Raw genomic sequence first — 56,768 nt, forward strand, 5'->3', positions numbered from 1 at the left:
ACGGGCACCGAGCCCGGCGGCAGCCCGGTGGAGAACCCCTCCGGCTGATCCGCAGCCTCCGGCCGAGAGGCCGGCGGCCTCTCGGCCACGGATGTCAGGCCCGCGCACTACCATCGGTGGTGCGCGGGCCGGCGTGCTTCTCGAGAGGAGCATCGTTGGCCGACTGGCATCCCGTTCAGACCCTGCACGCGAACTCGTGGGTCTTCCCACGACCCGGTACCACCCAGCCCTACGCCGAGATCCGGCACCTGCCGGTCAAGGTGGGTGACCGCACGGTCTGGGCCTTCCGCGCGGTGACCTGGGCCCAGCCGCGGCAGCTCATCGGCGCCGGCTACTTCGGCACGCTCGAGGAGGCCGCCCGCGAGTGCCACCGCCTGGCGCTCGCGAGCGCCGTGCCCAGTGCCCTCAACGAGCAGCGCCGCTAGGCCTCGGGTTCCTGGCCCGCCCGCTGCTTCAGCGACGCGATCACCGCGGCGGCGTCGTAGTCGGGGTCGGGTTCGAGGAAGCGCTCGAAGACGGCGAGCAGCGCGATGGCCGGCAGCGCCCACTCGGCGTCGTCGGAGGTGATCGTCGCCGGCCCCCGGTAGCGGGCGTCGACGATGGCCGGGTTGCCCAGGTGGCGGAGCCCGAGGCCCTCGACGACGGCGGAGATGACGGTGGCGTAGGGCCGGTAGTCGCCGTCCCACTCCGGCCGGAGGCGGTAGCCGAGCACGGCCGAGAACTGCCGGTGGAACTCCGCCATGCGCTCCACGAACTCGGCACTGCCCGAGAGCAGCGCTCGCTCGATCTCGACCCGGGCGGGCCAGTCGAGGTGGCTGAGCAGCGTCGCCGAGAGTCCGACGTAGGACTGCCAGGCGACCGAATCGATGACCGCGCGGTAGTTGTGCTCGAGGGCCACCCGGATGACTTCGTACAGCACCTGCTGGCGCTCCCGCGCATCCGCCAGCCGATCGACGTGGTCGAGCAGGATGCGCTCGCTGAGCTCGAGGGTCTCGTCGTCGGTGAGCTTGTTCGAGGTCTCCCGGGCGATCTCGATCAGGAGCTCGGTGACGAAGGCCTCCTTGGAGTCCCAGAGCCGGTAGGTCGAGCTCCGCGGCACTCCGGCCTCGCGGATCAGATCGTCCATCACGATGTGCTCGAAGCCGATCGTGAGGCCGATTCCCTCGACCCGCTCCATGGCCACGTCGAGCACCCGGCGCCGCACCTCGGCGGCCGGGATGCGGGACCGCGGCCGCTGCGGGTCGGGCTCCGCCGCTCTCGGCGCGCCGTCGAGTGCTTCCGTCACGCTGAAACCCCCGGGTCAGGTCGTCGGCTCAGGCTTCGAACCGCCGTGTGCTCCAGAGTAGTGACAATCCGTCGGCACTGCGGAAGGCGCCTCTCCTTGTGTGTCACTTTGTGTATCAATCCCGACGCTCTGCGTCAACCCCGTTGCCGTCGAGCAACTACTAACTAGTCTGTCTAGTAGTAATCGGACTCGATGGAAGACGGAGGGCGGCGCTCATGACCAGCATGAAACTCATTTCACAGGGAATCAGCTACGACGTCAGCCGCCGCGACGAGGGCCTGTACGAGGTCGTCTCGGGCGAGGTGTTCCTCGGCTTCGTCGAGCGAGCCGGCCAGGTGTACGTCGCCCTCTCGGGCATTCGCTACGACCGAGCCGTCGAGACGGGTCAGGCGCTGTCGCTCTCGGGCGCCGCCGCGATGCTCGAGGCCGCGCCCGCCGCGCGGGTGACCCAGGAGCTCGTCGCCGCCGCCTGACGGGTGATATCCCACGATCATTAGCCCGTCTAGTAAAGAGTTGGACTACGATTAAGGGATGACCACGAATCGACCCGATTCGGCGCCACACTACTGGTACGGAGACGACGCCGAACGCGACAGGAGCATCGCCGTCCTTGAGGCGATGCGCACCTTCCGCGCGTCCGAATCCGCCATGCGGAGGCGATCGCAGGAGTCCATGAACATGGGCGAGAACGACCTGATCGCCATGCGTTACCTGCTCCGCGCGACCGAACAGGGCAAGACGGTGGGCCCGAAGGAGCTGGCGCAGTACCTCGGCATCACCAGCGCCTCGATCACCGTCCTGCTCGACCGCCTCGAGAAGAACGGGCACATCCACCGCGAGCCCAGCCCGTTCGATCGCCGCGCGCTGATCATCGTGCCGACGGTGCCGAAAGACGCGATCGAAGCCGCGACGCTCGGCGACGTTCGCCCCGAACTGATCGACGTGGTCGAGCGACTCAGTCCCGAGGAGGTGCGCATCATCGTCGAGTTCCTCACCGAGATGCGCGAGGCGGTCGACCAGGTCGACAACCACCAGCCCGAGCGCGATGACCGCGGCTGACGCCACCACGGCGCCGAAGAACTACGAGGTCCTCGCCGAGCTGCGCGCCTACCGGCTGGCCGAGGAGGCCATGCGACGCCGCACCCGCGAGTCGATGAACATGGGCGAGAACGATCTGGCCGCCCTCCGCTTCCTCCTGAAGGCGCAGGGCGACGGCCAGCTCGTCACGCCCGGCATGCTGGCCGAGCACCTCGGCATGAAGTCGGCCTCGGTCACCGTCATGCTCGACCGCCTCACGAAGTCGGGACATCTCTCCCGCATGCCCCACCCCAACGACCGCCGCAGCCTCGCCGTCATCGCCACGCCGGGCTCCGACGACGAGGTGCGCCAGACCCTCGGCGCGATGCACACCCGCATGATGACGGTCGCCCGCCGGCTCGACGGCACCCGGGCCGAGGTGCTGCACCGCTTCCTGCTCAGCATGAGCGACGCGCTCGACGACGCGTCCTAGCCCCTCCGCGCACCAGCGGGCGGATGCACGGCCGCGCTAGCTCCCGAGCCGCTGCAGGTCGAAGTGCAGCAGCAGCTCGTCGCCCGCCACCTCGTCGGACGCGGTGCTCATCATCAGCCGCATCATCCGGATGAACGGCAGCACCTCGGCGCGCAGGCTCCGCACGTCGGGGCTGGAGCAGCGGATGATGCCGAAGCGGTCCTCCTCGCCCTCCAGGAGCTCGAGCACGAGCGTGCCGGGCGTGCGTCGCGGCGACTGGTGCAGCTCCCGCAGCACGGCGCGGATGGTCGCCCGGTCGTCCTCGTGCATCCGCAGCGACAGGCCCGCCTCGTCGATGAACACGTCGACCTGGTCGCCCAGGGAGTCGATCGGCCGCGCGTCGTCGACCGCCGCCTGGAGCAGCGCGGTGAGCGCGGCCGCACGGGCGCGGTCGCCGACGGACAGTTCGCCGGTCATCCGCAGCCGGGCGAGGAACGGCACCACCTCGGCGCGGAGGGGCCCGATCGCGCCCACCCCGTCGTCGTCGATGAACCGCTGCCGGAGCGTGTCGAACTGCCGTTCGCGGGCCTCGGCCTGGGCCAGCCGCTCGGCGTAGATGCCGCCGAGCAGCACCCGTGCGTAGCCCATCGCCCCGAGTCCGAGGGCGAGCACCGGGGCGCAGGCCACCAGCACGATGACGACGATGGGCACCGCGGTGAGCGGGCTGAAGAACACGTGCAGCAGCGACAGCACGGTGACCAGCGCGGTCGAGATGCCGGTGTAGAGGCCGAGCTCGGCCGAGGTGCGGAAGGGGCCCGCCGCCATCAGCGCGAACGCGAGCGTCAGCAGGCCCCAGTCGTCGCGCACCAGCAGGTTGCTGCCGAGCGAACTGAGCGAGTTGAGCACCGTGGCGACCGCCAGCAGGGCGAAGGCGGTGGCGTAGCGGTCGCTCGAGACGCCCATCGTGAAGTCGAAGGCCGAGCGGATGAACCAGCCGAAGCCCGCGGCGAGCGCCACCAGCGACCCGATCGCCAGCGGCCAGGACGACACCTGGGAGGCGGTCGAGACGGTCAGTCCCACGGCGGCCGCGATGCAGACGGCCGCGACCACGATCAGGAAGCCGCGGGCGCTGATGGCGGCCAGCGGGTCGAAGTCGAGGGCGGTCGAACCGCGCGGCGCCCGCACCGAGCCGAGCGGCACCGAGCGGCTCGGCGTGCCGGCGCTCACGCGGGTGCCCCCGGCACCGTCATGAACACGGCGGTGCCCGTGCCGGGCCGCGACCAGATCTGCACCGAGCCGCCGGTCTCGACGATGCTGTCGATCACGGTCACGCGGAGGCCGACCGTCTCGTCGCCCGCGGCGTCGACGTCGAAGCCGACCCCCGCATCCGACACCATGACGCTGACCTCGGGCGGGCTGGAGTAGACGGCGATCTCGGCGTCGTTCCGGCCCGAGTGCCGGCGCACGTTGTCGAGGCACTCGGTGATGGCGCGCTCGAGGTTGCGGGCGTCGGAGGGCCGTACGCTGTTGATCACCTCGGTGTCGCCGGTGACGCGGATGCGCAGCCCCTGCTGCTCGGCCGCCCGCACCACCGACACCAGGAGCGGCACGGAGGCGAGCGAGCGCGAGGCCGACGCCCCGATCTCCGGGCCCGACAGCACGAGGCTCGTGTCGGCGAGATTCGCCAGGTCGCGGTCGAGCGCCTGGAGGGTGCGGTCGTCGAGCCGGCCGGGCGCCAGAGTGGCGAGCGCGCGCAGGTCGGCCAGCACGGTGTCGCCCACCCAGTCCACCGCGCGCGCCGCGAAGCGCGCGTTCGCGAGGTCGCGCTCTTCGGCGAGCGCCGAGTCGAGCATCTGCGCCGTGCCGCGGGCGGCCTCGCGACGGCCGACCCAGAGCGCGATCGTGAACAGCGACAGGGCGAGGTACGACGCCAGCACCGGGACATCGAGGGCGAGCCGCATGCCCTGCTGCCAGGCCGCGAGCTGCACGAGGCCCGGGCCGACCAGGAGGGCGAGGGTGCCGAGCACCAGCGAGCGGCCGAGCGACCGGGCCGAGATGCCCGCCACGAGGATGGCGAACTCGGGCATCGACAGCAGCACGTAGTCGCTCGAGGGGGCCGTGGCGGCGGTGGCGCCCGCCACGCTCACCCCGGTCACCACGAAGGCGTAGAGGCCGAGCGCGAGGCCCGCCACGACCGTGTACAGCACGGCCCGGACGTGCGACACGGTGCGGAGCGCCCCCACGACGGCGACGCCGGTGACCGCGAGCCCCGCGATGCCGAGGACGATGTCGGCGCGGCCCGTGACCGGGATGAACAGCGCCGCGATGAGGGCGGTGGCCGCGAGGAACACCGCTGCGAGCCAGGTACCCGCGGTGGCGAGCGCGCGGCTGGTGCTCCGACCGTCGACGTCGGCCGCGATCTGCAGCGTCATCGTGCGCTCACGCGAGGTAGCCGTCTTCGGCCGCGCGCAGCATCAGGTCCTGCTTGCGCTCGGCCTGCCGCCCCTCCGAGGCGTACTGCTCGCGCACCCGCTCGAGGGCGGTCTTCACGATCTGGATGTTCGTGCCGAGGATCATCGCGACCTCCACCGGGCTGTGGCCCGAGGCGTACAGGCGCAGCGTCTCCTCCTCGTGCTCACTGAAGCGGATGCTCGATGCCGGGGTGCGCGCCGGCCGCCCCACCTCGTCCCACGCCACCGCGCCGGGGTCGGGCCGCACGCCGAGCACGCGGCGCACCGCCGTGAGCAGCTCGTCGGCCGACTGGGACTTCGACACGAACGCCTCGGCTCCGGCGGCGAGCACGCGGCGCACGTTCTCGGGGTTGTCGAGGGCGCTGAGCACGACCACGGTCGACCCGACCGAGCGGCAGATGCGGATGCGCGCCTCGACCGAGACGGGCTCCTTCAGCTGCAGGTCCATCAGCACGATGTCGGGCGGGAAGGCGGGGTGCCTCGCCATGTCGACCCACGACGTGGTGTGGGCCACCACCTCGAGCTCGGGCGCGTGCGCGCCGAGCCAGCCCGTCAGGCTGTCGAGGATCAACTCGTGGTCGTCGACGATGCCGACCGTGTGCACCCTGTCGCTCATGCCGCCATTCACCCCTGACCCCTCCAAGGATGGTACCGGGCGCACGTTCGGGCAGTCCAATCCGGCGCGGGGACTTGCCTGTACCCTCAACACATGGCCAGGGCAGCGGAGAGCACCGAGGCGGAGCGGCGCTCGCGGCTGGACCGCGGCGTCTTCCAGTCTCAACTGCTGCTGTCGGCCGCCCTGCTGCTGCTCGTCTGCGCGAGCTACGTGCTGCAGCCGAGCTCGGTGCTGGACATCCGCTTCTTCGGCGGCGTCGCCGTGGTGTTCGCACTGACCGGGGCGGCGGCGCTCATCCCCTGGTCGCGCATCCACCGCAACTGGGCGGCCCTCGTGCCCCTGGCCGACATCATCGCGATCATCGCCGTACGCGAGGGCAACACCCTGCTGGGCGCCAGCCTGCTGCTGGTGTTCCCGGTGATCTGGCTCTCGAGCCACTACGGCTTCGCCGGCGCCGCGGTGAGCGTCGGCCTCTCGACCGGGCTGCTCTGGGCCTCGTCGGCCGTGCGCGGAGAGGCCATCGGTGTCGGGTCCATCCCCTCGCTGCTGCTCGTGCCCACGACCCTCGTCTTCATCGCCACCACCACGCTCGCCACCTCGGCCCGAACGGCGGCGCAGCGGGGCCTCCTGCGCCAGCAGGCCGGGCTCCTCGAGGTGGCGCTCGGCCGGGCCCGCCGGCAGCAGCAGACCCTCGACGAGGTGCTGAACGCCGTGACGTTCGGCGTGATCGCGTTCGACCGCGCGGGTCGGGAGACCCTGCTGAACCGCGCCCACCGTTCGGTGCAGACGGAATTCGGACTGCCCGAGACGACGGTCGAGCATCCGGTGCTCTATCGACCCGACCGGGTCACCCCATACGCCGAGGAGGAGAAGCCGTTCCGGCGCGCGACCGCCGGCGAGCGCTACGACGACCTCGTGGTCTGGCTCGGGGAGCCGGGCGAGCACCGTGTCGCCCTGTCGATCAGCTCGCGGCCCCTGACCTCGCCCGACGGCCGCCTCGACGGCGGCGTGATGGTATCGCGCGACGTCACCAGCGAGATCAACGCCATCCAGGCACGCGACGACCTGGTCGCCTCGGTGTCCCACGAGCTGCGCACACCGCTGACCTCCATTCTCGGCTACCTCGAGCTGGCGCTCGACGACGAGCGGCTCGACCCGAGCACCCGCTCGATGCTCGAGGTCGCATCGGCCAACTCCGACCGTCTGCTCGCCCTGGTGGCCGACCTGCTCACCGCGGCGAGCGAGAAGGAGCAGCAGATCGTCATGTCGTTCAGCCAGTGCGACCTCTCGGAGATCGTGGCGCAGGCGATCGACGCCCATGTGCTGACCGCGGGCGAGCGGGGCATCGTGATCGAGAACGCGGTCGAGGGCCCGGTGCTGCTCGAGGCCGACGGCTTCCGCCTTCGGCAGGTCGTCGACAACCTGCTGACCAACGCCATCAAGTACAACGTCGAGAACGGCCGGGTCACCGTGTCGGTGGCTCCGGGCGAGAGCACGGTCGACCTCTCGGTCAGCGACACCGGGATCGGGCTGAGCGAGCTCGAGCAGCAGAAGCTGTTCGACCGCTACTTCCGGGCGGAGGGCGTGCGGCAGTCGACCATCCACGGCTCGGGCCTCGGGCTCACGATCAGCCGCGACATCGTGCGGAGGCACGGCGGGGAGCTGTCGGTCTCCTCCACCAGCGGGGTCGGGACGACCTTCACCGCTACGATCCCGCGCGCGCGTTAGACTTCGGAGCGACGGGCGGGGCGTTGTCCCGACCGGGGGCTCCGCCTCGACAGGCTGAGGTTCGACGGCGATCACGGGAGGGGTGGCATGCAGCTCGACGGCAGCACGCTCCTGCTCACGGCGACGTTCGTGATCCTGCTCTGCGGGGTGTCCTTCATCGTCAACACCGCCATGCGGCGGAACGACGCCTCCGGCCGGCTGTGGAGCCTGTCCTTCCTCGGCGGCATGCTCACCGCCCTGTCGTTCTCGGCCTGGAACGTCGCCCCCGAGCTCTGGTGGGTGCTCGCGATCGGCAACTCCGCCTACGTCGTCTCGATCGGGGCGCTCTGGTCGGGAGCCCGCGTGTTCAACGGCCGCAGCAGCCTGGTCTGGATCGCGCTGGCGGGCGGCGGCGTCATCGCCCTGCTCACCGCCGTCGAGGGTCCGGCCGGCGGGGCGTGGACCGGCTCCTCCGGGCTGTTCGCCGGCATCGCCGTGTTCGCGGGGCTCGGCGGCGCCGAGACCATGCGCTCGCGCATGCGGCGCAACCTCAACGCGCGCATCCTGAGCTTCTGCCTCTGGATCGTCTGCGCCTACTACGTTCTGCGCACCTCGATCTTCGTCACCCTCGGCCCGACGAGCGAGGTCTTCCAGACCTACTTCGGCACCCAGACCACGACGGTCATCACCATCCTCCTGGTGCTGCTCAGCACCATCTCGCTGTCGATCCTGCAGGCCGAGCGCTCGGGCGCCCGGGCCCTCGGCGACATGACGGTCGGCGTGCATTCCGTGGTCGGTGTGCTCTCGGCCGCCTCGTTCATGCAGCAGTGGGCGGACTGGATCGAGCGCAGCTCGTTCCACGGCGAGCGCCTCGCGATGGTGGCGATGGACGTCGACAACCTGCCGCAGATGAACATGGCCTTCGGCCGCGACTTCGGCGACCGCGCCATCCGATCGGTCGCGCAGATCATCCGGCACCACGCCCCCACCTGCGCGCTCCTCGGCCACACGGGTGCCGGTCGCTTCGTGATCGTGGCCGTCGTGGCCACGGCGAACGACGCGGAGGAGCTCGCCATCCGGCTGCAGACGGCGCTGGTCGACGAGCCGATCGACACCGAGCAGTCGCTGCGGGCCACGGCCAGCTTCGGCGTCGTCGACACCGAGACCTTCGGCTACGGCCTGCCGGTGCTGCGCTCGGCGCTCGACGCGGCGGCGTCGGAGGCCCGGGACGAGGGTGGCAACCGGATCGTCGTGGGTCGCCGCAGCCCGGTGGGCTGAGCGGCGCCTGCTGCCTGACCGGATGCCCGGCCGCGCGCTACTCGGCGGGCTGCGCGATCGCGACCGTGAGCTGGTCGCTCGCGGTCTGCTTGGCGTAGTCGCCCGAACCCGGCGCGGTCTGCAGCAGGATCTCGTAGGTGAACGACAGGGTCACCGAGGTGGCCGACGGGTCGAAGGCCGGCAGGATGAAGGTCTGGCTGTAGCTGTAGGGCGCCTTGATGTAGTAGCCCGGGCTCACCGAGGACTGGTCGGTGATGGGCGCCGGTGCCGGCAGGCTGCCGGCCGGCCCGTTCACGGCGGGCGTGACGGAGACGCGGGAGAGATAGAAGCTCTGCCCGTCGTCGGTGCCGAGCCTGCCCCCGAGGGTGAAGGTGATGGGCTTGTTCGCCTCGGCCGTCCACTCGTCCATGCTGAGCGTGGAGTAGTAGTCGATGGTGAGCGCGATGTCGCCGGCCTGCAACTGGTGCTGGGCCGAACCGGTCGCCAGCTCGTTGACGACGGGCGTGATCGTGGGCGCGGCCGTGGGCGTCTTGGTGGGTGAGGAGGTGGGCGTCGTCGTGCTGAACCGCGACTGGTCCCACGGCGCCGTACCGCAGCCGCTGAGGGCCACGACGGCGGTGAGGGCGAGCGCAGCGAACCCCGTCAGGCGGGCCCCGGAGAGCGCCCGCGTCTGCCGTGTGGTCTGCCGCGTGCGTGCCATCAGAACACCCTCTCCGTTCGCTTGAGGCAATCTTAAGCCGATCTTGACGCGACCCTAGCGCATTCGCGCGACAACGCTGGGGGCCCTGCGTCAGACTGTGGGCATGGCAGAGAACCTGAACCCCTACGTCACCGATCGCACTGAGCTCGGTGACCACGGCGACGAGTTCGAGAACGACTTCATCGAATCGGTCGAGTCGCTTCCGAGCTACCGTCCCACGATCGGCTGCATCGTGCCGGCCTACAACGAGGCCGAGTCGATCGCCGACGTGCTCGAGTCGCTCCTCGGCCAGACCCGCCTGCCCGACGTCATCCACGTGGTCGTGAACAACACCACCGACGACACGGTGAAGATCGCCGCCCAGTACGCCGGCCCGCACCTCAAGGAGGTCGACGGGATCGAGCAGTTCACCGAGGTCTACGTGCACGACATCGGCAAGAACAAGGACAAGAAGGTGGGCGCGCTGAACTACGGCTACCAGCTGGTCGAGGGCTGCGACTTCCTGCTCGGTGTCGACGGCGACACCACGGCGGCCCCGGATGCGGTGGAGCGGCTGGCCGAGGAGATCACCTCCGACTCCCGCATCGGCGGCATCTCGGCCATCTTCTCGATCGACGAGGCGCCCATCAAGGGCTTCGTCGCGAAGTTCCTCGTCACCGGGCAGCGCTTCCAGTTCGCCGCCTTCAACATGCAGAACATGCTGAAGGGCCGCAACATGGCGGTGCTCGGCGGACAGTTCTCGATCTTCTCCACCAAGGCCCTGCGCCAGATCATGGTCGAGAACCACCAGAACACCCCGTGGGTGAAGGACAGCGAGGTGGAGGACTCCCTGCTGTCGCTGCAGATCAAGAGCGCCGGCTACCTCACCAAGATCTCGGCCCAGGCCCGCGCCGACGTCGGCGGCATGACCACCATCCGCGGCCTCGACGGCCAGCAGGTGAAGTGGAACTTCGGCGCCATCGAACTGATGTGGCCCGGCCAGCGCGGCGACACCAAGGGCCAGCCCTTCCACCCCAACCTGCGGCTGCGCTGGCTCGAGAACTTCTCGATGCTGATCAACCTGGTCACCCGCGTGCTGTTCGTGCTGCTGCTGCTCGCCTCGCTCTCGATCAGCGCCTTCGTGTTCTCACCGATCTGGCTCGTGCCGCCGATCGTCGCCATCCTGCTCAACCTGCGCACCGCGCTCTCGATGCACGACCGCAGTGCCCGCGACATCTTCTTCGCCGTGGCCCTGTTCCCCGCCGAGATCTACATGTGGATCAGGCTCGGGCACTTCATCCGCGCCTGGACGAAGTTCCTCTCGCGCAAGCAGACCGACAACTGGGCGGCGCAGGCCAAGGCCGAGAAGGGCCGCGGCAACAGCTACCTCCTCCCGTTCGTCGTGATCTTCCTCACCATCGCCGTGCTGGTGCTCGGCTGGTTCCAGCTCGACGCCTTCATGCAGTCGACGATCCTCTGGATCGGCTGGCCGATCCTCGGTGTCATCACGATCATCCAGACCCTGGAGATGTTCGGCAAGGTGCTCCGCCGCTACCGCGGGTACAAGGTTTGACCTCGAACTACGTCGAACACGACGCGCTGGTCGCGCTCCTGAACTCCGTGGGGGACGACGACCGGCGCGGCCGGTTCGTGCACGACTTCATCAGCCTCTGGGAGACCCGGTCCCAGAGGCTGATGAAAGCACTCGGCAACCGGGACTTCGAGGATGCCGACGTGGTGCTGCTGAGCATCCGCTCGTCGAGCACGATGCTCGGGGCCTGGTCGCTCGAAGCGATCGCCGGCATGGTGCACTCGGCCGTGAAGGGCTTCGACCTGCAGGGGAGCCTGCGCCACCTGCCGCGGCTGCAGGCCGTCGGCGGGGCCACCTGCCAGGAGCTGCTCGGGGTGCTCGAGTCGATGCGGCGCCCGGATGCCCCGGCCGGCGGGGCTCGGTCGGCGAAGTCGGCCTGACCGGAAGCCGGACCGGGCCTCAGTCGTTGTCGGAGGCCGCCAGCCGGTAGCCGACGCCGCGGACGGTCTCGATCCAGCGCGGCGTGGTGATGCTGTCGGCGAGCTTGCGCCGCAGGTTCGCCATGTGCACCTCGATGGCCCGCTTGTCGGCCTCGCTCACGAAGTGGGCGGTGACGTAGCTCTCGCCGCGCAGGAGCAGCGCCAGGTCGGCCTTGCTGCGCACCCGGCGCTGGCTCTCCATCAGGGCGTTCAGCAGGTCGAACTCGCTGCGCGTGAGATCGATCGACCGGCCCTCCTTCTCGGCCAGTCGCATCTCGGAGTTGACGTAGAGGCCGTTGTGGTCGAGCCAGCCGTCTTCGCGGTCGTAGCTCTTGGCGACCACGGGCTGGGCGGGAGCGGCCTCGGCGGCGACGGGCTGCGGAGCGACGGCCTGCACGGTCGCGGCCGGCGTGTACTGGGGCTCGGCCACGGCGGGGGCCGGGGCGGCGAACGGGGCGGCGGCCGGAGCCTGCACGGGCGCGGCGACGGGCGCCTGCACGGCGACCGGCGCGACCGGGCCGGAGCCGTCGACCGCGAGCACCTGGCGGGGGCGGCGCATCATCGCCTCGACGCGGGCGCGCAGCTCACGGGGGCGGAAGGGCTTCGTGAGATAGTCGTCGGCGCCGGCCTCGAGACCCTGCAGCGTGTCGATCTCCTCGTCGCGCGCGGTGAGCATGACGAGGTAGGTGTTGCTGAACGTGCGGATGCGCTTGGCGGCCTCGAACCCGTCGATGCCCGGCATGCTGACGTCGAGGGTCGTGACCATGGGGTCGTAGGCGCGGACCGCCTGCACCCCGTCGAGGCCGTTCCCGGTCGCGATGACCTCGAACCCGGCCTGGGTCAGCACTGTCTCGAGCAGATGCCTGATGTCGGCGTCGTCCTCGATGATGACGGCGACGCGACGTTCCCCATGTGTGTCCATTGCCCCGATGCTACCAACGGATAGGGGGATGTCGGGGCTTTCTTCCGAGCGCGATCAGCGGGCGGCGTCGGCCGCGAGCTCGAGCGCGTTCTCGTCCCACCACTCGCCGGCCGCGGGGCCGCCGTTGCACTCGCCGTCGCTCTCGCCGGGCGGCTTGATCCACAGGCCGGCGTCCTGCGCCGAACCGGAGGGGCTGGCCGACGGCTCGGCACCCAGGGCGCGGCCCGCGGGGTTGCACCACTCCCCCGTCGATCCGTTGCCGTTCCGGCCGGTGTCGATCACGTAGTGTGCGCCGTTCGTGAGGGTGGAGATGGTGTTCGCGTAGTACTGCTCGCGATCGGTGTTGTTGTAGTTCGAGACGTTGGTCGAGAATCCGCGCGCCCGGTCGACGCCCGCCCGGTTGAGCAGATCGGCCATGTCGGCGGGCGGGCCCCAGTTGGAGTGGCCGGCGTCGATGTACACGGTGAGGCCGGCGGCGACGAGGGCGTCGACCGAGGCGCTGACCTCGCCGAGCCGCTCCTCGACGTTGTCGCACTCGTCGGCGAGCGCGAGCGCGTCGGGCTCGAGGATGATGATCGAGTCGCTGTCGTCGAGCGAGGTGGCGATCTCGTCGATCCACACCGGGTACTCCTCGACGGTCAGTCCACCGCTGGAGAAGTTGCCGCAGTCGCGGTTCGGGATGCCGTAGACCGTGAACAGCGGCACCTGGCCGAGCTTCGCGGCCGCCGTCACGAGATCGGAGACGTAGCCGCCGACCTCGCCGATCGGGTGCTTCTCAGGGGTGAGCCAGATGGCGGTGGGCACCTCGGCGATGCGCGTGAACACGGCGGCGTCGTCGCTGTCGCCCGCCTCGGTGGCCTCGTCGGCCGCGGTGGCGGCCTTCGACGCGGGGTCGGCGTAGAGCGCGGTGCCGGCGAACGGGTTGCCCGAGGCGATGCCGCCCTGCGACAGGATGGCGCCGACCCCGACGACCATGCCGATCAGCACGGCCAGGATGGCGAGCACAGCCACGATCAGCCCGATGCGCGGCAGCACCGGCCGCGCCACTCCCCTAGTCGACACAGCGCAACTCTAGCCGGTCTGCACGGTGGGGGCGGGGGCGACAGGGGCGGGTGCGGAGGGCGCCACCGAACGGCCCACGGTTCCGGCCGCACCGTAGCTCTTCAGCCGCGACATCGTCTGCGCGAACGGCACCGGGCGGCCGTAGAAGAAGCCCTGCGCGTGGCGCACGCCGATGCCGACGAGGACGTCCACCGCATCCTGCGTCTCGATGCCCTCCACGATCGTGGAGTAGTCGAAGGCGTCTCCGAAGCCCTGCAGGGCACGAACCACCTCGCGCTGCCGGGTGTCGTCGAGGTTGTCGACCAGCGAGCGGTCGATCTTCAGGATGTCCATCGGGATGCGCACCAGGGCTCCCACGGAGGAGGCCTCCGAACCGTAGTCGTCGAGGGCGATCAGCATGCCGAGCTCGCGGAAGAGCTCGGCCTGGGCGCGGAGGTCGTCGTCGATGTCCTTCGTAGAGCGCTCGTTCAGCTCGAGGCAGAGGGTGACGTCGGGGTAGCGCGGCACGATGTCCTTGAGGAACGACCCGACGTGCTCGTCGCGGATCTGACCGACCTCGAGGTTGATCGTCATCACGGTGATGCCGGGCACCAGCTTGCGGAACTCCCGCGCCGACTGCAGCGAGGTCGCGATCACCTGACGGGTCAGCTCGTCCATCCGGCCGAGGCCCTTGGCCTTCTCGATCAGCGACGCCGTCGAGATGCGCCCGAGCTCGGGGTGCGTGTAGCGCACCAGCGACTCGAAGGCCCAGATCTTGTCCTCGAGCGTGTTCACGATCGGCTGGTAGACGACGTTCAGCGAGCCGTCGTCGATGGCCCGCGCGACGATCTCGTTGATGCGGCTCGAGCGGTGCGGCGAGATGCCGACGCTCGACTCCGACGACGGCCCGCCCTGCCGGCGCGACTTCTTGATGGCCAGCATGGAGTGGTCGGCGTCGACCACGATCGACTGCGGATCGGTCTCCTGGTGCCCCGAGTAGGCGAGGCCGACGCTCACCAGCGGGCGGAACTCGCGGCCGCCGAGGCTCGCGGGCGCGCCGATGTTCGCCACGATGCGGTCGGTGACGCCCTTCGCCTCGGCGAGCGACTGCAGCTTCGTGAGCACCACGACGAACTCGTCGCCGCCGACGCGGGCGACGAAGTCGTGCGGGCGCACGCTCGCCCGCAGACGGGTCGCCACGACCGAGAGCATCTCGTCGCCGATGTGGTGGCCCTCGGTGTCGTTCAGCCGCTTGAACTGGTCGAGGTCGATGAACAGCACCGCGATGCCGGAGGCGTAGGTGCGGTCCTCGTTCAGGCGGGCGAGGGAGCGCTGGAAGGCGTTGTAGTTCGGCAGGCCGGTGAGCGAGTCGCGGTCGACCCGGTCGAGCAGCGTGTCGTAGGCGCCGCGCACACGCGCCGTCTCGCTGGCGATGTGGCCGATCGCGTCGAGGGCGAGCTCGTCGTCGGGGGTGAAGGGAACTCCCCCGGCCTTGCGGCTCGCCACCAGGAACTCCTGCGGCTCGACCGCGTCCTCGCGGTGCTCGTTCGCGACGTCGTCGTCGGCCGGGGCGATCGACTCGGGGTTCAGCTGCGGGTCGGTGGTGTCGAGCGCCGAGAAGCGGGCGCCGATCTCGTTGCGGCCGGGCGGGGTGCGGCGCACCTCGAACTCGGTGGCGTCGATCGCCCGGCGGGCGAACTCGACCATCGTCTCCTTCGGGTCGACCGTCACGTCCCAGGGCAGGGCACGTGCCGCGTCGACCACGCCGCCGAGGCGCCGCTCGCCGCTCCGGGTCTGGGAGCGCTTGGCGAGCCCGTAGAACAGCAGCGCGACGACCAGCAGCGGAACGGTCATCCGCGCCAGCTCGACGTTCTCGCCCCGGCCGAGGAGACCCAGTGAGCCCACGCTCGTGATGTGCACGGCGACGCCCACCACGGCCGACAGGGCGAAGACGAAGAGCACACGCAGCACGCTGATGCCCGAGAGGCCCCGGCCGCCGTCGGCGTTCCAGCGCCCCTGCTGCCAGGCGAAGTAGACGGCGAGCACCACGACGATGTGCGCGGCACTGCCGGCCACGATGGCGACGACGGTGGGCACGCCCGCGTCGATCAGCAGCCGGCCGAGGCCGACGAAGGCGACCGCGCCGAGGGCGGCGACACCGGTCCACTGGGCCGCCATCCACGGGGAGCGGGAGGTCACCGCCTTCGAGACGAAGAACGCCAGCACCCAGAGCCCGACCTCGAGCACCGGGTTGTCGGCGGGGAGCGCGATCACCAGCAGGGCACTCGTCACGCCGAAGGGCGGCAGCCCCGGCACGCGGCCGATGGGCTGCTGGTAGACGGCGGTGACGCCGACGGCGATCAGGAAGACGAGGCAGGCGACCACGCTGTCGGGCGGGTCGGACAGGCCCGAGACGACTCCGGCCACGGCGGTCGCCAGGGCCACGGCGGCGAGCGCCGCCGAGCCGAGGAACGACCCCGTTCGGATCGTGTCGCGCACCGTCATGCCGCGAGTTTATCCGGACGGCGTCGGGTGGGTGGACCGCGGCGGGCCCGGGTTCGTCGGGCGTGGCCGCCGCCGCGCATCCGTTCGCTCACAGGCCGATGGCCCGGAGCGACTCGTCCATGCGCACGGCCATCTCGGCGTAGCCGTCGTTGTTCGGGTGCAGGCCGTCGGCGGCCATCCACTCGGGGTGCCCCTCGATCCAGTGGGAGGCGCCCGGGATGAAGTCGGCGTCGATGACGGCCGCTTCGCTCCGCACCCAGTCGATGATCTGGGTGAGGGAGTCGGGACGGTCATCCGTGTACCAGAAGGGCTCGACCACGACGATGCGGGCGTCGGGGAGGGCGGCGCGCAGGGTGGCGAAGTCGGTGCGGATGGCCGCGCGGACGTCGTCGGCGCGGTCGGGCATCGAGAAGTTGTCGTTCAGGCCCATCGTGACGAAGAGGATGTCGGGGTCGGCGGCGATCGAGCGCGAGACGCCGTCCTCGGGGCCGTAGTCGGGCGGGGTGCTCTGGCGGTGGTTGACGAAGCCGAGGCCGTTGACGGAGTAGTTGAACTCGTTCCAGCCGCGCTCGGCGGCGATGACGCTCGACCAGCGCTTCGCCGGATCGGAGGCGCCGGTGCCCAGGGTGTAGGAGTCGCCGTAGAAGGCGACGACGGGGGCGTCCGGGTCGGTGCTGCCGCCGGGGGTCTGGCCGGTGGAGGTTTGGCCGGTGGAGGTCTGGCCGGTGGTCGTCTGGCCGGTGGTCGGTCCCGTCTGGTCGGCCCGGCTGCTGCGGGTCACGACCGAGACCGTGACGAGCACGGCGCAGACCGCGACGAGCGCCGCGACGGCGAGGACGACGAGACGCGCTGCACGAGGCTCCATGAGGAGTATTCGGTGCAGCGCGTCACGGCGATTGGTGCGGGTGCCGGCTCGGGTCAGGCGGGTCGAGCCGAGCGGCTCGGGTCAGGCGGAGGCGGTCGCCGGCGCCTCGGCGCTGTCGGAGGCCGCACCGGCGGTCGCCGCGATGACCTCGGCGATCTGCACGGCGTTCAGCGCAGCGCCCTTGCGGAGGTTGTCGTTCGAGATGAACAGCGCGAGACCGCGCTTGCCGGGAGCCGACTGGTCCTGGCGGATGCGCCCGACGAAGCTCGGGTCGCTGCCCGCCGCCTGCAGCGGGGTCGGCACGTCGGACAGCTCGACGCCCGGGGCCGCCGCGAGCAGCTCTCGGGCGCGGTCGGGCGTGATGTCGTTCGCGAACTCGGCGTTGATCGAGAGCGAGTGCCCGGTGAACACCGGCACGCGCACGCAGGTGCCCGAGACGAGGAGCTCGGGCAGCTCGAGGATCTTGCGGCTCTCGTTGCGGAGCTTCTTCTCCTCGTCGGTCTCCTCGTCGCCGTCGTCGACGATCGAGCCGGCCAACGGGATGACGTCGAACGCGATCGGGCGCACGTACTTCACCGGCTCGGGCATCGTGACGGCGGAGCCGTCGTGCACGAGGTCGAGCAGGTGCTCGTCGGCGACGGCGGCGCGGGCCTGCTCGGCCAGCTCCTCGGCGCCGGCGAGGCCGGAGCCCGACACCGCCTGGTAGGTGGAGACGATGAGGCGCTCGAGGCCGGCCTCCTCGTGCAGCACCTTCAGCACCGGCATGGCCGCCATGGTGGTGCAGTTCGGGTTCGCGATGATGCCCTTGGTCGCCCGGGCGATCGCGTGCGGATTCACCTCGGAGACGACGAGCGGGACGTCGGGGTCCATGCGCCAGGCGCTGGAGTTGTCGATGACCGTGACACCGGCCGCCGCGAACCGCGGGGCCTGGGCGCGAGAGCCGGTGGCGCCGGCCGAGAAGAGGGCGATGTCGAGGCCCGTGGGGTCGGCGGTCTCGACGTCCTCGACCACGACGTCCTCGCCGCGGAACGGCAGCACGGTGCCGGCGCTGCGAGCCGTGGCGAAGAAGCGGATCGACGCGATCGGGAAGTCGCGCTCCTCCAGGAGGCGGCGCATGACCTTGCCCACCTGACCTGTCGCGCCGACGACGCCCACGTTCAGTGCCTTGCTCATACTGTCTCTCTTTCGGGTCTGCGCCAGCGGGTTCGGGTCAGCGGCCGGTGCCGGCGTGCACGACAGCCTCTTCGGAGGCGTCGAGGCCGAAGGCCGTGTGCACGACGCGCAGGGCGTCGTTGATGGTGTCGGCGCGGGTGACGACCGAGATGCGGATCTCGGAGGTCGAGATCATCTCGATGTTGATGCCCGCCTCGTAGAGCGCGGTGAACAGCTTCGCCGAGACGCCCGCGTTGGTGCGCATGCCGGCGCCGACGAGCGCCAGTTTGCCGATCTGGTCGTCGTACTGCAGGCCCAGGAACCCGGTCTCGGACTGCTCGGCGCGGAGCGCCGTCAGCACCTGCTGACCGTCGCTCTTGGGGAGCGTGAAGGAGATGTCGGTGAGGCCGGTGCTGGCCGCCGAGACGTTCTGCACGATCATGTCGATGTTCGCGCCGGTCTTCGCGACCAGCGTGAAGATCTGAGCCGCCTTGCCCGGGATGTCGGGCACGCCGACGACGGTGATCTTCGCTTCGCTCAGGTCGGTGGCGACTCCGGCGATCAGGGGCTCTTCCACAGCGGTCTCGCTTTCGGTGGGGTTGTAGACGATGGTGCCCTCGTTGTTGTTGAAGCTCGAGCGCACGTGCAGCGTGACCCCGTGCCTGCGCGCATACTCCACGGCGCGGATGTAGAGCACCTTCGCGCCGTTGGCGGCGAGCTCCAGCATCTCCTCGCTCGTGATGCGGTCGATCTTGTGCGCCTTGGGCACGAGGCGCGGGTCGGCCGAGAAGATGCCGTCGACGTCGGTGTAGATCTCGCAGATGTCGGCGTTCAGGGCGGCCGCGAGGGCGACGGCCGTCGTGTCGGAACCGCCGCGACCGAGGGTCGTGATGTCCTTCGTGTCGCGATTGAAGCCCTGGAAGCCCGCGACGATGACGATCGCCCCTTCGTCGAGCGCCTCGCGCAGGCGCACGGGGGTGACGTCGACGATGCGGGCGGCGCCGTGCCGGGCATCCGTGATCATGCCGGCCTGGCTGCCCGTGAAGGACCGGGCCGTGTGGCCGAGGCTCTCGATGGCCATCGCGAGCAGGGCCATGGAGATGCGCTCGCCGGCCGAGAGCAGCATGTCCATCTCGCGCGGGGCGGGGATGGGGGCGACCTCGTGGGCCAGGTCGAGCAGCTCGTCGGTGGTGTCGCCCATGGCGCTGACCGCGACGACGACCTCGTTGCCCGCCTTGCGGGTCTCGACGATGCGCTTGGCGACCCGCTTGATGCTCTCGGCGTTCGCAACGGACGAGCCGCCGAACTTCTGCACGATCAAGCTCACGGTGGGACTCCTGGGGGGCGGGGGCGGGGCGACCTCTCGACTATATCGCGGGGGGATGTTGCGTTACGGCGGGGGGCGGGCGGGGTGGTCCAGCCTCGTGCTTCTCGCAGCTTCGCCTTGTCGCTACTTCGCTCCTTTGCTCCTTCGCCCTCGCTACTTCGCTTTGTCGTAGCTGTCGACGATCGCGACCGTGACGGGGAACTCGACTGGGGCGTCGCCGAAGATGAGGCGGCCGGCCTCGGCGGCGGCCTCGCGGAGCTCGTGCGCGACGGCGTCGGCGAGGTGGGCGGGGGTGTGCACCATGACCTCGTCGTGGAGGAAGAAGGAGAGGTGGGGGCCGGTGGTGAGGGCGTTCGGGGCGGCGGCGGCGCCGGGCGAGCCGGCGGCTGCGGTGATGCCGGGCGCGTCGGCGGCCGCGTCGGCGGCGCCTGGTGCGGTGGCGCCGGGCGCGTCGGCGGCCGCATCGGCGGCGCTCAGCGCGTGCAGGCGGCGGCGGATGGAGCCGATCCAGCACAGCGCCCACTCCGCGGCCGTGCCCTGCACCACGAAATTGCGGGTGAAGCGCCCCCACGAGCGGGCTTCGGTGCGGGCGCGGGTTCGCAGCGCATCCGTCGCCCCGTCGGAGGCCGCCAGGTCGTGCAGGTCGAGCCACTCGTCGCTCGGGCGCGGGCTGGTGCGGCCGAGGCGCGTGCTCACCACGCCGCCCGTCTCGCCCGTGCGGGCCGCCGCCTCGACGTAGGCGACCGCCGCCGGGAAGGCGCGGGCGAGGCGCGGGAGCATCCGGCCGCTCTCGCCGGCCGTTCCGCCGTACATCGCACCGAGCATGCCGACTTTGGCATGCGCCCGTGTGTCGACCGCGCCCGAGGCCACGATGCCGTCGTAGAGGTCGCGGCCGCGGCCCGCGGCGGCCATGGCGCGGTCGCCGGCGAGGGCGGCCAGGATGCGCGGCTCGAGCTGGGCGGCGTCGGCGACCACGAGCATCCGCCCCTCGTCGGCGACGACGGCGCCGCGCACCTGCTTCGGGAGCTGCAGCGCCCCGCCGCCCTCGGCCGCCCACCGGCCCGTGACGACGCCGCCCGGCAGGTAGTTCGCGTGGAAGCGGCCGTCGACGACCCAGGTGTCGAGCCAGTTCCAGCCGTTCGCGGTGAGCAGGCGGGAGCGCTTCTTGTAGTCGAGCAGGGGCTCGATGGCGGGGTGCGTCAGATTTCTCAGCTCCCACTCGCGGGTGCTGTCGACCGTGATGCCGGCACGGCGCAGGGCCTTCAGCAGCTCGACCGGGGAGTCGGGGTTGACCGTGGGGTCGCCGAGCAGGGTCCGGATGCGCTGCAGCAGCCGCTCGAGCTCGGCCGGTCGCTCGCCCTCACGGGGGCGGGGGCCGAGCACGCGGGTGAGGAGGGCGTCGTGGCGTTCGGCGCTCCACGGGAGGCCCGCGTGACGCAGCTCGGCGGCGGCCAGGGCGCCGACGGACTCGGCGGCCACGAGCAGGGCGATGCGGCTCGGGTCGGTCGCGGTCGCGATCGCGTCGCGCTGGAGCGCGAACTCGCGCCGCTCGTCGCCCACCTCTCGCCCGTCTCGTTGGTGATCTGCCTCTCGCGAGTGGTCACTCGTGGCTTCGAACACGCCGTCTTCGCGCACGGAGTGATCACTCGCCGACTCGAGGTCGTCGAAGAGGGAGGGTTCCACCGGCTTCGGGGTGGCGGTGGGGGCGCCGACGGGGCGGAGGGTGTCCCAGGCGGTCGGGGGCGCCGTCGCGAGGGTCGAGCGCGCCGTGAGGGTGGAGGCGCGGAGGATCGTGTGACAGAGGCGGAGGTCGACGCAGCGGTCGACGCGGACGTTCGCGGCCAGGAGGTCGGGGTACCAGCGCTGGGTGTCGTTCCAGACCCAGCGGGGACGGTCACGTTCTCGGTCGGCCACGGCTGCCGCGAGGTCGGGGCGGGCGAGTTCCGCCGCGGATCCGGCGGGGGCTCCGTCGGGATCGAGCGGCTCGAGCAGCACCCGGCCGGAACGCGGCTCGGAGACCACGATGTAGGCGGGGGTCACGAGGCGCCGCCGCTCAGCATCCGCTGCTCGGTGCTGGGTTTCGGCGAGGCGGGGATCACGAGGGGCTGCCGGTGAGCATCCGGTGCTCAGTTCTCGACGAGGCGGCGCCCTTCGAAGGCGCGGCCGAGGGTGACCTCGTCGGCGTACTCGAGGTCGCCGCCGACGGGCAGGCCCGAGGCGAGGCGCGTGACGCGGATCTCGAGGGTCGTGAGCAGCCGCGAGAGATAGGTCGCCGTCGCCTCACCCTCGAGGTTGGGGTCGGTGGCGATGATGACCTCGGTGACCGTGCCGTCGGCCAGGCGCTGCATGAGCTCCCGGATGCGCAGGTTGTCGGGCCCGATGCCGTCGATCGGGCTGATGGCGCCGCCGAGCACGTGGTAGAGCCCGCGGAACTCGCGGGTGCGCTCGATGGCGACGACGTCCTTCGCCTCTTCGACGACGCAGATGAGGTTCTGTGCACGGCGCGGGTCACGGCAGATGCCGCAGGTCTCCTGCTCGGAGACGTTGCCGCAGATCTGGCAGAAGTGCACCTTCTCGCGCACGTCCGTCAGGATCTCGGCGAGCCGGCTGACGTCGAACGACTCCGTCTGCACGATGTGGAACGCGATGCGCTGAGCCGACTTCGGCCCGATGCCGGGCAGGCGGCCGAGCTCGTCGATCAGCTCCTGGACGATGCCTTCGTACATTCGTGTGGGCTCTGTGTCTCTCTACGGGTTCTTCGGATGCTCGGGGTGATGGTACCCGCCGGCCGCTGCCTGGGTGCGGCGCTTCGGGGCAGCGGTTCTGGGCAACGGTTCTGGGCGGTGCGGGCGTCAGCCGTCGCGCCCGGGCAGGGGCTGCTCCTCGATGAAGTTCGCGCCAAGGATCTCCCGCACGACTGCTTCTCCGTACCGCGCACGCCCGCCGGAGCCCGCGTTCGCGGGCCGCTGGGCCGCCGCCGCTCCCGACTGCTGCGCGCCGGAGGCCGGTACGTCACCGGGCGCCTCGGGCCCCGAGGCCTCGAACCGGAGAGCCCCGGGCCGCGCCGCAGGATCCCCTGCTCGTGAACCTGACGGCGCTCCGCCGCTGCCGGCCGCCGCGCCGCGCGCGTCCTGAGGACCCGTGCCCTGCGCGCCGGGCTGCTCGACCGGCGCGCCGGATCCGCGGCCGGCAGGCTGCCCGACCGATTCGCCTGATCCCCGACCGGCCGAGCGGTCCGGAGACGTCGCGGGACGCTGACCCGCCGGCTGCTCAGGAGAGGTCGCGAGGCGCCGGCCCGCGGGCGCCCCGAACGGCGCTCCACCGCTCGGCAGGATGTCGGCCAGCGACGGCGGCAGGTCGGGCTCGTCGCTCGGCATCGGCTCGTCGTAGGGCGGAGGCTCCTCGTCGGCCGACGTGGGAATGGCGACGACATCCCACGAGGTCGTCGCGGCACCCCCCGGCGGACGCTGGGCAGGCGCATCCGCCTGCCGGCGCTGATCCGGCGCCTCTGCCTGGGGCCGTTGCGCAGGGGCACCCGTCTGCGGATGCTGCGACGGCGCCTGCTGCGGGCGCTGGGCGGGCGCAGCAGTCTGGGGACGCTGGGTCGGAGCTGACGATGGCGTGGATGCGGGCCCGCGCTCGGCGGAGGAACCGCGGGTCTGCGGAGCCGCCGGGCCGGTGTTCTTGAGCGCGGCGAGCTGCGCGCGCATGCGCGCCACCTCGGCCGAGTCGCTCTCGGGGCCGGGCTCGGCGGGGGCGGCGGCGGTGTTCTCGTTGAGGCCCGGGACCGTCCAGCCGGAGGAGTCGACGATCGCCTTGGGCTCGGGAGCGAGCTCCTCCTCGGGTGGCAGGTCCTCGAGCTCCTCGTCCTCGTCGAACTCGTCGTCGTCCTCGTCCTCGTCCTTCGGCGTGGCGTCGGCCGCCGCCGATCCGGAGGGTGACTCCGCCGAGGCGGTCGCGTCGCTCTCGGCTGCGGCCGGAGTGGAGGTGGACGCGGTAGTCGACTCGGACGCCGTGGTCGGCGACGGCACAACGGCTGCCGCCGGCGCCGACGGATCCGCCGACGCCGGGGCCTGTGAGGCGCTGGGCGCAGGGGCGCCCCCCGCAGGCGCACGGGTACCGGACGCAGGTGCGACGGCAGGCGCAGGGGTGCCACCCGCAGACTCGGCGGCAGGCGCACGGGTGCCAGACGCGGCGTCAGGCGCGGGGGCCGCGGTGGGCGACGGCGATATGGAGGGAGCGGCCGCGGAGGGAACGGGCTGGGACGCGGAGGCGGACGGGGACGCGGAGTCGGCCGGGGACGCCGCCGGAGACGCGGAAGGAGCGACCGGAGACGCGGAGGGAGCGGCCGCGGCCGGGGACGCGGAGGCGGCCGCGGACAGGGTGGCCGGGGCGTCGTGGGGGCGGAGGGTGGTGTCGACGCGGGCGATGTACTTCACGCGGAGGCCGAGGACGTCGAGGATCGCCTGGCGGAGGTACTCGCTGACGCCCTGGCCCGGGGCCGAGCGCTCCTTGAAGCTCGCCACGTCGTTCTCGCTGGGGAAGGCGAGGGTGAGGACGTCGCCGTCGAGGGCACGCACCTGGGCGGTGAAGACGACCAGCCAGGCGGTCATCTTGGCCTTCTGCACGGCCTCGAGGATCTCGGGCCAGGCGTCTTTCAGCTGCTGCAGCGTGACCTCGCCGGCCGCCGCGGCGACCGCCTGCACCGGCGTCGCCGCGGGCGGGACCGCGACCACGTCGGGCGTGGACCGGTGGGTCGAGTCGGACGCATCGCTCGACTGCGGGGCATCGGACCGAGTCTCGCTGGGGGGCGGGGCGGAGGCCGGCGCGGCGATGTTCCACGAGGCGGCGGCGGTCTGAGCATCCGGAACCGTGTTCGCCGGCGGCTCGGACGCCGGTGGCGCGCTGGGAGAAACCGCAGGCGCACCAGCGTGGGCAGGCGCAGGCGCACCAGAAGAGGGCGCACCAGAAGCGGGCACACCAGAAGAGGGCGCACCAGAAGAAGGCGCAGCCGCCCCGCCCCGCACGCCCGAATCGGCATCGCCCGCGTCGACGCCGATGCGCCGCTCCAGCCGCTCGACGCGCGCGAGCGCCCCGCGCTGCGTGTCGTCGGCGGCCGGCACGAGGGCCCGCGCCATCATCAGCTCGAGGTGCAAGCGCGGCGATGTGGCGCCGGTCATCTCGCTGAGCGACGAATTGACGATGTCGGCGACGCGCGAGAGCTCGGCGTGGCCGAAGAGGGCCGCCTGGCGGCGCATGACCTCGAGGTCGTCGGCCGGCACGCCGCGGAGCACCGAGGCGGCCTGCTCACGGGTGGCCGAGACGACGATGATGTCGCGCAGGCGCTCGAGCAGGTCTTCGACGAAGCGGCGCGGGTCTTGACCGGTCTGGATGACGCGGTCGACCGCGTCGAAGACCGCCGCGCCGTCGTGGGTGCCGAGGGCGTCGACCGCCTCGGAGAGCAGGGCGCCGTGGGTGTAGCCGAGCAGCGCCACCGCGCGTTCGTAGTCGACGTGGTTGTTCTCGGAGCCGGCGATCAGCTGGTCGAGCAGCGACAGCGTGTCGCGGGCCGAGCCGCCGCCCGCGCGTACGACCAACGGCAGCACGCCGGGCGCGACGTCGACACCCTCGGACTCGCAGAGCGACTGCACGTACTCGAGCAGCTGCGCCGGCGGGATGAGCCGGAACGGGTAGTGGTGGGTGCGCGAGCGGATGGTGCCGATGACCTTGTCGGGCTCGGTCGTCGCGAAGATGAACTTGATGTGCTCCGGCGGCTCTTCGACGATCTTGAGCAGGGCGTTGAAGCCCTGCGGCGTGACCATGTGGGCCTCGTCGAGGATGAAGATCTTGAAGCGGTCGCGCGCGGGGGCGAACACGGCGCGCTCGCGCAGGTCGCGGGCGTCGTCGACGCCGTTGTGGCTCGCGGCGTCGATCTCGACCACGTCGAGCGAGCCGGGGCCGTCGCGGCCGAGCTCGACGCACGACGGGCAGACGCCGCAGGGTGTGTCGGTGGGGCCCTCGGCACAGTTCAGGCAGCGGGCCAGGATGCGCGCCGACGTAGTCTTGCCGCAGCCGCGCGGGCCGCTGAACAGGTAAGCATGATTGACCCGGTTCGTGCGCAGCGCTGTCATGAGCGGATCGGTCACCTGCGACTGGCCGATCATCTCGGCGAAGGTCTCGGGCCGATAGCGGCGATAGAGGGCGGTAACCACCCGCTAAGACTACCTGCGGCCACCGACACCGGGGTCGGCCGGAGGGCCCGATGCGGTCCCGACCCGGCGCGTACGCACGCTACAGCGTCCGGGCGTAGCAGACCGACAGCTCCGACCCGACGTACGGCCCGAACGGCTCGATCCGCTCGTACCCCTCCCGCTCGTAGAACCGCATGGCGTCGGGCTGCTCCGTACCGGTCTCGAGCACGAGCCGCTCGACGCCGAGCTGCCGCGCCTCCTCTTCGAGCGCGCGAAGGATGGCGGTCGAGACGCCCTGCCCCCGGGCATCCGGATGCACGAACATCCGCTTGATCTCGGCCCCACCCTCGGGCAGCGGGCGCAGCCCACCGCACCCCACGGCGACATCCGAGAGAGTGCGGGCCACCACGAAGATCGGGGTCGACGCGGCGGTCGGCACGGCCCCCGGCTCGTGGTCGTCGCTGCCGTAGCGCGCGTCGAGCTCGGCGCGCTGGGCCCGGCGCAGGGCGTCGGCGGCGGGGTCGTCGAACGGCACGCGCTCGATGGTGACGGGGAGAGCGGGGCGACGGGTCATGGGATCCTCTCGTAACAACCATTACCGTAACGCTTGTTATGCTGTCAGGCAAAGCGAGGCATGAGAAGAACGGATGCGCGATGGCACGCCAACGGGACGTCGACGATCAGCGGCAGCGCCTGTCCGAGGCCACCTGGGCGGTGCTGACCGAGCGAGGGCTGCCAGGCCTGACGATCCGCGCGGTGGCCGAACGCGCCGGCTGCACCACGGGTCTCGTCATGCACGCGTTCCCCACCAAGGACGCCCTGCTCCTGCACGCCCGCGACCTCCTGCACGCACGCACCCGCGTGCGCGCCGACGCCGCCGAGGCGAGCGCGGCCGGCGACCCCGAGCGGGCGCCCACGAATGAACAGGCGCTCGAGGCCGTGCTACTGAACGCGCTGTCGCTCGACCCGCAGAGTGTCGATGAGGCCCGCGTCTGGGTGAGCTACCTCGCGGCGGCGCTCGCCGATCCGACGCTCGCCGAGCGGCACCGGGCGGGCAACCGCAGTTTCGTCGAGCGGGTCGAGCGCCTGCTCGGTGCGTGCCGGCCCACGTGGCCGGTTGAGCGCATCCGCAGCGAGGCCCTCACCCTCGTCGCCGTCGCCGAGGGCATGAACACGCTGGGGGCGGCCGATCCCGAGATGTATCGGCCCGAGGTGCAGCGCCGGTCGATGACGGATGCCCTGAGCCGCGCCCTCGGCCCCACCCCACCCGAGCGCCCGGTTGCCGACGCGCCCGCGCCCGAAGTGTCCCGGGCGGGCGGCGGCGGGCTGCGCATCCGCTCGTTCGCTGAGGCCGACACCGAGCAGGTCGTGGCCCTCTGGGCGGAGTGCGGGCTGACCCGGCCGTGGAACGACCCGCGGCGGGACATCGCGCGGAAGCTCACCGTGCAACCCGAGCTCTTCCTCGTGGGCGTCGATGCCGACGGCGCCGTGGTCGCGAGCGCCATGGCCGGCTACGACGGGCACCGGGGGTGGGTGAACTACCTCGCGGTGACGCCGGCGCGGCAGGGGCGCGGCGACGGACGGGCGCTGATGCAAGAGGTCGAGCAGCGGCTGCTGGCGCTGGGCTGCCCGAAGCTGAATCTGCAGATCCGGGAGGGGAACGAGGGCGTGATGGAGTTCTACCGCGAGCTCGGGTACGGGCGGGACGGAGCGGTGAGCTTCGGGAAGCGGCTGATCGCGGACGACTGATCGGGGCGCCCTGCTGCGCGTGAGACGCTGCTGCTGACCGGGCCCTAGAAGAACGGGCCCTATGAAGAGGTGCGGGAGCCGGCGGCCACGCTCGACGCGAGCAGCGCCAGCCGCTCGGCCGAGTCGGAGTGCTCGTCGGGGTAGTAGACGACGAGCAGCACGTCGCCGACGGGCAGCTTCTCGCGGTTCAGACGCAGGGGTCCGACGACCGGGTGGTGCACGGTCGCGACCCCGCCCTCGAGCCGCTGCACGTCGTGGCGCGCCCAGAGCGTGCGGAAGCGGCCGCTCGCCAGCGAGAGCTCGCCGACCAGTTCGACGGCGCGGGCATCCGTCACGTCGTCGCCGATCGTGCTGCGGAAGGCCGCCACCGAGTCGGCGGACGCGCGCTCCCAGTCGTCGTGGAAGGCGCGTTCCCCGGGGTCGAGCAGCAGGGAGCGCAGGCGGTTCTCGCCCGGAACGAGCCGCGGGTTCAAGGCGACCGCCAGCGGGTTCGACGCGAGCACGTCGAAGGTGCGGCCCTCGACGAACGCGGGCAGCTCGAGGGCGGCGAGCAGGTGGTGGAGGCGCTCGGGCACCCGCTCGGCGCGGCGGCGGGGACGGGCGGCGTCTCGGCGCTGAGGCTTGGCGAGGCCGAGGAGGTAGGCGGTCTCGACGTCGTCGAGGTGGAGCACGCGGGCCAGCGCCTGGAGCACCTGCGCGGAGGGGTTTCTGTCGCGTCCGCGCTCGAGGCGGAGGTAGTAGTCGGCGCTGATGCCCGCGAGCAGGGCGACCTCCTCGCGCCGGAGACCGGGCACGCGGCGGTGGCGGCCACCCGGCAGGCCGGCCTGCTCGGGCGAGACGAGCGCGCGCCGGGCGCGCAGGTACTCGCCGAGGCGGTTCTCGTCGGCGGCCGGTCCAGGGCCTGAGGTGGTCACGCCTTCACGATAGCCACCCGCCGCCCCGCCCGAGGGGGCCCTGCCACTCCCCGGATCACGGGGGGACTCCCCCGCTCCCGCCGCCCGCTGGAGCATCGGATGCACGGCCCACCACCCCCCGCCGCGCATCCGCCCACCGGCCGAACCGCCACCAGAAAAGGACACCCCATGGACCTCACCCACCGCACCGCGCTCATCGTCGGCGGCACCTCCGGCATCGGACTCGGCCTGGCCCGCCGGCTCGCCGCGGCCGGCAGCACCGTCGTCGTCGGCGGCCGCGACACCACCCGCCCGGGCCTCGACGGCCTCGACACGGTGACCGTCGACGTCACCGACCCCGCATCCGTCACCCGCGCCCGTGACGAGGTGCTCGCCCGCCACCCCGGGCTCGACCTCGTCGTCACCATGTCGGGCGTCATGCAGCTGGAGGACCTCCGCGACCCCTCCCACTTCGCCCGGACCGAAGCGGCGATCGCGGTGAACCTGCTCGGCACGATCCGGGTCGTCGACGCCTTCACACCGCACCTCGCCGCGCGCGGCGCCGGCGACATCGTCACGGTCACCTCGGGCATCGGCTTCCTCCCCTTCCCACCGATGCCCGGCTACGGCGCCTCGAAGGCCGGCGTCCACGCCTACACCGAGGCCCTCCGCGCCCAGCTGGCCGGAACCGGCGTCGAGGTCACCGAGCTCGTGCCGCCCGCGGTCGCCACCGCCGGCCAGGAGAAGGTCAACCCCGCCGCGCTGCCGCTCGAGGCGTTCCTCGACGAGGTGCTGGGGCTGCTCGCCCAGACGCCGACCCCGCCCGAGATCGTGGTGGCTGCCGCCCAGCGGCTCCGCTGGGCCGAGCGCGACGGAACCTACGCCGAGCTGCTCGCCCAGCGCTCGCAGGCCCTCAGCCTGCTCCCCGGCCGCTAGTCCTGAGCCATAGCCCGGCGGGCATGCGACCACCGGATGCCCGCCCGCACGATCGGCCAGACAGTGCTCCCGCCAGCACCGCGGCCCGGATGCCCGCCCGGCACAACCGGCCGAGCGGACCGTGCGGCGAGCTACGCCGACACCGCCGCGAACGACTGCCGCGCGATCTCCAGCTCCTCGTTCGTCGGCACCACCAGCACCTTGACCCGCGACGAAGCCGGCGAGATCGTCCGCGCCTCCGAGCCCGGGGCCTCGTTCAGCTCCGCATCCACCGTGATGCCCAGCTCCTCGAGGCCGGCGAGCGAACGCGCCCGCACGAGCGGGTTGTTCTCGCCCACGCCTGCCGTGAACACGACCGCGTCGAGGTGCCGGAGCTGCGCGTAGTACGACCCGACATAGCCCCGGATGCGGTGCAGGTAGACCTCGAGCGCCAGCTCGGCGGCCGGGTCGCCCGCAGCCGCCGCCTTCTGCACGTCGCGCATGTCCCCCTTTCCCGACAGCCCCAGCAGCCCCGATCGGCGGTTCAGCAGTTCGTCGAGCTCGGCGAACCCCATGCCCGTCTTGCGGTTGAGGTGGAACAGCACCGCCGGGTCGAGATCTCCCGAGCGCGTGCCCATCACGAGCCCCTCGAGCGGCGTCATGCCCATCGAGGTCTCGACCGAGCGCCCGCCGTCGACGGCACAGACGGAGGCTCCGTTGCCGAGGTGCAGCACGATCATCCTGAGCGAGGAGACGTCCTTCCCGAGGTACTCGGCCGCCGCGCCCGACACGTACTTGTGCGAGGTGCCGTGGAACCCGTACCGGCGGATGCGCTGCCGCTCAGCCAGCGACGCGTCGATCGCGTAGGTGTAGGCCGCCGGCGGCAGCGTCTGATGGAACGCCGTGTCGAACACCGCCACCTGCGGCACCGACGGGAACGCCTTCTGCGCCGCGTCGATCCCCGCGAGGTTCGCCGGGTTGTGCAGCGGGGCGAGCTCGCTGAGGTCTTCGATGTTGATCTTCACGAGATCGGTCACGATGGTCGCCTCGTGGAACCGCTTGCCGCCGTGCACGACCCGGTGGCCGACGGCGATGAGCGGATGCTCGTCGAGCGAGGGGCCGTGGTCGCCGAACGCGGCGAGCATCGCCGCGAACCCGGCGGTGTGGTCGGCGATCGGGTCCTCCGACTCCCACGACCCCTCGGTGGTGGTGTGCTTCGTGTGCCCGACGTCCTCACCGATCCGCTCGACGAGCCCTGACGCGAGCACCTGCTCGGTCTCGATCTCGATCAGCTGGTACTTGAACGACGACGAGCCGCTGTTGACCACCAGGATGGCGCTCATGCGAACACCGCCCCGGCACCCGAAGACGCAGCAGGCCCCGTCGCCGCCTGGATCGCCGTGATGGCGATTGTGTTCACGATGTCGGGCACGAGCGCTCCTCGGGACAGGTCGTTGATCGGCTTGTTCAGGCCCTGCAGCACCGGCCCGATGGCCACGGCCCCCGCCGAGCGCTGCACCGCCTTGTAGGTGTTGTTGCCCGTGTTCAGGTCGGGGAAGATGAACACCGTCGCCCGGCCGGCCACCTGGGAGCCGGGCATCTTCGCGGCGGCGACCACCGCATCCGTCGCCGCGTCGTACTGGATCGGCCCCTCGACCGGCAGCTCGGGATGCGCGGCCCGCACCAGCGCGGTCGCCTCGCGCACCTTCTCGACGTCGGCGCCGGAGCCCGACGAACCGGTGGAGTACGAGAGCATCGCCACGCGCGGGTCGATGCCGAACTGGGCGGCGGTCTCGGACGACGACACGGCGATGTCCGCCAGCTGCGAGCTCGTAGGGTCGGGCACGACCGCGCAGTCGCCGTAGACGAGCACGCGGTCGGCGAGCGCCATCAGGAACACGCTCGACACCACCGACACCCCGGGGCGCGTCTTGATGATCTCGAACGCCGGCCGGATGGTGTGGGCCGTCGTGTGCGCGGCGCCCGAGACCATGCCGTCGGCGAGGCCGAGCTGCACCATCATCGTGCCGAAGTACGACACGTCGGTGACGGTGTCGTAGGCCATGTCGAAGGTGGTGCCCTTGTGGGCGCGCAGCTTCTGGTACTCCTCGGCGAACCGGGTGCGGAGCGCGGGGTCGAAGGGCGACACGACGGCCGCCGCGTCGAGGTCGAGGCCGAGCTCGGCGGCGCGGGTGCGCACCTCGTCCTCCTCGCCCAGGATCGTGAGGCGGGCGACGCCGCGCGTGAGCACCGTGTTCGCCGCGCGCAGGATGCGGTCGTCCCCGCCCTCGGGCAGCACGATGTGCCGATCGGCCTGGCGGGCGCGGTCGAGCAGCCCGTACTCGAACATCAGCGGCGTCACGACATCCGCCTTCGACACGTCGAGCAGGCGCAGCAGCTGCGAGCCGTCGACGTACTGCTCGAACAGCGCCAGCGCGTTGTCGAACTTGACCGGGGAGTCGGCGGCGAGACGCCCACGGGTCGAGGTGATGCGCACGGCGGTCTCGTAGGTGCCGAGCTCGGTCGAGATGATCGGGATCTTCGGGTCGAGCCCGCGGATCAGCCGCATCACCGGCTCCGACACCTCGAAGCCGCCGTTCAGCACGATCGCCGCGAGCGAGGGGAAGGTGCCCGAGGAGTTCGCCATCAGCACCGCGAGCAGCAGCTCCGACCGATCGCCCGGCACCACGACCACGGCGCCCTCGGTGAGGCGGGGCAGCACGTTGCGCATCGACATCGCGGCGACCACGACGCCGAGCGCCTCCCGGGCCATCAGCCGCGGGTCGCCGAGCACGAGGGTGCCGTCGATCGATTCCAGGATGCTCGCCACGCTCGGTGCCACCAGCAGACGGTCCTCGGGGATGGCCCAGACCGGGATGCGGCGCGGCTGCACCGGGATCGCCGCCGTCACGGGCGCCGGCTCCGCGGCCGCGGACTGCACGAGCTCCTCCACCGCGTCGCGGGCGGCCAGCGAGATCGCGTCGCGGATCTTCTCGAGGTTCTCGGGGTCGGAGCGGTTCGCCACGATCCCGACGAGCGTCGCGTGCGCGTTCTTCAGCTCGACCAGGGCGAGCTCGGTGATCTGCCGCATGTCGTCGGCCGAGCGCGCCTCCGAGCGGCCGAGCAGCTCCTCGGAGCCCTGCCCCTTGCGCCCGCCGAGCACGAGCAGCACGGGAGCGCCGAGGTTGGCGGCGATGCGCGCGTTGTAACTGAGCTCGGAGGGGCTGCCGACGTCGGTGTAGTCGCTGCCGAGGATGAGCACGGCGTCGTGCTCACGCTCCACCGCCTTGTAGCGCTGCAGGATGCGCGACAGCGCGGCCTCGGGATCGGCGTGCACGTCGTCGTAGGTGACGCCGATCGCCTGCTCGTAGCCGAGCTCGCTGCCGTCGTGCTCGAGCAGCATCTCGAGCACGTAGTCGCGGTCGGCGACACTGCGGGCGATCGGGCGGAACACCGCCACCCGCTGCACCGAGCGGCGCAGCATCTCGAGCACGCCGAGCGCGATCGTGGATTTGCCGGAGTGGCCCTCGGCGGAGGTGATGTAGATGCTCTTCACGCCGGGGACGGAAGCGGGGATGTTCTCAAGTGATGACACGGAATCCTCTTCGGTTGTCCGTGCTCCACTCTATCCAGGCGCGGCTGGGACGCGCCCGGAATCCGGGTCAGGCTCCGCAGATGTCCCCGACGACGCCGGTCGAGCTGGACACCGTGATCATCTGGATCGTGCCGGTGCCGGAATCCTGGAAGGTCACCACCCGGCCGTCCGAGAACAGCTGGTAGGCGGCGGGCTGGCCCTGCGTTCCGGGAGTGGCGACCGCATCCGGTCGCGCCGCCTGCAGCTCGGCGATCGTCGAGCCGAGGCCGATGCCCTCGACGGTGCGCGGTCCGGTGCCGGGCTGCACGGTGTCGATGGCGACCATCCGCACCAGCGTGACCGCCGCGGCCGGGTTCTGCTCGTCGATGCCGCTGACCATGGTGTAGCCCACGCCGCCGAAGGTCCAGGTGTCGACGCCGGGGCGGCAGATGACCGGGGCGGCGGGCACGTCGGCCTGCACGACCTGGAAGGTGTCGCCGACCACGAGCGGGCCGATGCCGGCGAACGAGACCACCCAGGTGGAGGTGTCGGAGGCGACGTAGGCGTCGGGGTCGACCTCGTCGGTCGGCTCCGGGGCGGGCGCAGGGGCGTCGGTTGGGGTCGCGGTCGCGGTGGGGGTGACCGTGACGGTCACCGTCGGCTCGGGCGTGGGGGCGGGGGCCGAGCATCCGGATGCCGCCAGCAGCACCCCGAGGGCGATGGCAGCGAGCGCGGTGCGGTGCAGTGACGTCATGGCCCGAGGCTATCGACCCGGGGCCGCGCCCCTCGCGCCCCTAAACGGGTGAACCTCGCGCGATGACGAGCGGATGCGCGACCGCGCTTTAACGAAGAAGGACTCCCCGCGCACCCGCCAGAGCCCGGTTACCCTTGCTGCGTTTCCGCCCTGGGGGAGTTGGCCTGGATGGCGCCACACGGGGAGCCGACGACCAGTGTAGCAACTGCGGCGCGCTTGATGAATCGAGCGCAGAGGAGTTGGCTGGAGGTATGAAGATCGCCATCGCCGGAGGACACGGCCAGATCGCCCTGCACACCACCAAGCTGCTCAGCGCCTCGGGGAACGAGGTGTGGGGCATCGTGCGCAACCCGGACCACGCGTCCGACGTCGAGGAGGCGGGCGGGCAGGCGCTCGTGCTCGACCTCGAGCAGTCGGACTCGGAGGCGCTCGCCGCCGAGCTGTCGTCGCGCGAGATCGACGCGGTGGTGTTCGCCGCCGGAGCCGGGCCGGGCAGCAGCGCCGAGCGCAAGCAGACCGTCGACCGCGACGGGGCCATCCTGCTGGCCGACGCCGCCTGGCGCGCGGGAGCCAAGCGGTACGTGCTCGTCTCGTCGATGGGCGCCGACTCGTTCGACGCCGCCAGCGACGACGTGTTCCAGATCTACCTCAAGGCCAAGAGCGAGGCCGACGCGGCCGTGCGCGAGAGCGATCTCGACTGGACGATCGTGCGCCCTGGCGGCCTGACCGACGACCCCGCGACCGGGTCGGTGACGCTCGCGGAGTCGACCGGGCGCGGCACCATCCCGCGCGCCGACGTCGCCTGGCTGATCGCGCAGCTGCTCACCTCGGGCGAGGGCGTGCACAAGCAGTTCGAGGCGATCTCGGGCTCGACACCCATCGCGGAGGCGCTCCGCGCGCTCTGACACGCACCCGCGGTCGGCGGGCGGTGCCGGGAGCAGGTAGGATGCTTCATGGTCATCGCCGCGCGATGCCAGGAGAATTCGCCTAGTGGCCTATGGCGCACGCTTGGAAAGCGTGTTGGGTGCAAGCCCTCGGGGGTTCGAATCCCCCATTCTCCGCCAGTAAGACAGGAGCATTCCCACCCGCTGCAGGCCCTCACCGGGCTAGCGTGGAGGGCATGCAGGGAAGCAGCGAAGGCCCCGTCCGGTTCGGCATCGTGGGGAGCGGGTGGCGCAGCGAGTTCTTCCTGCGCATCGCCGAGGCCCTGCCCGATCGTTTCGAGGTCGCGGGCCTCGTCACGCGCAGCCCGCGCACGGCGGCTCGGCTCGAGGCGCGGGGCGTGCATCCGTTCAGGGACGTCGACGAGCTGCTCGCCGCCGCACCAGAGTTCGCCGTGGTGTCGGTGCCGCGGGAAGCCGCCCCCACGATCATCCAGAACCTGGTCGACGAGCGGATGCCCGTGCTCACCGAGACCCCGCCGGCCACCGATCTCGCCGAGCTCGTCGACCTCTGGCACGGCGTCGAACGCGTGCCGGGGGCGATCGTTCAGGTCGCCGAGCAGTACCACCTGTCGCCGTTGCTCAGCGCGCAGCTCGCGGTCGCCGCTTCGGGGCGCCTCGGCCGGATCAGCCAGGCCGTCGTCGCCCAGTGCCACGACTACCACGGCGTCAGCGTGCTGCGCCGGGCCCTCGGCATCGGCGCCGAGGACGCCACGATCACCGCCCAGACCTTCACGTACCCCCTGCTGGCCGGCCCCGACCGGCACGGCGACCCGCACGAGGAGCGCTTCGTCACCGCCACCCAGACCACCGCGCGCTTCGACTTCGGCGACCGCCTCGGGGTCTACGACTTCGCGCCCGAGCAGTACTTCTCCTGGATCCGGGGCAACCGGATGCTCGTGCGGGGCGATCGCGGAGAGCTCGAGAACCTCGAGGTGCGCTACGTCCGCGGCCACGACGAGCCCGTCTTCGGGCAGCTGCGGCGCGTGATGACGGGCGAGGGCGGAAACCTCGAGGGCCTGTTCCTGCGCGGCCTGCTGCTCGGCGAGGAGTGGATGTTCACCAACCCCTTCATGCCCGGCCGCCTCGCCGACGACGAGATCGCCATCGCCCGGATGCTCGAGGGCATGCGCACCCGCATCGCGGGCGGCCCCGACGTCTACTCCCTCGCCGAGGCGAGCCAGGACCACTACCTCGCCCTCCTGCTGCAGCAGGCCGCCGCCACGGGCGACCCCGCCCGCTCCACCCCCCAGCCCTGGGCCGAGGCCCTCGCCGCGACCGCCGACACGACCGCCGCCTGAACGCGACCGCTTAGGATCGCCGCCGGGACGGGCACCCACCACAACGGGGGCTACGCACCGTCTACACCTGTGCCATATGGTCGGGCTCGACCCTACGGACAGGACCCATGAAGCGATCCGCTCTCCTCACGATCCCCGCTCTGCTCACCGGCCTCCTCGTCGCCACCGCCCTTCCGGCGCAGGCGACGACGCTGCCGCCGTCGAGCACCGAGACCACCGCGACCGCCACACCCGTTGCGACGGAGGCGCCCGCGGCCGAGACTCCAGCTCCCGAGACGCCAGCTCCCGTGGCGACGGCGACGGCAACCCCTGACCCCACGTCGACTCCACCCGCCACGGATCTCGCCGCGCCGGACGAAGCCACCACCGACGTGGTTGCGGCGAGCATCCCGTCGAGCGGCAACGTCCGCCTCGGCGGCGAGACGCGCTACGACGTGGCCGTGACGATCTCCCGCGAGTGGCAGGGTCCGGTCGACACCGTCTTCATCGCGAAGGGCACCGACTACCCCGACGCCCTCTCCGCCGGAGCCGTCGCAGCGAGCCTGAGTGCTCCCCTCCTGCTCACGTTGTCCGACCGCCTGCCCGACGTGGTCGGAGCGCGGCTGGCCGAGCTCCAGCCGTCCCGCATCGTGGTCGTTGGCGGCACCTTCGCCGTGAACCAGTCGGTGGTGCAGACCCTCCAGTTCTACGCCCCGGAGGTGCTGCGCATCGGTGGGGAGGACCGCTATGCCGTCTCCCGCGCGCTGGTCGAGTTCGGTTTCCCGGCGGGCGCCCCGTCGCTCTACGTGGCTACGGGCGCCGGCTTTCCCGACGCCCTGTCCGCCACCCCGGCCGCAGCGCGAGCCGGGTCGCCCGTGCTGCTCGTGAACGGTCGCGGCGGTGAGCTCGACGCCCCCTCCCGCGAAGCGGTGGCCGCCCTCGATGCCACCGGCATCGTCGTGGTCGGCGGGCCGAACTCGGTCGGCCCGGCGGTCGCCTCCGGGCTGGGCGCCATCGCGCCAGTCACCCGCGTCGGCGGCGCCGACCGCTACGAGACCTCGATGGCCGTCAACCGGGCCGCGTTCCCGTCAGCGACCCGGATATTCTTCGCCACTGGCCGTACCTTCGCCGATGCCCTTGCCGGCGGCACCCTGGCCGGCGTGCAGGGCTCGCCCCTGATCGTCGTGCCCGGCGGCTGCGTCACACCGTCGACGGCCGCCGCCGTGAATTCGTCCTACCCGGATGCCCAGCGCGTGATAGTGGGCGGCCCGAACGCCGTCTCCGACTCGGTCTTCGATCTGAGCGAGTGCGCGCCCCCGCCCCCGCCGCCGGCTCCGCCCGCACCTCCGGCGCCGCCCGCTCCGCCCGCGCCCCCGGCCCCTCCAGGCAACCCGGGCGACTCGAAGAACTGCAGCGACTTCCCGAACTGGGCTGCGGCCAAAGCTTGGTTCGACCTCTACTACCCCTACTACGGAGACGTTGCCCGCCTGGACGGCAACAATGACGGGGTTCCCTGCGAGAGCCTCCCCGGCGCCCCGTGACGACCGCCGGTTAAAAGGGGAACCGCCCCGGCCGTGGCGGGGGCGGTTCGTCGAGAGCTGGAAATGAGCGGTCGTGCCGCTCACCGGCTACATCGAGCTCTTAAGAGTTCTGCACCTTCATATCGACTCCTTCCGTCGTCTGATAGAACGCAACAGTACGCCTCGGCATTCCGAAAGGAAAGCCTCAGCGCTCGCCGGCCTCGATCGCCGCGACGGCACGCGGGTCGGCGCCCTGCAGGAACTCGGTCAGGCGGGTCACCTCGTCGGTCTCGCCGATCGCCTCGGCGGCCCGGCGCAGCAGGTAGAGCGACAGCAGTACGCCGCGGTTGGGCTCGTGCGACCACGGCACAGGGCCCTGGCCGCGCCAGCCGGCCTTGCGCAGGGCGTCGAGCCCGCGGTGGTAGCCGACGCGGGCGAAGGCGTAGGCCTGCAGCGTCTCACCGCGCGAGAAAGCGCGGTCGGCTAGCGTCGCCCAGGCGAGCGACGAGGTGGGGTGGGCCTTCACCGTCGCCTCGAGCACCTCGTCGACGTCGTAGCCGACGGCTCCGGCGACCGCCTCGGCGACTCCGGGCTCCTCGGTCAGGCGGGTCTCGGGCAGGCCGAGCAGATTCTCAGAACTCATGCCTCGATGCTACGCGGATGCACGCCCGAACCCACCCCCGAGGAGGGAGCGGCACGGCGAGGCGCCGCTCAGCCGAACTCGCCGCGGCCACCGCGGGCGTTGTCGTCGCCCGTGTCGCCTGCCTCCTCCACGTCCTCGTCGGAGGCGAAGACGAGGCCGGCGGAACCGGTCACGTCGGGCGCGTCCTCCCCGTGCGCCCGGGTGTAGGCGCGGTGCGCCGCCCGCGCGTCGTCCATCTTCTGCGACAGCCCCGCGTAGGCGGTCGAGAGCCGGGGCACGCGCCGGATGACGTCCATCACCAGCCGGAACCGGTCGAGGTCGTTCAGCATCAGCATGTCGAAGGGCGTCGTGGTGGTGCCCATCTCCTTGAACCCGCGCACGTGGATGTTCGCGTGGTTCGTGCGCCGGTAGGTGAGCCGGTGGATCAGCGACGGGTAGCCGTGGAACGCGAACACCACCGGCTTGTCCGTGGTGAACACCGCGTCGAACGACGCCGCGTCGAGGCCGTGCGGATGCTCGGTCTGCTCCTGCAGGCGCATCAGGTCGACCACGTTGACGAAGCGCACCGCGAGGGCGGGGATCTCCTTCTTCAGGATCTGCACCGCCGCCATCGCCTCGACCGTCGGCACGTCGCCGGCCGCCGCGACCACGACGTCGGGCTCCTCCCCCACGCGCTCCGTGCCGGCCCACTCCCAGACGCTCACACCGCGGGCGCCGTGGGTGCGGGCCTCCTCCAGCGACAGCAGCGAAGCCGTGGGCTGCTTGCCCGCGACGATCACGTTGACGTAGTCCCGGGACGCCAGGCAGTGCTCGGCCGTCACGAGGAGGGTGTTCGCATCCGGTGGCAGGTAGACCCGCACCACGCTGGACTGCTTGTTCACCACGTGGTCGAGGAACCCCGGGTCCTGGTGCGAGAAGCCGTTGTGGTCCTGACGCCAGACGTGCGACGAGAGCAGGTAGGTGAACGAGGAGATCGGCCGGCGCCACTCCACCTTCGCGCTGGACTCCAGCCACTTGGCGTACTGGTTGAACATCGAGTCGACGACGTGGATGAACGCCTCGTAGGAGGTGAACAGCCCGTGCCGCCCGGTGAGCAGGTAGCCCTCGAGCAGCCCCTGCGCGAGGTTCTCGCTGAGGATCTCGATCACGCGCCCGTCGTGCGAGAGGTTCTCGTCGGTCTCGAGCACCTCTGCCTGCCACTCCTTGGCCGTCACCTCGTAGACGTCGTCGAGCCGGTTGGAGGCGACCTCGTCGGGCCCGAAGATGCGGAACGACTCCGGGTTCAGGCGGATCAGGTCGCGCAGCCACGCCCCGAGCACGCGGGTCGGCTCGGCCACCGCACCACGGCCCTCGGCTCCGGTGCCCGGGCCCGACGGTCCGTCTCCCGGGGTGATGTCGACGGCCACGGCGTCGAGCGCGGGCAGGGTCAGCGCCTTGCGCAGCAGCCCGCCGTTCGCGTGCGGGTTCGCGCTCATCCGCAGGTCGCCCGCCGGACGCGCCGGGGCCAGTTCCACGACCGGCTTGCCGTGCGCGTCGAAGAGCTCGCCCGGACGGTAGCTCATCAGCCACTCCTGCAACTGGGCGAGGTGCTCCGGGTTGTCGCGCACGCCGGCGAGCGGCACCTGGTGCGCGCGCCAGGTGTTCTCGACGGGCAGTCCGTCGACGAACTTGGGGCCGGTCCAGCCCTTCGGGGTCTTCAGGATGACCATCGGCCACGCCGCGCGCGCCGTCTCGCCGCCCGAGCGCGCCTGGCGCTGGATGGTGGCGATGTCGTCGAAGGCCTGCGCCATGGTGTCGGCGAAGCGCTGGTGCACCGCCATCGGGTCCTCGTCGTCGAAGCCGCCGGCCACGATGCGGGGCGAGTAGCCGTAGCCGATGAACAGCGACTCGAGCTCGTGCTCCGGGATGCGCGCCAGCACGGTCGGGTTGGCGATCTTGTACCCGTTGAGGTTGAGGATCGGCAGCACGGCCCCGTCGGTCATCGGGCTGAGGAACTTGTTCAGGTGCCAGCTCGTGGCGAGCGTGGCGGTCTCGGCCTCGCCGTCGCCGATCACGCAGGCCGTGATGAGGTCGGGGTTGTCGAGGGCTGCGCCGTAGGCGTGCACGAGCGAGTAGCCGAGCTCACCCCCCTCGTTGATCGAGCCGGGCGTCTCAGGCGCCGCGTGCGAGGGGATGCCGCCCGGGAACGAGAACTGACGGAACAGCCGGCGCATGCCCTCGCCGTTCTGCGAGACCTGCGGGAACAGCTCGGAGTAGGTGCCGTCGAGCCAGGCGTTCGCCACGACCCCGGGGCCACCGTGACCCGGGCCGGCGATGTAGATGACGTTCGAGGAGCGCTCGACGATCAGCTTGTTCAGGTGCGCGTAGATGAAGTTCAGCGCCGGCGTCGTGCCCCAGTGCCCGAGCAGCCGCGGCTTGATGTCGTCGACCTTCAGGGGCCGCTTGAGAAGCGGGTTGTCGAGCAGGTAGATCTGCCCGACCGAGAGGTAGTTGGCGGCGCGCCACCAGGAGTCGACGACGGACAGGGGGACTGCATCGTGAGCGGTCATGGCCTCAGCCTACGAAGGGCGTCCCGCCGCCGACAGGGGGTGCGGCTCCTTTCCGACGGCCGTCGCACTCTGGGCGCCGCCTGGGAGCTGCTGCCCGGGTGTCCCCCAAGTGGCCGCTACAGCGGCCGCGGACCTCGCCCTACCCTGGTCGGGTGAGTGTGCAGACGGGGGTCTCGACGCGAGTGCTGCGGCCGCGCGCCCAGATCCTCGCGCAGGCGCGCATCGTGGTCGCGGCGCTGACGCTGCCGATCTTCACCGCCATGCTCTGGTACGCCATTCCCCGCGGCAGCTGGCCGCGGGTGGTGATCGCGTTCGGCTTCGTCGTGCTGCTCTACGTCGCGGCCGTGCTGCTGCTGCGGGCCGTCAGCATCCGGGTCGATCGGGATGCCGTCATCGAGCGCGGTTTCTTCTCGCACAACCGCGTGCCGGTGAAGCGCATCGCCGGCGCGATCGTGCTCGACGTCTACCGCGGGCCCTCGACCGAGACCACGCCGCAGCTCTTCCTGGTCGACACCGCCGGCGAGCTCCTGCTCCGGATGCGCGGCGAGTTCTGGTCGGGCGACGACATCGAGCGCGTCGCCGCCGCGGTCGACGTGCCGGTTCGGCGCCGCCTCGACCCGGTCACCGCCGCCGCCCTGCGCAAGGAGATGCCCGAGCTGCTCTACTGGTTCGAGCGCTGGCCCTGGGTGGGCGCGCTCACCGCGGCCGGCACCATCGCCGCCCTGGCGCTGCTCCTGATCGGGCTCATGTCGCCGACCCTGCTGCTGCCCTGAGCGGCCGTCACCCGAGCGGCGGTCACCAGAGCGGCGGGCACCCGAGCCGCAGTCACCCGAGCATCCGGCCGAACAGCACCCCGTCGGCGTCGCGCCGCAGCTCCCGGAACCCGACCCGCGGGTAGAACGCCTGCGCGCCCGTGTTCGCCGCGTCGACCCCGAGGTGAACGCCCGCCGTGCCCGCGGGCAACGCCGCCACGAACGCCTCGATCAGCGCCCGCCCCGCGCCACGCCCCTGGGCGGCCGGCAGCAGGTCGATGTGCAGGTGCGCAGGCAGGTCCGCGGCCTCCACGATCAGCAGTCGCCCGGCGTGCTTCCGACGTTCGAGAGGTGTCAGGCTCGACGGATGCGCTGCGAAGCGCTCGGCGAAGCGCACCGTGTCGGCCGTCCCGAGCACGTAGCCCACGACCTCGTCGCCCACCGTCGCCAGCACGGCGAGCGCCGGCTCGAGGTCGAGATAGGGTGTGGCCCAGCGGTCGGTGAGCACCCGCAGATCCGGATGCAGACCGCTCGCATCACGCCCCGCGTCGCCGGTGCGCACGCAGATCTCGAGCACGGCCGCCCGATCGCCGGCCCGCGCCGGGTCGAACGGCCGCAGCGCGATCTCAGGCACGGGTGAGCAGCTCGGCCGGCCTGGTGCGCCACGCGGCCACCAGCTCGGTGCGCACCGTCACGCCGGTGCCGGGGCCCGAGGGCACGGCCAGCCGTCCGTCGACGAGGACGAACGACTCGGTCAGGTCGTCGGCGAAGTAGCGGTCGGACGCCGAGGTGTCGCCCGGCAGCGTGAAGCCGGGGAGAGCGGCGAGCGCGACGTTGGCGGCCCGGCCGAGGCCGGTCTCGAGCATCCCGCCGCACCAGACGGCGACGTCGCGCTCGAGGCAGGCGTCATGGATGCGGATGGCCTCGAGGTACCCGCCGACCCGACCGGCCTTGATGTTCACGATCGAGGTGGCGTCGCGCTCGATCGCGTCGATCGCGACCGCCGTGCTCGTGATCGACTCGTCGAGGCAGACCGGGGTGTCGATGGCCTTCGCGAGCATCACGTGCGCCGCGATGTCCTCCTCGACGAAGGGCTGCTCGACGAGCAGCAGCCCGAAGTCGTCGAGCCCGCGGAGGTGGTCGATGTCGGCCACGGTGTAGGCGGTGTTCGCGTCGACCTGCAGCAGCGCATCCGGCCCCAGCATCGAGCGCACGGCGGCGACCGGTTCGAGGTCCCAGCCCGGCTTGATCTTGAGCTTGATGCGGCGGTAGCCCGCCTCGGAGTACTCGGAGACCTCGTCGAGCAGTGCCTCGATCGACGGCGCGATGCCCACCGAGACGCCGCAGTCGACCTCGGGCCGCACCGCGCCGAAGTACTCGCCGAAGCTGATGTCGGCGGCCCGGGTCTGGGCGTCGAGCACAGCCGACTCGAGGGCGGCCTTCGCCATGCGGTGGCCGATGGTGCCGCCCAGCACGCTCGACACCTCGGCGGCGCGCACCGTGCGGGCCGCGAGCAGGGCCGGGGCGAGATAGCTCCGGATGACGGCGGCCGCCCCCTCGACGTACTCGCTCGAGTACACGGGGTCGGCCATGGCGACGCACTCGCCCCAGCCCTCGCCCTGGGCGGTGAGCACCCGCACGAGCAGCACGTCGCGGGCGGTCTGGCGGCCGAAGCTCGTCTCGAACGGACGCACGAGCGGCATCGCGATGCGGTGCAGCTCGATCGCCTCGATCTCGACCGGCAGGGCCGAGCCGCCGGTGTGCACCGCGATGCCGCTCATGACGTGACGCCGCTCATGGTCCCGTGCGCCCTGGCCTCAGGCGAGCCGGTCTTCGAGGCCCCAGGCCTGCCCGTAGCCGCCCTCGTCCAGCGGCGCGGCCATCAGGTCGAGGAACGCCTTCGCGTCGAACGCCTCCGGGCCGAGCACGCCGGTGCCCGTCCACGTTCCCCGAGCGAGCAGCTCGAGCGCGATGACCGGGTTGAGGGCGGTCTGCCAGACGACGCACTGGGCCTCGTACTCGGCCATCGTCCACTCGTTGTCGCTGACGTGGTAGAGGTACACCTCGCGCGGCTCGCCGTCGGTGCCGGTGCCCGTGACCCAGAGGCCGGCGCAGGTCTTGCCCGTCATGAAGGGGCCGAGGGTCGCGGGGTCGGGCAGGCCGGCGGCGACGACGTCGCGGGGGGCGACCTCGACGGGGCCGTTCGCCGAGCGCACGCGCACGGGCTGGGTCTTGTCGAGGCCGAGCTGGTGCAGCGTCTTCAGGATGCCGATGAACTCCTCGCCGAGCCCGTACTTGAACGTCACGCGCTTGGCGTCGACCCAGCGCGGCATCAGCAGCACCTCCTCGTGCTCGACGTTGACGCACTCGACGTCGCCGATGCCCTCGGGGAAGGTGAAGACCTCGGGCTCCGAGAACGGCGGCGTGGTGAACCAGCCGGTGTCCTTCTCCCAGATCACAGGAGGGTTCAGGCACTCCTCGATCGTGGTCCAGATCGAGAACGAGGGGGCGAAGATCTCGTTGCCGTCGCTGTCGCGCACCACGAGGTTGGCGCCGTCGCGCGTGCCGAGCTCGTCGATCTCGCTGAACAGGTGGTCGGCCGCGTAGCGGGCGAAGACATCGGAGAGGCCGGGCTCGACGCCCATGCCGACGAGGGCGAGCCGGCCGGCCTTCTCCCAGTCGGGCGCCTGCGCGAACTGGTCGTCGCCGAGCTTGACGCCGGTCTCGGTGTACGGGTTCGTGGGGTGCGGCTCCGACAGGCTCATGGCCATGTCGAGGTAGTCGGCGCCCGCAGCGAGCGCCCCGGCGAAGATGGTCGGCACGAACTTCGGCTCGACCGCGTTCATCACGTGGGTGGCGCCGTGCCTGCGGGCGACCTCGGCGACGTCGTCGGGGTTCGAGGCGTCGATGCGGTCGGCGGTGAAGCGGGCCGCGACGTCGGGGCCGTGCTTGCCCTCGACCCACGCGACGGTGCGTTCGGCTCGGGCGAGGTCGTAGTCGGTGACGACGATGTGGTCGTAGAAGCTGCGGCGTGCGGCGATCTTGGCGATCGCGTCGCCGACACCGCCCGCGCCGACAAGGAGGATTCTCATGCCCCGACGCTACCGGTAACCCCGGGCGGAGCGGAACGGTTCCAGATCGGCCGATGGTCACGCACCCGCTCGGCGTAGATCTTCGACGCGAAGGGGGCCCAGACCAGCGCGGCGACGCCCGCACCGAGGAGCAGACCGCCGATGGTGTCGGTGAGCCAGTGCGCACCGAGGTAGGTGCGGCTCGCCATCATCAGCAGGGTGTAGACCGAGCCGGCCACCCAGATCCAGGTGCGCGCGAAGACGATGCCGAGCACCACGGCGAGCGTCGCCGCGTTCGCGGAGTGACCGGAGGGGAAGGAGCCGAAGTCGCTGACGACCAGCATGTCCTCGGGCCGGGGCCGCCCGACCGCGGTCTTCAGCACCTGCACGACGGCCGCGCTCAGGATGATCGAGATCGTGAAGAACAGCGCGGCCCAGGGACGTCGGAAGATCAGCAGCAGCGCGATCACGACGAGCGGGATGACGATCACCGCGAGGAACCCGCCGCCGAGGTAGTTCATCATGAGCGACGGCGCTTCGAGGACCGGCGTGCGATTCTCGAGGATCTCGTCCATCCACTCCTCGTCGATGCCGAACGGCAGCCCCTGCTCGCGCACGACGACGATGACCCCGAGCAGCACGGCGACCAGGAGCGCCACGACCGCCGAGACCACGGGCCAGCGCCGGGTGACCTTGTAGGGGACGGGAGGCTCCGGCGGGCCGAGCGTGTCGGCGGGCGGCGGCGTCTGATCTGACATCCCGTGAGCGTACCTCAGTGCCCGAGAGCCGGCACCCGCTTCGGCCGCACCACGAACCACAGCGACAGGATGCTCACGAGCGCCGTCGCCCCCATCACCGCCGCCATCGGTGTGGCCGAGTCGATGCCGAGCACGCCCACCAGGGGCGACACGATCCCGGCCATCCCGAAGTTCACGGCGCCGAGCAGCGACGCCGCGGTGCCGGCCTCGTGGCCGTGCGCGTTCAGCGCCAGCACCTGGACGCACGGGAAGGTGAGCCCGCAGGAGGCGATGAAGAACCAGAGCGGGATGAGCGTGCCCCAGAGTCCCAGCCCGAGCACGGAGAACAGCGCGATCAGTGCCGCGCAGGTGAAAAGCAGCACGGTCGAGACCGCGAGGATCCACTGCGGACCGAACCAGCGGGTCAGCCGGGCGCTGATCTGCGTGCCCGCGACGATGCCGAGCGAGTTGACGGCGAAGAGCAGGCCGTACTGCTGGGGGTCGAAGCCGTAGACCTGCTGGAACAGGAAGGAGCTGGCCGAGAGGTAGGAGAACAGCCCCGAGAAGGTCATGCCGCCGATCAGGGCGACGCCGACGAAGATCGGGTCGGTCAGCACGTTGCGGTAGCGGCGCAGCACGCCCGAGCCCCCGGCGCCGCTCCTCCGTTCCTTCGGCAGCGTCTCGTTGATCCAGAGCGACACCACGGTCACCACGAGCGCCCCGTAGGCGGCGAGCACCCAGAAGATGCCCCGCCAGTCCACCACGAGCAGCAGCTGCGAGCCGATCACCGGCGCGATGATCGGGGCGAGGCCGGAGACGAGCGCGAGCCGGGACAGCATGACCACCAGCCGGCGCCCGCCGAACAGGTCGCGCACCATCGCCATCGCGACTACGCCTCCGGCCGCGGCGCCCATGCCCTGGACGACCCGGAACACCCCGAGACTCACGATCTCGGGCGCGAGCGCCGCACCGACGCACGCCAGCACGTGCACCGACGAGGCGATGATGATGGGCATCCGTCGCCCGACCCGGTCGCTCAGCGGCCCCACCAGCAGCTGCCCCAGCGCGAAACCCAGGGTGGTGCCGGTGAGGGTGAGCTGGATCGCGGCGGCCGAGACGCCGAAGTCGGACTCGAGCACCGGGAACGCCGGCAGGTAGAGGTCGATCGTGAACGGTCCGAGCGCCACGAGAGCGCCGAGGATGATGACGTAGAAGAAGCGGCGCCGACCGCTCAGCGCGTCGCCCGGGTGCAGGACCGTCGTCAAATCAGCGGCGCCCCGTTCCGTCGACGGCGAAGGGCTCGATGGCGGCGAGCTCGTCGTCGGAGAGCTTCGGGGCGCCGAGCGCGGCGACGTTCTGCTCGAGCTGCGCGACGCTCGACGCGCCGATCAGGGCGCTGGTGACCTGCGGGTGGCGGAGCACCCAGGTCAGCGCCAGCTGCGCCAGGGTCTGGCCGCGGCCCTTCGCGATCTCGGCGAGTCCGCGGGCGCGCTCGAGGTAGGTGTCGTCGATGCGGTCGGCCGAGAGGAAATTGCTCGTCGCCGCCCGCGAGTCGGCCGGCACGTGGCCGTCGAGGTAGCGGTCGGTGAGCAAGCCCTGCTGCAGCGGCGAGAAGACGATGCTGCCGGCACCGACCTCCTCGAGCACGGGTAGCAGGCCGGTCTCGATGTGGCGGTTGAACATCGAGTAGCTGGGCTGGTGGATGGTCAGCGGCACCTTGTGCTCAGCGAGGATGCGCGCGGCCTCGCGGGTCTGCTCGGGCGAGTAGTTCGAGACGCCGACGTAGAGCGCCTTCCCGGAGTGCACCGCGGTCGCGAGGGCGCCCATGGTCTCCTCGAGCGGGGTCTCGGGGTCGAAGCGGTGCGAGTAGAAGATGTCGACGTAGGGCAGGCCGAGCCGGGTCAGCGACTGGTCGAGCGAGGCGAGCAGGTTCTTGCGCGAGCCCCACTCCCCGTAGGGGCCCTCCCACATGTGGTACCCGGCCTTCGACGAGATGATCAGCTCGTCGCGGTAGGGAGCGAGGTCTTCGGCGAAGACCCGGCCGAAGTTGGTCTCGGCCGACCCGGCGGGCGGGCCGTAGTTGTTGGCGAGGTCGAAGTGGGTGATGCCGAGGTCGAAGGCACGGCGGATGATCGCGCGCTGGGTGTCGATGGGGCGCTCGTGGCCGAAGTTGTGCCAGAGGCCGAGCGAGAGCTCGGGGAGCTTCAGGCCGCTCCGGCCCGAGCGCTTGTAGGGCATCCGCTCGTAGCGGTCGGCGGCGGCGAGGTAGGTGTCGGACATCGCGGGGCTCGTTTCTCTTCGGCTCTTCGGCTCTTCGGTGAGGTGTGGGGCTGGGGGGTGAGTGGGGTTCAGGGGGCCGCGAGCACGTCGAGGCCGGCGGCTCTGAGGGCCGCGAGCCGCTCGTCGTGCCCGGCCGGGGCGTCGGCTCCGGATGCGGTGACCAGCAGCTCGAAGTCGGCCAGGGCTCCCACGATACCCACGTCGGCGTGCCCGATCTTCGACGGGTCGGCCACGACGACGGCGCGGTCGCTCGCCGCCACCATCGCGCTCTTCAACTCGGACTCGGGGAGGTTGACGTTCGTCACCCCGGCGCGGGCGTCGACCCCGGTGCAGCCGATGATCGCGAGGTCCGCGTGCAGGCGGCTGAGCAGCGCCGAGGCGTAGGGCGCGACGAGCGAGTGCTGGAGGGGCCGGAGCGTGCCGCCGGTGACGACGACCGTGAAGCGCGGGATCGCGTCCTCGAGCGCGAGCGCGATGGAGAGACCGTTCGTGATCACGACCACGTCGTCGAGGTCGTCGCGCTCGAGGAGGGCGTCGGCCACGGCCGCGGTGGTGGTGCCGACGTCGAGCAGCACGCTGCTGCCGCTCTCGACGAGCGCGGCGGCGGCGACGCCGATGCGGCGCTTCTCGTCGGCCCAGGTCGCCCGCGCCGACTCGAAGGAGGGCTCGAGGGCATCGGTGCGGGGGGACATGCCGCGGAGCACCGCTCCCCCGTGCACGCGGTCGACGGCTCCGTCGCGCTCGAGCGCGGCGAGGTCGCTGCGCACGGTGACCTCCGAGACGCCCAGCTCGCGGCTGAGCTCGGCGACGCGGGCGAACCCGGTGGCCGCGACGAGCTCGAGCACGCGAGTGCGCCGCACGGTCGACGCGTCATTCCCCATGCCTCCATCTTACGCATTCGAAACCAGATTGGCGGGCTTGACTTTCGGGTTCGAAACTGGCGTAATCGAGGGGTGCAGACCCTCAGCAACGGAATCATCAAGCGGGTGCACCGTCTCTCCGACGGCCGCGAGCTGATCTACTTCGACGACCCCGACACCCTGCTGCCCCCCGAGCGGGCCGACGACGCGCGCCCCGAGGCGCCCCGGCCGCCGGTGGCGCAGATGCGGCAGGACCCGCTGACCGGCGAGTGGGTCTCCATCGCCGCCGCGCGCCAGAACCGCGTGATGCTGCCCCCGAAGCACCTCGACCCGCTCGCCCCGTCGAGCCCCGAGAACCTCACCGAAGTGCCGAGCGACTACGACGTCGCGGTGTTCGAGAACAAGTCGCCGTCATTCGGCCCCGACCTGGCGCCCGAGGGCGCCGACCCGGCCGTCGCCCTCGCGGAGCTGCGGGAGGTCGGCCTCGGCCGCACCGCCACCTCGGTGGGCCGCTGCGAGGTCGTCTGCTTCAGCCCCGCGACCGAGGGCTCCTTCGCCGACCTGCCCGTCACCCGCGCACGCACCGTGATCGAGGCCTGGGCCGACCGCACCGCCGCGCTCTCGGCGCTGCCCGGGGTGCAGCAGGTCTTCCCGTTCGAGAACCGCGGCGAGGCCATCGGCGTCACGCTGCACCACCCCCACGGCCAGATCTACTCCTACCCCTACATCACCCCGCGCACGCAGAAGCTGATCTCGTCGATCGAGAGCTACGGCCCTACGCTGTTCGCCGACATCCTCGACTTCGAGCGCGGCTCCGACCGCGTGCTGATCGAAGGTGAGCACGTCACCGCCTTCGTGCCGTTCGCGGCGCGCTGGCCCGTCGAGGTGCACCTGCTGATGAACCGGCACGTGCCCGACTTCGCCGAGACCACCCCCGAGGAGCGCGACGAGCTCGCGGTCGTCTACCGCCGCATCCTGCGCGCCGTCGACCGCCTCTACGACACCCCGACGCCGTACATCTCGGCCTGGCACCAGGCACCGGTGAACGAGCACCGCGACGACATCCGCCTGATGCTGCAGATCACCTCGCCGCGCCGAGCGGCCGACAAGATGAAGTTCCTGGCCGGCTCCGAAGCCGCCATGGGCGCCTTCATCGGAGACGTTCCGCCCGAGACGGCGGCCGGCCTCCTGAAGGACGCCCTCGCCCGCGCAGACAAGGACGACGCATGACCGACACCACCACCTCCGCCCCCGCACCAAAGGGCCTCGACGAGCTCGACTCCGCCGCCGTCCGCGGCTTCGCGGCCGCCTACGGCGAGGCTCCGACCTCGCTCTGGGCCGCTCCCGGCCGGGTCAACTTCATCGGCGAGCACACCGATTACAACGACGGCTTCGTGCTGCCCTTCGCGATCGACCGCCACACGGTGATGGCCGCGCGGGTGCGCGACGACCGCCTGGTGCGGGTCTCGTCGTCGTTCACCGACGAGATCGTCGAGATCTCGATCGACGACCTCTCGGCCGAATCCGTGTCGGGCTGGTCGGCCTACCCCCTCGGCGTGATCTGGGCCGCCGGCGTGCAGGGCGCCGACCTCGCCCGGGTGCCCGGCCTCGACCTGTACGTCGTCTCCGACATCCCGGTCGGCGCGGGGCTGTCGTCCAGCGCCGCGCTCGAGAGCGTCGTCGGCATCGCGATCGACGAGCTGTGGGGCCTCGGCTTCGACCGCCGCACCCTCGCCGTGATCGGCCGCCGTGCCGAGAACGAGGCCGTGGGGGCGCCCACGGGCATCATGGACCAGTCGGCCGTGCTGCTCGGCCGCCTCGACTCGGCCGTGCTGATCGACTGCCGCTCGCTCGAGACCCGCGTCGTGCCGCTCGGCCTCGACGACGAGGAGCTCGTCATCGTCGTCACCGACACCCGGGTCGAGCACGAGCACGCCACCGGCGGGTACGCCGCCCGCCGCGCCTCGTGCGAGCTCGGAGCCCGCACCCTCGGGGTGCCGTCGCTGCGCGACCTCGGCCCCGACGACCTCGGCCGCGCCGAGGAGCTGCTCGACGACGAGACCTTCCGCCGCGTGCGCCACATCATCACCGAGAACGAGCGCGTGCTCGACCTCGTGCGCACGCTCGAGAAGCACGGCGCCGGCGCGGTCGGTGCCCAGCTCGACGCCTCGCACACCTCGATGCGCGACGACTTCGAGATCTCGGTGCCCGAGCTCGACCTGTCCGTCGAGGTGGCCCGCCGCGTCGGTGCGATCGGCTCCAGGATGACCGGCGGCGGCTTCGGCGGATCGTCGATCGCCCTGATCCACCGCTCGAAGGCCGAGGCGCTGGCCGAGGCCCAGCGCGCCGCGTTCGCCGAGGCGGGCTACCGCGAGCCCGTGGTGTTCACCGTGGTGCCGTCGGAGGGGGCCGTCCGCCGGCCGTTCGGCGAAGCATCCGTCACCGACCCCGCCATCGAGAGGATCTCGGAATGACCACCTGGCTCGTCACCGGAGGTGCCGGCTACATCGGCGCCCACGTCGTCCGCGCGCTGCAGGGCGCGGGGCTCACCCCCGTCGTGCTCGACGACCTCTCCAGCGGCTTCGCCGGCTTCGTGCCCGACGGCGTCGCGTTCGTCCGGGGCTCGATCCTCGACGGCGACCTCGTCGAGCGGACGCTGCGCGACCACGACGTCACCGGCGTCATCCACGTCGCCGGCTACAAGTACGCGGGCGTCTCGGTGAAGCGGCCGCTGCACACCTACGAGCAGAACGTCACCGGAACCGCGGTGCTGCTCGAGCGCATGCAGACGGTCGGGGTCTCGCGCCTCGTCTTCTCCTCCAGCGCCGCCGTCTACGGCACGCCCGACACCCTGCTCGTCACCGAGGACACCCCGAAGGCGCCCGAGTCGCCCTACGGCGAGTCGAAGCTGATCGGCGAGTGGCTGCTGCGCGACCAGGCGGTCGCCGCCGGGCTCGAGGCCACCGCCCTGCGCTACTTCAACGTCGTCGGCTCGGGCTCGCCCGACCTCTACGACGCGAGCGCGCACAACCTGTTCCCGCTGGTCTTCCGCGCGCTCGGCGAGGGCCGCACCCCCACGATCTTCGGCGACGACTACGACACCCCCGACGGCACCTGCGTGCGCGACTACATCCACGTCTCCGACCTGGCGCTCGCCCACGTGGCCGCCGCCCGCCGGCTCGAAGCCGGCGAGAGCGTGCTGCCCGCCTACAACCTGGGCTCGGGCGACGGCGTCTCGGTGCGCGAGATCATGGATGCGGTGGCCTCGGTCACCGGCATCGACTTCACCCCCGAGGTGGCTCCGCGCCGCCCCGGAGACCCGGCCCGGATCGTGGCGCTCGGCGAGCTCGCCGCCCGCGACCTCGGCTGGGAGATGCGGCACACGCTGCGCGAGATGGTGCAGTCGGCGTGGGAGGCGTACCCGAAGGGGTAGCGCTTGAGGTGTAAGGGGCCGCTCCGTCACGGCGGGCTGCCGGTCTCGGCGTCCCGTCGGTCGGCTCAGCCCGTCACGGCCGGCGGGGTCACGATCTCGAGCACGGCGACCGTGAGGTTGAAGGCGCCGTGCGCCACGATCGACGGCCCGAGCCGCTTCGTCGCGACCGCCATCAGCCCCAGCACGATCCCCACCACGAACAGGGTGAGCAGGCGCGACGCGGCGGCGGCCGTCTCGGGCACGCCATCGAGGTGGAAGGCCGTGAACAGCAGCGCCGAGCCGAGCACCGCGATCGTCGCGGCCCGGCGCCGCCGCGCATCCGTCGAGCCGGCCGGCGCGACCGCACGCTCGATCGAGCGCAGCACCAGACCGCGGAAGTAGAGCTCCTCGACCACGGGAGACACGACGGATGCGGCCAGCACCGCGAACAGCACGAACAGCACCGGGTCGCCCACGCCCCCGGAGAACGCCGTGGCCCGGGTTCCCGTCGCCTGCCGCACGAGCTCGGCCAGCCCGAGCGCCGCGAGCCGCAGCCCCACCCCGACGCCGAGCCCCACCACGAGGTCGACCGGGCGGAGGCGCAGTCCGAAGTCGAGGCGCAGGCTGCGCCTTCCCCGCCGGTGGGTGGCGACGAGCACCACCGCGACGAGCGGCAGCCAGCCGCCGATCACCTGCTCGATGCCGAGCACCAGCGCCGGTTCGCCGCCCACCCCGGGGAGCCGCACGAGCACCCGTGCCACGGCTGACAGCACGGCGAAGGCGGCGATGCCCGCGACCACGTCGACGAGGCCCCAGCGCACCTCGCGGGGCCGGGCGCCGTCGTTCGGCGTCACCGCATCACCGCGACACCGCGTCACCTGGTCACCGCGTCGCCGTGTCACCCGGGAGCGAGGAGGGCGCCGAGGGCGGCGGGATCGGCGCCCGCGCGCACCTCGCCGGTCACGCGGCCGGCGGCCATGGTGACGACGCGGTCGCAGAGCGCGAGCAGGGCCGGGAGGTCGGCCGAGGCGATCGCGACGGCCTTGCCGGCGGCGCGGGCCGCCTCGAGGTGGCTGAGGATCTCGGCACGCTGCGCCTCCGTCGAGCCGCGGAAGGGCTCGCCGAGCAGGAGCACCCGGCGGTCGGAGGCGGGGAAGGCCGCGACCAGGCCGCGGATGTGGCCCGCCTCGTCGCCGCCCTTGCCGAGGGCGCGCGCGGCCCCGAGCATCGTGGCGCCGAGGCCTTCGCGCGGTGCCGTGTCACTGTCGCGATCGACCAGGCCGAGCGAGACAAGGGCGGGCAGCTTCGAGGCCGAGACGGGCATCGCGATTCCGCCGACGAACCGCACCCGGTAGCGCGGGGCGGAGGTGGTGGCGAGGAAGAGACCCGCCGCGATGGCCTTCTCGACGGTCGACGTGTCGACGGGGCGGCCGTCGAGCTCGACGGCGCCGGTGGTGCCGGTGCCCTCGGAGCGGCCGTAGACGCTGAGCAGCAGCGACTCGGCGCCCGAGTCGCGGAGGCCCGCGATGCCGACGATCTCGCCGGCGCGCACCTCCAGCGCGGCGTCGGAGACGAGGGCGCGCTCGGGTTCGACCGGGTCGAAGGTGCTCCAGCCGGTGACGCGGAGGAGCGGGCTGCCGGGGGACGGCGGCGTCGCCGGGGCGGCGGGACGCGCATCCGTCGGCCCCACCAGCTCGGCGAGCACCCGGTCGCGCACCGCATCGCGCGCCTCGGCACCCGCCGCGCCGCCCTCGGCTGCGCCCGACCACGACGACCGCGGGTGCGCGCCGACGATCGCCCCGCCGCGCAGCACCACGAGCTCGTCGGCGTAGCCGAGCGCCTCGGCCGGGCGCTGCGTCACGACCAGCACGGCGGCGCCCCGGAGGGCGAGACCCGAGAGCACCTCGAGCAGCCGGATGGTCTCGGCCGGCGAGAGCCGCGCGGACGGCTCGTCGAGCGCGACGACCGACGCTCCGCGGGCCTCGGCGCGGGCGATCTCGATCACGAGCCGGTCGAACTCGCCGGCGTCGCCCGCGCGGTCGACCGGCCGCAGCGTCGAGCCCAGGCCGGCGAGCAGGGATGCGGCGTCGTCGCGGGTGCGCTTCCAGTCGATGCCGCCGCGGAAGAGGCCCCGCGCTCGTCGGCGCTCGTGCCCCATGAAGATGTTCTCGGCGACGTCGAGCGCCGGCACGAGGCCGCGGCGGCGGTCGATCCAGGCGTAGACCGGGGAGACGCCGGAGGTGATTCGCTCGGCGACCTGACGTGCGAGCGCATCGGCGCCCGACTCGTCGCCGGCGCAGACCGCGACCACCGCCCCGGCCCGCGCGACGAGCTCGTCGCCGCCGGGGAGGGTGAAACGGAATTCGGCGGGTGTCACGACCGCGACCCTATACCGGGCCGGGTGGACACCCGCCGAATGCTCATGCGGAGAGGCGGAGCCGGGGCTCAGCGACCGCCGGAGCGGCGCTTGTTGTAGACGTCGAACGCGACCGCCAGCAGCAGCACGAGGCCCTTGACGGCCTGCTGCCACTCGATGCCGATGCCCATGATCGACATGCCGTTGTTCAGCACACCGATGATCAGACCACCGATGATGGCGCCACCGATGGTGCCGACACCACCCTGCACCGCCGCACCGCCGATGAAGGCGGCGGAGATGGCCTCGAGCTCGAAGCCGTCACCGGCCTTCGGGCCGGCGAGGTTGAGGCGCGCGGTGAAGATCAGGCCGGCGAGCGCGGCCAGCACGCCCATGTTCACGAACAGCCAGAAGGTGACGTTGCGGGTCTTGATGCCCGACAGCTCCGCGGCGTGCAGGTTGCCGCCGATGGCGTAGACGTGACGGCCGAAGGTCGAGCGGTTCATGACCGTGCCGTAGATCAGCACGAGCACGGCGAGCACGATCAGCGTGACCGGGATGCCCTTGTAGGTGGCGAGGGCGTAGGCGAACAGGCCGACGGCCACGGCGACGAGCACCAGCTTGGCGACGAACCAGGCGAAGGGCTCGACCTCCTGGCCGTAGCTCTGGCGGGCACGGCGGGTGCGGAACTGCGACACGAACAGCGCGATGATCGCGATCGCCGCGATGCCGAGGGTCAGCGGGTCGAGCTCGAACTCACCGAACAGGTCGGTGAGGAAGCCGTTGCCGAGGGCACGGTACTCGGTCGGAAACGAGCCGATGTTGGCGTTGCCCAGCACGACGAGGGCGAGTCCGCGGAAGATCAGCATGCCCGCCAAGGTCACGATGAACGCGGGTATGCCCACGAAGGCGATCCAGAAGCCCTGCCAGACGCCCACGAGGGCACCGACGGCGAGCGACAGGATGATCGACAGCCACCAGGGCAGACCCCACTGCACCGCGAACACACCGGAGACGGCACCGACGAACGCGGCCACCGAACCGACCGACAGGTCGATGTGGCCGGCGATGATGACCATGACCATGCCGATCGCGAGAACGAGGATGTAGCCGTTCTGCACGATCAGGTTGGAGATGTTCTGGGGGCGCAGCAGGATGCCGTTGGTCAGGATGCTGAACAGCACCACCACCAGCACCAGGGCGATGAAGATGCCGTTCTTGCCGAGGTCGCCCAGGATGTGGCTGAGGCGCTCGGTGAACTTGTTCTCGACGGGGTTGACTTGCGCGCCCGCGGCCGTCGCGTCGGACGGCTTGGTTTCCAGGTCGGACATGGTCGTTGATTCTCCTCTTCCGTCAGCGCGCGGGCTAGCGGGGCTTTTCCATGGTCATGAGTTTGAGCAGGGCCTCGGGGGTGGCCTCCGCGATGGGCAGCTCGCCGGTGATCCGGCCCTCGGAGAGGGCGTAGACGCGGTCGCAGATGCCGAGCAGCTCCGGCAGCTCGGAGGAGATGACGATGATGCCCTTCCCCTCGGCCGCGAGCTTGTTGATGATGCTGTAGATCTCGTACTTCGCACCCACGTCGATGCCGCGGGTGGGCTCGTCGAGGATCAGCACGTCGGGGTCGGAGTAGATCCACTTCGACAGCACGACCTTCTGCTGGTTTCCGCCCGAGAGCTTCCCGGTCTTGGCCAGCACGCTCGGCGCCTTGATGTTCATGCTCGTGCGGTAGGAGTTCGCGACCTGGAACTCCTTGCCGTCGTCGACCAGGCCGAAGCGCTCCAGCTTCTCCAGCGACGCCATCGAGATGTTGCGCTTGATGTCGTCGATCAGGTTGAGCCCGTAGGTCTTGCGGTCCTCGGTGGCGTAGGCGAGACCGTTCTCGATCGCCTCGGCGACCGTGCGGGTCTTCACCTCCTTGCCCTTGACGAAGACGCGGCCCGAGATCTTCGACCCGTAGCTGCGGCCGAACAGGCTCATCGCGAACTCGGTGCGGCCGGCGCCCATCAGGCCCGCGATGCCGACGATCTCGCCGGCGCGGACGGTGATGTTGACGTCGTCGACCATGACGCGGGTCGGGTCCTGGGGGTGGTGCGCGGTCCACTCCTCGACGCGGAGGATCTCCTCGCCGATGTGCGGGGTGTGGTCGGGGTAGCGGTGCTCGAGGTCGCGCCCCACCATGTCCTTGATGATGCGTTCCTCGGTGACGTCGTTCTTCGAGATCGTCTCGATGGTCTTGCCGTCGCGGATGACGGTGACCGAGTCGGCGACCTTCTTGATCTCGTTCAGCTTGTGGCTGATGATGATCGACGTGATGCCCTGCTCCTTGAGGTGCAGGATGAGGTTCAGCAGGTGGTCGGAGTCCTCGTCGTTCAGGGCCGCGGTCGGCTCGTCGAGGATGAGCAGCTTCACGCGCTTGGACAGCGCCTTCGCGATCTCGACGAGCTGCTGCTTGCCCACGCCGATGTCCCGCACCTTGGTGGTGGGGTTCTCCTTCAGGCCCACCCGCGCGAGCAGCGCGGCGGCCTCGTGGTTGGTCTTGTTCCAGTCGATCAGGCCGAAGGGGCCCTTCAACTCGTTGTTCAAGAAGATGTTCTCGGCGATCGAGAGGTAGGGGCTGAGGGCGAGCTCCTGGTGGATGATCACGATGCCCTTCGCCTCCGAGTCACGGATGTCGCGGAACTGCACGACCTCGTCCTCGAACACGATGTCACCCTCGTAGGTGCCGTGCGGGTACACACCCGAGAGCACCTTCATCAGCGTCGACTTGCCGGCGCCGTTCTCCCCGCAGATCGCGTGGACCTCGCCGCGGCGGACGTCGACCGTCACGTTCTGCAGCGCCTTCACGCCGGGGAACGTCTTGGTGATGCTCCGCATCTCGAGGATGTTCGTCCTGTCATCGGACATGTCGTGGATTACCTGCTTCCTTGCCTCGTACGCCGTACGC

The 56,768-nt window shown here is 71.5% G+C and carries 50 protein-coding genes, 1 tRNA gene and 1 other RNA gene (1 of these 52 only partly in view); 19 read left to right on the forward strand and 33 right to left on the reverse strand.

The annotated features are described in order from the left end of the window. Positions 1 to 48 carry the 3' end of a hypothetical protein gene (locus BJ984_RS18845; protein WP_271206331.1) on the forward strand. It extends 75 nt beyond the left edge of the window, so 48 of the gene's 123 nt are visible here — the last part of the coding sequence; its start codon lies beyond the left edge, outside the window; it ends in the stop codon at positions 46 to 48. Between the two features lie 107 nt (positions 49 to 155). Then, complete coding sequence (locus tag BJ984_RS00575) at positions 156 to 425, forward strand: hypothetical protein (protein ID WP_179546385.1); 270 nt, start codon at positions 156 to 158, stop codon at positions 423 to 425. Here BJ984_RS00575 and BJ984_RS00580 read toward each other — a convergent pair. Then, positions 422 to 1,285, reverse strand: a complete 864-nt coding sequence (locus BJ984_RS00580) for a TetR/AcrR family transcriptional regulator (protein WP_179546386.1) — start codon at positions 1,283 to 1,285, stop codon at positions 422 to 424. The genes BJ984_RS00575 and BJ984_RS00580 overlap by 4 nt on opposite strands. A 215-nt stretch (positions 1,286 to 1,500) precedes the next feature. On the opposite strand from BJ984_RS00580, the gene BJ984_RS00585 reads away from it, so the two are divergent. The 3 genes from BJ984_RS00585 to BJ984_RS00595 are packed head-to-tail and all read left to right on the forward strand — an operon-like array spanning position 1,501 to position 2,795. Beyond that, on the forward strand, positions 1,501 to 1,758 hold the full coding sequence (locus BJ984_RS00585; RefSeq protein WP_179546387.1) for a hypothetical protein: 258 nt from the start codon (positions 1,501 to 1,503) through the stop codon (positions 1,756 to 1,758). 58 nt (positions 1,759 to 1,816) lie between these two features. After that, on the forward strand, positions 1,817 to 2,344 hold the full coding sequence (locus BJ984_RS00590) for a MarR family winged helix-turn-helix transcriptional regulator (protein ID WP_179546388.1): 528 nt from the start codon (positions 1,817 to 1,819) through the stop codon (positions 2,342 to 2,344). Beyond that, positions 2,331 to 2,795, forward strand: coding sequence for a MarR family winged helix-turn-helix transcriptional regulator (locus BJ984_RS00595; RefSeq protein WP_179546389.1), 465 nt, complete (start codon positions 2,331 to 2,333; stop codon positions 2,793 to 2,795). The genes BJ984_RS00590 and BJ984_RS00595 overlap by 14 nt, the downstream gene beginning before the upstream one ends. 36 nt (positions 2,796 to 2,831) lie before the next feature. On the opposite strand, the gene BJ984_RS00600 is transcribed toward BJ984_RS00595, so the two are convergent. Genes BJ984_RS00600 through BJ984_RS00610 form a run of 3 tightly spaced genes read right to left on the reverse strand, consistent with a single transcriptional unit; the run spans position 2,832 to position 5,861 of the window. Further along, positions 2,832 to 4,001, reverse strand: coding sequence for a hypothetical protein (locus tag BJ984_RS00600; protein WP_179546390.1), 1,170 nt, complete (start codon positions 3,999 to 4,001; stop codon positions 2,832 to 2,834). Next, positions 3,998 to 5,206 (reverse strand): sensor histidine kinase, encoded by a 1,209-nt coding sequence (locus BJ984_RS00605; RefSeq protein ID WP_179546391.1) that lies wholly within the window; start codon positions 5,204 to 5,206, stop codon positions 3,998 to 4,000. Before BJ984_RS00605 ends, BJ984_RS00600 begins: the two co-directional genes overlap by 4 nt. A 7-nt stretch (positions 5,207 to 5,213) precedes the next feature. Next, complete coding sequence (locus BJ984_RS00610) at positions 5,214 to 5,861, reverse strand: response regulator transcription factor (protein ID WP_179546392.1); 648 nt, start codon at positions 5,859 to 5,861, stop codon at positions 5,214 to 5,216. A 93-nt stretch (positions 5,862 to 5,954) separates the two neighbouring features. On the opposite strand from BJ984_RS00610, the gene BJ984_RS00615 reads away from it, so the two are divergent. Continuing rightward, positions 5,955 to 7,589, forward strand: coding sequence for a sensor histidine kinase (locus BJ984_RS00615; protein ID WP_179546393.1), 1,635 nt, complete (start codon positions 5,955 to 5,957; stop codon positions 7,587 to 7,589). Positions 7,590 to 7,676: 87 nt separating this feature from the next. Beyond that, a complete protein-coding gene (locus tag BJ984_RS00620) occupies positions 7,677 to 8,846 on the forward strand; it encodes a GGDEF domain-containing protein (RefSeq protein ID WP_179546394.1) in 1,170 nt (389 codons plus the stop codon). Between the two features lie 37 nt (positions 8,847 to 8,883). On the opposite strand, the gene BJ984_RS00625 is transcribed toward BJ984_RS00620, so the two are convergent. Beyond that, complete coding sequence (locus BJ984_RS00625) at positions 8,884 to 9,546, reverse strand: hypothetical protein (RefSeq protein ID WP_246306414.1); 663 nt, start codon at positions 9,544 to 9,546, stop codon at positions 8,884 to 8,886. Positions 9,547 to 9,649: 103 nt separating this feature from the next. On the opposite strand from BJ984_RS00625, the gene BJ984_RS00630 reads away from it, so the two are divergent. Together BJ984_RS00630 and BJ984_RS00635 are read left to right on the forward strand one after the other, a co-directional pair. After that, positions 9,650 to 11,098, forward strand: coding sequence for a glycosyltransferase family 2 protein (locus tag BJ984_RS00630; RefSeq protein WP_179546395.1), 1,449 nt, complete (start codon positions 9,650 to 9,652; stop codon positions 11,096 to 11,098). Then, on the forward strand, positions 11,095 to 11,496 hold the full coding sequence (locus BJ984_RS00635) for a hypothetical protein (protein WP_173182675.1): 402 nt from the start codon (positions 11,095 to 11,097) through the stop codon (positions 11,494 to 11,496). Before BJ984_RS00630 ends, BJ984_RS00635 begins: the two co-directional genes overlap by 4 nt. Positions 11,497 to 11,515: 19 nt before the next feature. Here the strand turns inward: BJ984_RS00635 and BJ984_RS00640 are convergent, their stop codons facing one another. The 10 genes from BJ984_RS00640 to BJ984_RS00685 all read right to left on the reverse strand — a co-directional run bounded on the left by BJ984_RS00640 (position 11,516) and on the right by BJ984_RS00685 (position 26,112). Further along, positions 11,516 to 12,457, reverse strand: a complete 942-nt coding sequence (locus BJ984_RS00640) for a response regulator transcription factor (protein ID WP_179546396.1) — start codon at positions 12,455 to 12,457, stop codon at positions 11,516 to 11,518. 54 nt (positions 12,458 to 12,511) lie between these two features. Continuing rightward, complete coding sequence (locus tag BJ984_RS00645; protein ID WP_179546397.1) at positions 12,512 to 13,519, reverse strand: glycoside hydrolase family 6 protein; 1,008 nt, start codon at positions 13,517 to 13,519, stop codon at positions 12,512 to 12,514. 9 nt (positions 13,520 to 13,528) lie between these two features. Continuing rightward, positions 13,529 to 16,003: a putative bifunctional diguanylate cyclase/phosphodiesterase gene (locus BJ984_RS00650; RefSeq protein WP_179546398.1), complete on the reverse strand. Its 2,475-nt coding sequence runs from the start codon at positions 16,001 to 16,003 to the stop codon at positions 13,529 to 13,531. A gap of 88 nt (positions 16,004 to 16,091) precedes the next feature. Then, a complete protein-coding gene (locus BJ984_RS00655) occupies positions 16,092 to 16,868 on the reverse strand; it encodes an SGNH/GDSL hydrolase family protein (RefSeq protein ID WP_179546399.1) in 777 nt (258 codons plus the stop codon). 81 nt (positions 16,869 to 16,949) lie between these two features. Continuing rightward, complete coding sequence (locus BJ984_RS00660) at positions 16,950 to 18,041, reverse strand: aspartate-semialdehyde dehydrogenase (protein ID WP_179546400.1); 1,092 nt, start codon at positions 18,039 to 18,041, stop codon at positions 16,950 to 16,952. A gap of 37 nt (positions 18,042 to 18,078) precedes the next feature. Then, positions 18,079 to 19,347 carry an aspartate kinase gene (locus BJ984_RS00665; RefSeq protein ID WP_173182669.1) on the reverse strand — a complete coding sequence of 423 codons (1,269 nt, stop codon included), beginning with the start codon at positions 19,345 to 19,347 and terminating at the stop codon, positions 18,079 to 18,081. 153 nt (positions 19,348 to 19,500) lie between these two features. Beyond that, positions 19,501 to 21,387, reverse strand: a complete 1,887-nt coding sequence (locus BJ984_RS00670; RefSeq protein WP_338074429.1) for a bifunctional 3'-5' exonuclease/DNA polymerase — start codon at positions 21,385 to 21,387, stop codon at positions 19,501 to 19,503. Between the two features lie 86 nt (positions 21,388 to 21,473). Next, positions 21,474 to 22,073, reverse strand: a complete 600-nt coding sequence (recR, locus tag BJ984_RS00675) for a recombination mediator RecR (RefSeq protein ID WP_179546401.1) — start codon at positions 22,071 to 22,073, stop codon at positions 21,474 to 21,476. Between the two features lie 126 nt (positions 22,074 to 22,199). Beyond that, positions 22,200 to 25,511: a DNA polymerase III subunit gamma and tau gene (locus tag BJ984_RS19170; protein WP_218870134.1), complete on the reverse strand. Its 3,312-nt coding sequence runs from the start codon at positions 25,509 to 25,511 to the stop codon at positions 22,200 to 22,202. Positions 25,512 to 25,638: 127 nt separating this feature from the next. Further along, on the reverse strand, positions 25,639 to 26,112 hold the full coding sequence (locus tag BJ984_RS00685; RefSeq protein ID WP_179546403.1) for a GNAT family N-acetyltransferase: 474 nt from the start codon (positions 26,110 to 26,112) through the stop codon (positions 25,639 to 25,641). Positions 26,113 to 26,192: 80 nt separating this feature from the next. Here BJ984_RS00685 and BJ984_RS18370 point away from each other — a divergent pair, with 80 nt between their 5' ends. Then, complete coding sequence (locus BJ984_RS18370) at positions 26,193 to 27,287, forward strand: GNAT family acetyltransferase (protein ID WP_218869945.1); 1,095 nt, start codon at positions 26,193 to 26,195, stop codon at positions 27,285 to 27,287. Positions 27,288 to 27,346: 59 nt separating this feature from the next. On the opposite strand, the gene BJ984_RS00695 is transcribed toward BJ984_RS18370, so the two are convergent. Beyond that, complete coding sequence (locus tag BJ984_RS00695) at positions 27,347 to 28,201, reverse strand: helix-turn-helix domain-containing protein (RefSeq protein WP_271206333.1); 855 nt, start codon at positions 28,199 to 28,201, stop codon at positions 27,347 to 27,349. Positions 28,202 to 28,369: 168 nt separating this feature from the next. Here BJ984_RS00695 and BJ984_RS00700 point away from each other — a divergent pair, with 168 nt between their 5' ends. Then, complete coding sequence (locus tag BJ984_RS00700; protein WP_179546404.1) at positions 28,370 to 29,116, forward strand: SDR family oxidoreductase; 747 nt, start codon at positions 28,370 to 28,372, stop codon at positions 29,114 to 29,116. Positions 29,117 to 29,247: 131 nt separating this feature from the next. On the opposite strand, the gene BJ984_RS00705 is transcribed toward BJ984_RS00700, so the two are convergent. From BJ984_RS00705 to ffs, 4 genes are all read right to left on the reverse strand, one after another. Continuing rightward, positions 29,248 to 30,438: an acetate/propionate family kinase gene (locus BJ984_RS00705; RefSeq protein ID WP_179546405.1), complete on the reverse strand. Its 1,191-nt coding sequence runs from the start codon at positions 30,436 to 30,438 to the stop codon at positions 29,248 to 29,250. Further along, positions 30,435 to 32,690, reverse strand: a complete 2,256-nt coding sequence (gene pta, locus BJ984_RS00710) for a phosphate acetyltransferase (RefSeq protein ID WP_271206334.1) — start codon at positions 32,688 to 32,690, stop codon at positions 30,435 to 30,437. The genes BJ984_RS00705 and pta overlap by 4 nt, the downstream gene beginning before the upstream one ends. Before the next feature lie 67 nt (positions 32,691 to 32,757). Next, positions 32,758 to 33,423 (reverse strand): hypothetical protein, encoded by a 666-nt coding sequence (locus BJ984_RS00715; protein ID WP_179546406.1) that lies wholly within the window; start codon positions 33,421 to 33,423, stop codon positions 32,758 to 32,760. Positions 33,424 to 33,517: 94 nt separating this feature from the next. Further along, an RNA gene (gene ffs, locus BJ984_RS00720) (signal recognition particle sRNA small type) lies at positions 33,518 to 33,614 on the reverse strand. Between the two features lie 60 nt (positions 33,615 to 33,674). Between ffs and BJ984_RS00725 the strand changes: the two genes are divergently transcribed. The 4 genes from BJ984_RS00725 to BJ984_RS00740 all read left to right on the forward strand — a co-directional run bounded on the left by BJ984_RS00725 (position 33,675) and on the right by BJ984_RS00740 (position 37,185). After that, positions 33,675 to 34,328, forward strand: a complete 654-nt coding sequence (locus BJ984_RS00725) for an SDR family oxidoreductase (RefSeq protein ID WP_173182662.1) — start codon at positions 33,675 to 33,677, stop codon at positions 34,326 to 34,328. Positions 34,329 to 34,399: 71 nt separating this feature from the next. Continuing rightward, a tRNA-Ser gene (locus tag BJ984_RS00730) sits at positions 34,400 to 34,487 on the forward strand. 56 nt (positions 34,488 to 34,543) lie between these two features. Next, positions 34,544 to 35,665, forward strand: coding sequence for a Gfo/Idh/MocA family oxidoreductase (locus BJ984_RS00735; protein WP_179546407.1), 1,122 nt, complete (start codon positions 34,544 to 34,546; stop codon positions 35,663 to 35,665). A gap of 107 nt (positions 35,666 to 35,772) precedes the next feature. Next, a complete protein-coding gene (locus BJ984_RS00740) occupies positions 35,773 to 37,185 on the forward strand; it encodes a cell wall-binding repeat-containing protein (protein ID WP_179546408.1) in 1,413 nt (470 codons plus the stop codon). A gap of 184 nt (positions 37,186 to 37,369) precedes the next feature. Here BJ984_RS00740 and BJ984_RS00745 read toward each other — a convergent pair whose 3' ends face one another. Both BJ984_RS00745 and BJ984_RS00750 read right to left on the reverse strand, forming a co-directional pair. After that, entirely contained in the window at positions 37,370 to 37,807 is a 438-nt protein-coding gene (locus tag BJ984_RS00745; protein WP_179546409.1) for a DUF3151 domain-containing protein, read from the reverse strand. A gap of 68 nt (positions 37,808 to 37,875) precedes the next feature. Beyond that, positions 37,876 to 40,356 carry a phosphoketolase family protein gene (locus BJ984_RS00750; RefSeq protein WP_179546410.1) on the reverse strand — a complete coding sequence of 827 codons (2,481 nt, stop codon included), beginning with the start codon at positions 40,354 to 40,356 and terminating at the stop codon, positions 37,876 to 37,878. Between the two features lie 152 nt (positions 40,357 to 40,508). Here BJ984_RS00750 and BJ984_RS00755 point away from each other — a divergent pair, with 152 nt between their 5' ends. Then, complete coding sequence (locus BJ984_RS00755; RefSeq protein ID WP_179546411.1) at positions 40,509 to 41,129, forward strand: hypothetical protein; 621 nt, start codon at positions 40,509 to 40,511, stop codon at positions 41,127 to 41,129. Between the two features lie 52 nt (positions 41,130 to 41,181). Here the strand turns inward: BJ984_RS00755 and BJ984_RS00760 are convergent, their stop codons facing one another. The 7 genes from BJ984_RS00760 to BJ984_RS00790 all read right to left on the reverse strand — a co-directional run bounded on the left by BJ984_RS00760 (position 41,182) and on the right by BJ984_RS00790 (position 48,077). Continuing rightward, positions 41,182 to 41,742: a GNAT family N-acetyltransferase gene (locus tag BJ984_RS00760; protein WP_271206335.1), complete on the reverse strand. Its 561-nt coding sequence runs from the start codon at positions 41,740 to 41,742 to the stop codon at positions 41,182 to 41,184. After that, the gene (menC, locus tag BJ984_RS00765) at positions 41,735 to 42,889 is read right to left on the reverse strand and encodes an o-succinylbenzoate synthase (protein ID WP_179546412.1); all 1,155 of its coding nucleotides are present in this window, start codon (positions 42,887 to 42,889) and stop codon (positions 41,735 to 41,737) included. The genes BJ984_RS00760 and menC overlap by 8 nt, the downstream gene beginning before the upstream one ends. A gap of 36 nt (positions 42,890 to 42,925) precedes the next feature. After that, the gene (locus BJ984_RS00770) at positions 42,926 to 44,200 is read right to left on the reverse strand and encodes a saccharopine dehydrogenase family protein (RefSeq protein ID WP_179546413.1); all 1,275 of its coding nucleotides are present in this window, start codon (positions 44,198 to 44,200) and stop codon (positions 42,926 to 42,928) included. After that, entirely contained in the window at positions 44,197 to 44,937 is a 741-nt protein-coding gene (locus BJ984_RS00775) for a phosphatase PAP2 family protein (RefSeq protein ID WP_179546414.1), read from the reverse strand. Before BJ984_RS00775 ends, BJ984_RS00770 begins: the two co-directional genes overlap by 4 nt. Positions 44,938 to 44,951: 14 nt before the next feature. Beyond that, on the reverse strand, positions 44,952 to 46,181 hold the full coding sequence (locus tag BJ984_RS00780; protein WP_179546415.1) for a multidrug effflux MFS transporter: 1,230 nt from the start codon (positions 46,179 to 46,181) through the stop codon (positions 44,952 to 44,954). A gap of 1 nt (position 46,182) precedes the next feature. Further along, complete coding sequence (locus tag BJ984_RS00785) at positions 46,183 to 47,196, reverse strand: aldo/keto reductase (protein WP_179546416.1); 1,014 nt, start codon at positions 47,194 to 47,196, stop codon at positions 46,183 to 46,185. A gap of 68 nt (positions 47,197 to 47,264) precedes the next feature. Continuing rightward, positions 47,265 to 48,077, reverse strand: coding sequence for a DeoR/GlpR family DNA-binding transcription regulator (locus BJ984_RS00790; protein WP_179546417.1), 813 nt, complete (start codon positions 48,075 to 48,077; stop codon positions 47,265 to 47,267). 72 nt (positions 48,078 to 48,149) lie between these two features. On the opposite strand from BJ984_RS00790, the gene galT reads away from it, so the two are divergent. Genes galT through galE form a run of 3 tightly spaced genes read left to right on the forward strand, consistent with a single transcriptional unit; the run spans position 48,150 to position 51,489 of the window. Beyond that, positions 48,150 to 49,286, forward strand: a complete 1,137-nt coding sequence (gene galT, locus BJ984_RS00795) for a galactose-1-phosphate uridylyltransferase (protein ID WP_271206336.1) — start codon at positions 48,150 to 48,152, stop codon at positions 49,284 to 49,286. After that, a complete protein-coding gene (gene galK, locus BJ984_RS00800) occupies positions 49,283 to 50,530 on the forward strand; it encodes a galactokinase (protein WP_179546418.1) in 1,248 nt (415 codons plus the stop codon). Before galT ends, galK begins: the two co-directional genes overlap by 4 nt. Further along, positions 50,527 to 51,489 carry a UDP-glucose 4-epimerase GalE gene (gene galE / locus BJ984_RS00805; protein ID WP_179546419.1) on the forward strand — a complete coding sequence of 321 codons (963 nt, stop codon included), beginning with the start codon at positions 50,527 to 50,529 and terminating at the stop codon, positions 51,487 to 51,489. Before galK ends, galE begins: the two co-directional genes overlap by 4 nt. Positions 51,490 to 51,554: 65 nt before the next feature. Here galE and BJ984_RS19010 read toward each other — a convergent pair whose 3' ends face one another. The 4 genes from BJ984_RS19010 to mmsA all read right to left on the reverse strand — a co-directional run bounded on the left by BJ984_RS19010 (position 51,555) and on the right by mmsA (position 56,728). Continuing rightward, positions 51,555 to 52,322, reverse strand: coding sequence for a CPBP family intramembrane glutamic endopeptidase (locus BJ984_RS19010; RefSeq protein WP_179546420.1), 768 nt, complete (start codon positions 52,320 to 52,322; stop codon positions 51,555 to 51,557). A 44-nt stretch (positions 52,323 to 52,366) separates the two neighbouring features. Then, the gene (locus tag BJ984_RS00815) at positions 52,367 to 53,845 is read right to left on the reverse strand and encodes a sugar ABC transporter ATP-binding protein (protein ID WP_179546421.1); all 1,479 of its coding nucleotides are present in this window, start codon (positions 53,843 to 53,845) and stop codon (positions 52,367 to 52,369) included. Positions 53,846 to 53,913: 68 nt separating this feature from the next. Continuing rightward, positions 53,914 to 55,155, reverse strand: coding sequence for a multiple monosaccharide ABC transporter permease (mmsB, locus tag BJ984_RS00820; protein ID WP_173182634.1), 1,242 nt, complete (start codon positions 55,153 to 55,155; stop codon positions 53,914 to 53,916). 34 nt (positions 55,156 to 55,189) lie between these two features. Next, positions 55,190 to 56,728 (reverse strand): multiple monosaccharide ABC transporter ATP-binding protein, encoded by a 1,539-nt coding sequence (gene mmsA / locus BJ984_RS00825; protein WP_173182633.1) that lies wholly within the window; start codon positions 56,726 to 56,728, stop codon positions 55,190 to 55,192. Positions 56,729 to 56,768 lie beyond the last annotated feature (40 nt).

Source organism: Herbiconiux flava (assembly GCF_013409865.1).
Classification (GTDB): Bacteria; Actinomycetota; Actinomycetes; order Actinomycetales; family Microbacteriaceae; genus Herbiconiux; species Herbiconiux flava.

Bases quoted from the DNA above. Each gene is read 5' to 3' on its own strand.
- BJ984_RS00585 (WP_179546387.1), top strand. From the start codon at position 1,501: ATGACCAGCATGAAACTCATTTCACAGGGAATCAGCTACGACGTCAGC.
- BJ984_RS00590 (WP_179546388.1), top strand. From the start codon at position 1,817: ATGACCACGAATCGACCCGATTCGGCGCCACACTACTGGTACGGAGAC.
- BJ984_RS00595 (WP_179546389.1), top strand. From the start codon at position 2,331: ATGACCGCGGCTGACGCCACCACGGCGCCGAAGAACTACGAGGTCCTC.
- BJ984_RS00605 (WP_179546391.1), bottom strand. From the start codon at position 5,206: ATGACGCTGCAGATCGCGGCCGACGTCGACGGTCGGAGCACCAGCCGC.
- BJ984_RS00610 (WP_179546392.1), bottom strand. From the start codon at position 5,861: ATGAGCGACAGGGTGCACACGGTCGGCATCGTCGACGACCACGAGTTG.
- BJ984_RS00615 (WP_179546393.1), top strand. From the start codon at position 5,955: ATGGCCAGGGCAGCGGAGAGCACCGAGGCGGAGCGGCGCTCGCGGCTG.
- BJ984_RS00620 (WP_179546394.1), top strand. From the start codon at position 7,677: ATGCAGCTCGACGGCAGCACGCTCCTGCTCACGGCGACGTTCGTGATC.
- BJ984_RS00625 (WP_246306414.1), bottom strand. From the start codon at position 9,546: ATGGCACGCACGCGGCAGACCACACGGCAGACGCGGGCGCTCTCCGGG.
- BJ984_RS00630 (WP_179546395.1), top strand. From the start codon at position 9,650: ATGGCAGAGAACCTGAACCCCTACGTCACCGATCGCACTGAGCTCGGT.
- BJ984_RS00640 (WP_179546396.1), bottom strand. From the start codon at position 12,457: ATGGACACACATGGGGAACGTCGCGTCGCCGTCATCATCGAGGACGAC.
- BJ984_RS00650 (WP_179546398.1), bottom strand. From the start codon at position 16,003: ATGACGGTGCGCGACACGATCCGAACGGGGTCGTTCCTCGGCTCGGCG.
- BJ984_RS00655 (WP_179546399.1), bottom strand. From the start codon at position 16,868: ATGGAGCCTCGTGCAGCGCGTCTCGTCGTCCTCGCCGTCGCGGCGCTC.
- BJ984_RS00660 (WP_179546400.1), bottom strand. From the start codon at position 18,041: ATGAGCAAGGCACTGAACGTGGGCGTCGTCGGCGCGACAGGTCAGGTG.
- recR (WP_179546401.1), bottom strand. From the start codon at position 22,073: ATGTACGAAGGCATCGTCCAGGAGCTGATCGACGAGCTCGGCCGCCTG.
- BJ984_RS19170 (WP_218870134.1), bottom strand. From the start codon at position 25,511: ATGATCGGCCAGTCGCAGGTGACCGATCCGCTCATGACAGCGCTGCGC.
- BJ984_RS00685 (WP_179546403.1), bottom strand. From the start codon at position 26,112: ATGACCCGTCGCCCCGCTCTCCCCGTCACCATCGAGCGCGTGCCGTTC.
- BJ984_RS18370 (WP_218869945.1), top strand. From the start codon at position 26,193: ATGGCACGCCAACGGGACGTCGACGATCAGCGGCAGCGCCTGTCCGAG.
- BJ984_RS00700 (WP_179546404.1), top strand. From the start codon at position 28,370: ATGGACCTCACCCACCGCACCGCGCTCATCGTCGGCGGCACCTCCGGC.
- BJ984_RS00705 (WP_179546405.1), bottom strand. From the start codon at position 30,438: ATGAGCGCCATCCTGGTGGTCAACAGCGGCTCGTCGTCGTTCAAGTAC.
- BJ984_RS00715 (WP_179546406.1), bottom strand. From the start codon at position 33,423: ATGACGTCACTGCACCGCACCGCGCTCGCTGCCATCGCCCTCGGGGTG.
- BJ984_RS00725 (WP_173182662.1), top strand. From the start codon at position 33,675: ATGAAGATCGCCATCGCCGGAGGACACGGCCAGATCGCCCTGCACACC.
- BJ984_RS00735 (WP_179546407.1), top strand. From the start codon at position 34,544: ATGCAGGGAAGCAGCGAAGGCCCCGTCCGGTTCGGCATCGTGGGGAGC.
- BJ984_RS00740 (WP_179546408.1), top strand. From the start codon at position 35,773: ATGAAGCGATCCGCTCTCCTCACGATCCCCGCTCTGCTCACCGGCCTC.
- BJ984_RS00745 (WP_179546409.1), bottom strand. From the start codon at position 37,807: ATGAGTTCTGAGAATCTGCTCGGCCTGCCCGAGACCCGCCTGACCGAG.
- BJ984_RS00750 (WP_179546410.1), bottom strand. From the start codon at position 40,356: ATGACCGCTCACGATGCAGTCCCCCTGTCCGTCGTCGACTCCTGGTGG.
- menC (WP_179546412.1), bottom strand. From the start codon at position 42,889: ATGAGCGGCATCGCGGTGCACACCGGCGGCTCGGCCCTGCCGGTCGAG.
- BJ984_RS00770 (WP_179546413.1), bottom strand. From the start codon at position 44,200: ATGAGAATCCTCCTTGTCGGCGCGGGCGGTGTCGGCGACGCGATCGCC.
- BJ984_RS00775 (WP_179546414.1), bottom strand. From the start codon at position 44,937: ATGTCAGATCAGACGCCGCCGCCCGCCGACACGCTCGGCCCGCCGGAG.
- BJ984_RS00785 (WP_179546416.1), bottom strand. From the start codon at position 47,196: ATGTCCGACACCTACCTCGCCGCCGCCGACCGCTACGAGCGGATGCCC.
- BJ984_RS00790 (WP_179546417.1), bottom strand. From the start codon at position 48,077: ATGGGGAATGACGCGTCGACCGTGCGGCGCACTCGCGTGCTCGAGCTC.
- galK (WP_179546418.1), top strand. From the start codon at position 49,283: ATGACCGACACCACCACCTCCGCCCCCGCACCAAAGGGCCTCGACGAG.
- galE (WP_179546419.1), top strand. From the start codon at position 50,527: ATGACCACCTGGCTCGTCACCGGAGGTGCCGGCTACATCGGCGCCCAC.
- mmsB (WP_173182634.1), bottom strand. From the start codon at position 55,155: ATGTCCGACCTGGAAACCAAGCCGTCCGACGCGACGGCCGCGGGCGCG.
- mmsA (WP_173182633.1), bottom strand. From the start codon at position 56,728: ATGTCCGATGACAGGACGAACATCCTCGAGATGCGGAGCATCACCAAG.